The sequence below is a fragment of the Pseudomonas palleroniana genome, assembly GCF_003031675.1.
GTDB lineage: Bacteria > Pseudomonadota > Gammaproteobacteria > Pseudomonadales > Pseudomonadaceae > Aquipseudomonas > Aquipseudomonas palleroniana.
Genome location: NZ_PYWX01000013.1, coordinates 1 through 54797 on the forward strand (window position 1 = coordinate 1; position 54797 = coordinate 54797).

A 54797-nucleotide genomic window follows, 5' to 3' on the forward strand; every position below is an offset into this window, starting at 1 on the left:
CAACCAGCCAAACCTCGAATGCGCACCACGGGCACTGATGTTGATGTTCTCGGCCACGCTGGACAGCGGGATGATGCCTTCCTTCTTGCGATCCTCCGGGCACAGCAACACCCCGGCGGCAATCGCGTCGCGAGGCGAGCGCAGCGGCAATGGCTCACCACAGAGTTCCAGCGTGCCGGCGCTGGCACGCTCCAAGCCGCTGAGCAGGCGCAACAGCTCGGTGCGCCCGGCCCCGACCAGCCCGAACAACCCAAGAATCTCGCCTTTGCGCACCTCAAAACTGATCGGCTCGCGCAAGCCCGAGCCAAGCAGGCCGTCGACCTTGAGCGCCACCGCGCCCTGTTCGCGCGCACGGTAGTCGTAGATATCCTGGATATCGCGACCGACCATGCAGGTCACCAACTGGTCGTGGCTCAGAGCGCGCATGTCGTCGAAGGTGCGCACGAAGCGGCCGTCCTTGAACACGGTCACCGCGTCGCAAATACGGAACACTTCTTCCATGCGGTGCGACACGTACAGCACCACTTTGCCCTCATCGCGCAGGCGCGTGATGATCGCCATCAAGCGGTCAATCTCCCGCGCCGACAAGCTGCTGGTCGGCTCGTCAAAGGCAATCACATGAGCCCCACGGGACAATGCCTTGGCGATTTCCACCAGTTGGCGCTGGCCCAGGGATAACCGCCCCAGTTTCTCGTCCGGGTCGATCTCATCGGCCAGGCCCTTGAGGCACGCCAGCGCCTGCTTGCGCAGCTGGCTTCGATTGACCACGCCAAAGCGCGTCGGCAAATGCCCCAGGAACAGGTTCTCGGCCACGCTCATTTCCGGCACCAGGTGCAACTCCTGGTGGATCACCGCGACACCACTGGCAATGCTGTCGGCGGCGCATTTGAAGGCCATGGTCTGCTCGCCGATCTGCACCGTGCCGCTGCTGGGGATGTAGGCACCGCCCAATATTTTCAGCAGCGTCGACTTGCCCGCGCCGTTCTCGCCCATCAGCGCGTGGACCGTGTGCGGCCGTGCTTCAAAGCTGATCTGCGCCAGAGCCTTGACCCCGGGAAACTCCTTGCCGATGCCATTGAAGCGCAAGGCCGCGCCGGTCATTTCCACAGACCGATCTTGGTCAGTTCCTGCTGGAAGTTGGCGCGGGTGATCAGCGTCACTTCATCCATGGCCGTGTACTTTGCCGGTTCTTTACCCGTCGTGACCCACTCGTACATCGCCAGCGCCGTGTTGTAGCCCTCGATATGCGGGCTGGGCAACATTGAACCGTAGAAGCCGCTGTCGGGCTTTTTCAGCTCGCCAATGGCGTCGGTGCCGTTGATGCCGATACCGATCACGTTGGCAGCGGCAAACCCTGCGCTTTCGGTGGCGCGCACGCCGCCGAGCACGGTGTTGTCGTTCATGCCGCCGATGATGAGATTCTTCGCGCCGCTGGGCAGCTTGACCAGGGCCGAGTTGGTGGCGTCCATGCTGCCGGGAACGTCGAGCGTCTTGAGCGCGGCGGTGAGGATGTGGTCCTTGGGAATGCCCGCCTCTTCCAGGGATTTGATCGAACCGTCAGTGCGTTTCTTGCCGGTATCGAGTTCGTTATAGGTGTTGATGACCGCGTACGTCTCCTTCCAGTCCCAGCCGCGTTTTTTCGCTTCGGCGGCCATTGCGGCGCCCTGTTTCTGGCCCACTTCAAAGGCGGCCATGCCCAGGTACGGCACGTCTTCCATGAAGTTGCCCTTGGCGTCGACAAAACGATCATCCACGGCCATCACTTTCAAGCCATTGACCTTGGCCTTGCTGACGATAGCCGGCCCAAGCGACACATCCGGCGGGCAAATCACAAAGCCCTTGGCGCCGTTGGCAGCCAGGCTGTCGATGGCCGAGAGGGTTTTCTCGCCGTCCGGCACGGCGATCTTGATCACGGTAAAACCGTGCTCCTTGCCGGCCTTCTCGGCAAACGCCCATTCGGTCTGGAACCAGGGTTCTTCGGCCTGCTTGACCAAAAAGCCGATCTTCACTTCTTCGGCCGATACAAAGCCGCTGAAAGCGACGGCGAGCGCCAGCGTGCCGAGTGTTTTCTTAAGCATGAACCACCTCCTTCTTATTCTTGGGAAACGCTTTAGTCGTGGTACATCACAGAACGCCCGCCATCGATCATCAGGCAGGTTGCATTGATAAAAGGCGCTTCGTCAGTCGCCAGGAACAGCGCGGTCATCGCCACCTCGATGGGCTGGCCGATGCGCTTGGGCGGGTGCAGGTCGAAGGCGCGTTGGCGTTCGGCCTGGGGGTCGGGGAAACCGTTCCAGTAATCGACGTTGAGTTGGGTTTCGATATAGCCCGGGGCGATGGCATTGACGCGGATGCCCTTGGGCGCATATTCGATGCCCAGCGCCCGGGTCAGGCCGAGCAGGCCGTGCTTGGCCACCGGATAAGGAAAGCAACCGGGAATAATGTGGCTGGAATGGGTGGAGGCGATATTGATGATGTTGCCGATGCCCTGCTCGATCATGTGCGGCAACACGGCGCGACAACCGAACCAGGCACCGTCGAGGTCGATGGCGAAGCAGCGGCGCCAGTCCTCGTCGGTCATCTGCAGTGGGTCACGGAACACATTGACCCCGGCGCAGTTGACCAGCACATCGACGCGACCGAAACGCTCGATGGCCACATTGACCAGTGCCTGCCATTGCTCTTTGGAAGTGATATCGACCGGCCGCGCGACGATTTGCGCGCCACGCTCACGCCAGTGGGCGGCGACTTGCTCGACCTTTTCGGCCTGCACATCGGCAATGACCAGGCGCGCCTGCTGGGCCTGGAAGCAGGCCACGATCGCCTCGCCAATGCCTTGGGCGGCCCCGGTGACGATCACCACTTTGTTGTTCAGGCGCTCGCCATAGGTAGGCTCGGGCACCGCAGGCAATGACAACGGTTGGGACTGCATCGCTTCACCTATTTTATTTTTGGTAGTGAGTGCTGATGCAGGCGACTATAAACCCATCTTTCGAAACATCTCAATATATAAATTTACATCCCATATAGTGAGAAAAACCAAAAATAATGTGAGAGGAGGCAAGCCCTAATGCCAGTCAGTTAAGGCTTAACGCTGTCACTGTGGGAGGGGGCTTGCTCCCGATAGCGGTGTGTCAGTCACGGTTTCTGAACCTGACACACCGCTATCGGGAGCAAGTCGAATCGTCGCACCGCCCCTCCCACAATTTATCCATCGCTCGCTTTATCGCTTAACTGACAGGCATTAGGGCAAGCCCCCTCTCACATTCGGTCGGGTCAGCCCTGGGCGAAGTCGCGCAGAGCGTCGCCTTCCATGCGGTAGCGCACCCATTCTTCCTGCGGTTGGGCGCCGATGGATTTATAGAAGGCGATGGCCGGTTCGTTCCAGTCCAACACGCTCCATTCGAAACGCCCACAACCGTTGTCGCAGGCGATCTTCGCCAAGTGGCGCAACAATTTCTTGCCGGCTCCACCACCGCGCTGTTCGGGATTGATGTACAGGTCTTCGAGGTACAGGCAGTTGCTGCCAAGCCAGGTGGAGTAGCTGAAGAAGAACACCGCAAAGCCGATCGGCAAGCCGTCGCGCAGGCACATCAAGCCATGGGCCGTGGCGCCCTCGCTAAACAGACTGCGCTCGATATCCGCCACGCTGGCGATGACTTCATGCCGGGCCTTTTCGTATTCGGCAAGCTCGGTGATAAACGTCAGGATCTGCGCAGCATCGCTGGGCACGGCGGGGCGAATCTCGATGGTCATGGGCAGGCCTTGGACAATTTCAAAGCACACATACTAAGGGGCTTTGATGACTGATTGCAGGGCAATTGGCGGCCTGCCACACAAAATTTTACAGGCGCCCCGCTACCGCTCGTCGTCAACAAGGCACGATCCACAAACCGGAGCGGACCAATAAGAGGTAAGGACATTAACTCTATGGAGACATCCCCATGAAGCATCCCAAGTTTGCCGCCCTTGCCCTCACCGGCCTGCTGTCTGCTACTGCGCTGAGCGCGTTTGCCGCGACCTCCTCCACAGGGCCGACCAACCCGGCCACCAGCGAATCGCAAAAATCCATGGGCACCGGCATGGACACCAACGGCGGCGCGATCATCGATAACGGCGCCGGTGCCGACCCACGTACCCAGGGCAACGATACCCAGCGCCAGGCGCCGCCTGCCGTGGGCAATGGCAAGATGGGCCCGGGTGTGAATGCCGAACCCAAAGTGAACAAAGGCGACGACAGCAATATCCCTGGCGCACCGAAACAGCCTGCGCCTTGACCCCGCGAGCATGACGAACACCCGATCATTCCCCAGTGAAGAGGTACACATGAACGTCGATAGAAACCTTGAGAAAGAAGTCCTCACCCGCCTGCTGCACGCTCACCCGAACGGTTTGGGCAAGGAGGTGCTGGATAACTACCGCGGCGAAAAGGAGGTGGCCAGTGTCCTGGCCTTCCTGCAGGAGCGCGGGTTTATCAAGGATGGGCATGTGACCACCGACGATGCCGGTGAATATTCGTTGAACCTGCCGATCAAGCTGACTGCTTCTGGCGTTGATGAAGCGCGCAAGCTCGACGGTAACAGCCCGCAGTAATCCATTTTGTCTGGTCTGGCCCCGCTGCCGGGGCCAGGAGGAGTATCGCAATGCCTCTTGGAAGCAAAGCCAAATACACCGCCGCACAAAAGCGTAAAGCCGCGCGTATCGAAGAGAGTTATGAGCACAAAGGCCTGTCCAAGGAGGACGCTGAAGCCCGCGCCTGGGCCACTGTGAACAAGCAGTCCGGCGGTGGCGAAAAGGCGGGCGGGTCGGGCCGGCGCAAGCCCTCTGCCCAGAAAGCCGAGGACCGGCATGAGTCGGCCAAGCGCGCCGCCGCCTCGCGCCAGGGGCACCCGCGCAGCAGCCGTGCTTCGCTGGAAACCCAGACCAAGGAGAGCTTGTTGAAGGAAGCGCGGGCCAAGGATATTCCTGGTCGGTCGAGCATGCGCAAGGATCAATTGATCGAAGCGCTGCGTAAAGCGGGCTGAGCGCAGTTCCAAAGCCGTTCAAAAGAAGGGAGGGGCATGTCCCCTCCCCCATTTATTGCGCGACTAACGCGTCGACTTCAGCGGTGCCGGGAGACGTCGCCGGCCCCCAGCGCGTTACCGCCAATGCCGCCGCCGCATTCGCCCGTCGTGCTGCCGATACAGGATTCAAGCCATTGGCCAAGCCGGCAATCAACACGCCCGCATGCGCATCCCCGGCGCCGTTACTGTCCACGGCCTGCACTTTGAAACCGGGCACCTGCTCCACTGCTCCCGAGCGCCCGACCCAGCAACCATTCGGACCATCGCGTACCACCAGCAATGCTCCGGCAGGCAGGAGCCGGCTCAGCTGTGGCAATGCGCCTGCAATCTGCGGCGCACCGGTAAATGCCAGGGCTTCGGGACCATTGCTGGTCCAGATATCGATACGCGGCAACAGTGCGCGCATCAGGGCCGAGTCTCGCGTCTTTACCAGCGGGCCAGGGTCAAACACCACCGTGATCGCCCGGGGCAGCGCCAGCAACCAGTCCACCAGCGGCTGCGCCTTGCCCTCCAGCAACAAGCTGTAGCCGCTGACGTACACGTAGTCGTCCAGCTGCGGTCGAACCCTGGCCAAGTCCTCGGCGCTCAATTCGCCCTCGACGCCGATATGGGAGATGAAGGTGCGCTCGGTGGTGGCTTCGGTCAGGCACACGCACAAACCGGTGTCCTTGCCCGCACTGGCCGCAAGGGCCATCTCAATGCCCTCGGCCTGCATCGCCGTACGGGCCAAATCACCAAAACGTCCGTCACCGTGTCGGCCCAGATAGACCGCCGCCAGCCCATTACGTCGAGCGGCGGCCATGACATTGAAGCCACCACCGGTTTCAAAGCTGGCCGATTGCGCCAAGACATCGCCGCCCGTGGCCGGCAAGGTATCCAACGCCATGACCAGATCGACGATGACCTGGCCGGTGTGCAGCAATCTAGACATTGTGGTTCTCGACAAGTAACGCGGGGCGACGGTCGGCCGCGCCGCCCAGTACCGCATAGATCCCGCCGGCCACCAGGAAGGTGACGATCCAGCCCAGGCCGTTATGGCCCAGCCAGGAGTCGGACAACGGCCCGGCGAACCAGATGTTTTCGGCGGTGGTACCGATAGTGGTGAAGCTGAAGCCCAGCACAATCGCCACGGCCCAGGCGCCGAACGCACGCCACTCCACGCCACCGCGATACCAGTAGGCACTGCTTGGGCTCACGTCCAGCAAGTCTTTGGCGCTGTAGTAGTGACGGTGGATCAAGTCCACCACGAAAATCCCGACCCACGCGGTAATCGGCACCGCCAGCAGCGAGATGAAGGTAATGAACGGGCCATAGAAACTGTCGGCGATCAGCATGAAGTAAATCGAGCCGGCGAAGATCGCCACGATGTCGACGATCACCGCATGCACGCGCTTGACCTTGAGGCCGAGGGTCAAGGTGGTGAGCCCGGCCGAGTACACCGAGAGGTTGTTCGACAGTAGCAGCCCACCAAAGGCGGTGATCAGGTAGGGCACGGCCATCCAGGTCGGCAACATGTCGCGGATCGCAATGATCGGGTCGGTGGCCGAGGCCAGGTCGTGATTACCCACCGACAACAGCCCCCCGAGGGTGATCAACAGCACCAGCGGAATGCCCGCGCCAAACGCGGCGGACGCCACCAGGCGCGCGGCCTTGACGCTGCGATGCTGGTAGCGCGACATGTCGGCACCGGCGTTGGCCCAACCGATCCCGGTACCGGCGGCCATGGTGCCGACGCCGATGATCATCGCGCTCAGCGGTGCCGGCGTGGCATTGAATACCGCGCTCCAGTCGATGGTGGCACAGAGGAAGCCACCCACCAGAATGTTCAAGGCGCCAAACACGTAGGTGGCCCACTTCTGGATCACCAGCAACGTCGCATGCCCGAGGCCGGAAACCGACAAGGTCAGCAACACGAAAATCGCGATGAAGATCAAGGTCAGCACGGGTGCGCTTTTCGCTTCGACCGGCGACTGGAACAGGATCGAACACAACGACAGCAACACAAAGGCCGCCGTGGTGGTGTTGACGGTTTCCCAGCCCAGGCGCGACATCAGCGACACCACCGTAGGGCCGATATTGCCGCGCACGCCGAAGATGGCGCGGGACAAGGTCAGGCTGGGCGCCCGGCCACGACGCCCGGCGATCGAGATAATGCCCACGACCGCAAAGGAGCCGGCAGCGCCGAGGATGGCGACAATGATCGCCTGCCAGATGGACAAGCCACGGAACGCCACCAGGGTCGCCCCAAGCGGCAAGCCGAGGATGCTGATATTGGCCGCGAACCAGACCCAGAACAGTTGCAGCGGATGGCCGTTGCACTCGCTCTCAGGGACGGGCTCGATGCCGCGTGTTTCCAGTTGCCCGGCGCTCTGGCCGGAAGAAGTGCTGCTCATGGGGAGCTCCTGGTGCCGGTATTGTTATGGTTGTTTTATTCATGTGGGAGGGGGCTTGCTCCCGATGGTGGTGGGTCAGCCACCTGATGTATCAACTGACCCACCGCTATCGGGAGCAAGCCCCCTCCCACAGGTTTGCCTGCGGCGCCTAGCGCAGTGCGAGCAAGGCTGTGACCAACGGCTGTAGATCCAGACGATTGACGACCTTCACCTGTTCGATCATCGCCTCAGGCCAACACTGCAGCCCCAGGCACGCGCCGAGCATGGCACCGAGCATCGCGGCGATGGTGTCGGTGTCGCCGCCGAGGCTGGCGGCCAGGCACAGCGCTTCGAATGCGCTCATATCACCCACCGCCACTTGCTGGGCCAGGGCGAACGACACCACTACCGATTCCTGGGACGCCACGGAGGTGCCGATCAACTCATAAAGCAGGTCGGCGAACAGCGCCTTGTCGCCGCTGCCCACGCTCAAGGTGCGCGCCCAACTGATCCGCGTGGAAATGCGTCCGCCAGCCACCCAATAGCCATGGTCCTGCGCTTGTTGGGCGATCTGGACGCCGATGTTCAAGGCTTCACCCAGGTCCACGCCGTTGATGCCGGCCGACACCACCGCCGCCACCGCCGCCGCACTGGAGATACCCAGCGTGGTGTTATGGGTGACCTGGCACGCCTGGACCACCGCCTGGATAAACTGCGCCGGGTCGCGGATGTCGGCGGCAATGCCCACCGGCGTAATACGCATGGCCGCACCATTGGTGGTGCCGTAGCGTCCGGACTCTTGCGGCGTGTGGCCGGCGAGGATCATCTCGATCGCGCGCTTGGTCGACGGGCCGAGCAAATCCTGGGAGCCCTTGGCGCGCATGGCTGCTTCCCAGTCGATCAGACGTTGGGCGAGCACCTGGGGGTCGATCTTGCCCTGGCCTTCGACCAGTAACTCACCGACCAGGATCGCTTGCTCGGTGTCATCCGTAATCGAACCGGCCGGCATGTTCGGGGCGATAGGCTGGTCGGCGTGAGCGTCTTGCAGAGCGGTGATGGCACCAAATTGCATGCGCACTTGCTCTCGACTCAGGGACTGGGTGGGCATCCCCAAGGCATCGCCCAGGGCCAAGCCGTAGAAGGCGCCAAGCGCGCGGTCTTGCGGGCTCATTTCGACGCTCCAAACTGCAGGTGCAGACGAAAATGCAGAGGGTCCAGCCAGCTTTCGACATATTCCATGAAACGCTCGCGACGGTCGTAGGTAGTGCGTGCGGCTTTGAGAAACACGCAGCCGGCGGGTCGCCCGAGCAACTCGGCATCGTCGTCACTCAAGGCTTCGGCGCCGATCCATTGGTCGCCGTTGGCGCCTATGTAGCCAAAGGCTGCCAAGGTGATGGTCAGTGAGTTATCGATCAGGCCGACACTGGGCAAGCTTTCCAAACCACCGCAAGCAGGCATCAACGAGCGCTCCAGGGACACCGCGACACCATCGGGGGTGCGGCGCAGGCGGTCGAGCGCAATGAACTGGTCGCTGCCGAAACGGCTGAGCAGGTCAGGACGGGTTACGGCTTCCAGGCGCAGGATATCGGTGGTCACCTGCGCGCCCGTATCGGCCAGGGCCTGGGCCCACCCGCTGCGTTGGTCGAGCGCCATGCCGTCAAAGGTGACGATGGAGCCGACACCGCTCTGGGTGGCGATGTAGTTGCGCCGCTTGAGTTCGGCCAGTGCTTCGCGCAGGGTGCCGCGGCTGACCGCGAACTCTTCGGCCAACTGGTGCTCGCCGGGGAGCAGGAAACCGTCGGCCATCACTCCAGCCTCGATCCGGCGGATGAGTTCGTCGACGACGCGTTTTTTCTTATCAAATCGAACATGTTTAATCATGTACAAATTGATAGCCGAAAGCGCCGGTTTCCCGCAAGCAAATTATTTCAGGGAGATGAAAAAACGCGCCTCAGGGTTCCAGGCCAATGGGGAAAAACTCCCCGCCGCTCCAGACTCCCAGCCAGTTCTGACCGTTGATCGGGCGGCTCACCGCCAGCTCGACCAATTGATAGAACGCGTTGCGATGCACGAGGGCCTCCAGGTTGGTACGCACCCGCAGATAGGGGGCCGGTTCCTGGGTGATCGGATCGATCACCACCCGCAACGGGTGGTCGAGGCCGGCGTCGATCTGCTCGTCGACATTGGTCGTAAAGCGCAGCACCTGGTCTTCGCCCTGCCCTTGCACCTCCAGGGTCAACGCGACAAACGGCGCATCATCGACGCGGATGCCGACCTTTTCCACGGGCGTGACCAGAAAGTACTCGTCACCGTCACGGCGGATGATATTGGAAAACAACTTGACCATCGGCTTACGTCCAATCGGCGTGCCCTGATAAAACCAGGTGCCGTCGCGGGCGATGCGCATGTCGATGTGGCCGCAGAAATCCGGATTCCACAGGTGCACTGGCGCCGGTCCCTTACCCTTGGGCAATTGGGCCAACAGATCATTGGCCTTGGCGGAATCGGTCATCGGGTTCTCCTGCTCTTACTGATTGCTCATACCCAGCAAGCCTCGGGCGTACTGCGCCAGTGGGCGGGCAATCAGATCTTCTGGCTTGTTGTCGTGGAACGTCAGTAAACCGCCACGACTGCGAATGCGTGCAGTATCAATCAAATACTGGGTGCTGGTCTCGATCAACATGATCTGGATCACCCCGCTGTCCAGGCCCAGCCGGTCCAGGGCCTGCTGATCGGTCCACTCATCGGCGTTGCCGATACGGTCATCGGCTGCCGCAAAGCGGCAATACAACAGGTAATGCGCCCCTGCGGCCCGCGCTTCAGCCATGGCTTGTTCGAGCCCTTCCGGCTTGCGGGCGCGGCGCACCATGGGGAAATACTCGACGAAGCCATTGAAGGCTTCCTCGGCCACCACGTTGGGACGCGGGTAGGCGCTGCCCGGCGGCACAAAGGCGCCCTGGGCGATAAACACAAAGGAGTCCGGCTGTATACGAACCGAGGCCGTACGGCGTGTATCACTGTGGTCCAGCAACCCGGCGTCGCTCATCTGATAACGGGTGCCTTCGGCCATATCGCTGACGGTCATGCAACCACTCAGCGTCAACGACGCCAGCAACAAAACCAGACTACGCATCCTAATCCTCCAGAAGCCGGTGACGGAAAACCGGCGAATGGGGGTCAGATGCAGGTTTTGCGCCATTTGGTAGCAACACATAACAAATGTGGGAGGGGGCTTGCTCCCGATGGACTGCGTAGCAGGCCCATTTTTGAGGCCGCTGCGCGGCCTATCGGGAGCAAGCCCCCTCCCACAGTGACAGCGTAAGCCTTAACTGACAGGTATTAGGGCAAGCCCCCACATTGGGTGTTGGGTTGCCCTGGGGGTGGGTTAGCCGCCTATGATCTTCATGATCGTCGCGCCGCCGGAGAAAGCGACTTCCTGCTTGTCGCCCAGGGCTTTCATCAACAAGCCTTGCAGGGCCGGCAAAGCCTGGTGGCGCGGCTTGTCCAGCAGGTCACCGATGTAATGCCGGTTACTCGACGACAGGCAACCATGCAACCAACCGGTAGAGGACAGCCGCAGTCGCGAACACGTGCGGCAAAACGGTACGCTTTCATTGGCGATCACACCGAAGAAGCCTTTGCCCGGCACCTCATAACGCACCGCCGTGGCATCCACGGGGGCATCGGCTTGCAGGTAGTCGTGATGTTCGCCGATCAGGCTGAGCAGTTGCTGCAGGCTGACAAATTGCTGCAGGAACGCGTTGGAGTCCTTGGCCAGGTGGCCCATGCGCATCAGCTCGATAAAGCGCAGCTCGTAACCACGCTCCAGGCAGTAGTCGAGCAGCGGCATCACCTGGTCCAGGTTCTGCCCGCGCAGTGGCACCATGTTGACCTTGATCTTGATCCCGGCCGCACGGGCCTGGTCCATACCGGCGAGCACGCTGGCCAGGTCGCCGCCACGGGCAATGCCGCGGAAGGCGTCGGCGTCCAGGGTATCGAGGGAGACGTTGATGCGCCGAATACCGGCATCCAGCAACAGCGGCAGTTTGCGCGCGAGCAACTGGCCGTTGGTGGTCAGGCTGATGTCACTCAGGCCCATCTGCCCTACCGCGCCCATGAAGGCTTCCAGCTTGGGGCTAACCAACGGCTCGCCGCCGGTGATACGCAGGCGGTCGATGCCCGCCGCTTCGATCAGGTAGGCCACGCCACGCGCCATCGCCTCAGCCGAGAGTTCATCCTGGGCAGCCACCAATCGCTTGCCATTGGGCACGCAATAGGTACACGCATAATTGCAGGCTGAAGTCAGGCTGATCCGCAAATTGCGAAACCGCCTGCCTTGACGATCAACGATCATGGATCACTCCGGCAGAGGATAATATGGGCGCGCTAGAAGCTGACTCAATAATCAGCTTTTAGCAAGATCCCTGCCTGAGTATATTCCCGGGATACCGCGCCAGGCAGAAAATCATCAGGGTGCGGGCGGCAGGTCCGTCGAGTGTTTGCGCTTATTGCCCATGCGCACACCGATGTCCATCAGGAACTGGAAAAAGCCTTCCTGATCTTCCAGCACATTACTCCAGAACGGCGAGTGGTACAGCGCCACGGCGCCGTGCACCAACGCCCAGGCGGCGCAGTAGTGGAAATAGGGCGGCACATCTTCAAGCTTGCCTTCGCTGATCCGGCCCTTGATCAGCAAGGTCAGGCGTTCGAAGTTCGAGGCACGGATCTTGTGCAGCTCCTCGACCATTTCCGGCACCTGATGCCCCTTGACTACCTTTTCTTCCAGGCGGTCGAACAGGCGATAACGCTGCGGGTCGCGCATGCGGAACTCGAAGTAGGCCCGGGACAGGGCTTCCTTGTCCTTGTCCACGTCGGCCGAGTGCAACAACTCGTTCAAGTCGCGCTCGTAGTCGAGCATCAGGCGCAGGTAAATCTCGGCCTTGGACTTGAAGTGCTTGTAGATGGTGCCTTTGCCGATACCCACGGCATCCGCAATCATCTCGACGGTGACGCTGTCTTCACCTTGTTCGAGGAACAGCTTGAGTGCGGTGTCGAGAATTTCCTGCTCGCGGCGGCGAAACTCACGGACCTTACGGGGTTCTTTTTGCATGAGGAAAAGGTCTGCAGAGTGAATAGGTGAAGGGTTGCGCAGGGCCAGGGATACCTGGCGATACGATTTACCCGGTTCGAGGGATTATCCCGACTGAACGGTCGTTGGGCAACGCCTATGTGAACCCGCTCCGCACTAAACTTTCAGCACGCCAACGTTTTTACCGATATCAGTCAGAAATAATACGCAACACCTGCACCTGCCCATCAACCCAATGAGAACTCAAGGGAAGCGCGTGTATTCCAAATCTGTTTAAAAAACGATCAGATCCGACTGGACTGAATAGGATAGTGATCAATACTTCAACTGTCGGCGTGGCATCTCCCCCAAGTGGCGCGTCGACCCGGGTACCGACGGACTGCGTACCCTTGTTTACTCCTAATGGTCTTAGCCCGGATTCACCCCCCAGAACCCGGGTTTTTTTTGCCTGCCGTTTAAGCCTCTTACACAGCGACGTGAGCCAACGGAAACAGGCGCCGGAAATTCTCGGTGGTCTGTTCGGCAAAACGCTCGTAGGACTCGCCGCGCAGCATTGCCAGATAATCCGCTACGTCGCGCACATACTCCGGCAGGTTCGGTTTGCCACGATGGGGAATCGGCGCCAGGTACGGCGAATCGGTCTCCACCAGCAGGCGGTCGGCCGGCACTTGGCGCGCTACGTCACGCAAAGCGTCAGCATTGCGGAAGGTGACGATGCCTGACAGGGAGATATAGAAACCCAGGTCCAGAGCGGCCTTGGCCATGTCCCAGTCTTCAGTGAAGCAATGCAGCACACCCGCCTGGGGCAGTGCCGCTTCGCGCAGCAAGGCCAGGGTGTCGGCGCGGGCGCCACGGGTATGGACAATCACCGGCTTGGCGGTTTGCCGGGCGGCTTGCAGGTGCAGGCGGAACGACGCTTGCTGCAATTCGGCCGCTTCAGGCTCGTAGTGGTAATCCAGCCCGGTCTCGCCGATGGCCACCACGCGCGGGTGGTTGAGTTCACTCAGCAACCAATCGAGGGCCGGCGCTTCGCCGGGCTTGAGGTCCAGCGGGTGGATACCCACCGAGCAATCCACATCGGCGTAACGCTCGGCCAGGGCCTTGACGTCGGCGGCGTTCTCGGCGCTGACGCCGATACACAGGAAGTGCCCTACCCCGCGCTGGCGCGCCGCTTCAAGGGCAGCGTCAAGGGAGCCGCCGTGCTGGGCAAGGTCGAGTCGATCAAGATGGCAATGGGAATCTACGAGCATAGGAAGTTACAACTTGAGTCACGATAAGTGTCTGGCCAACGATACACCCGTCAGCCACGGAAATTAACGACGTCCGAGCAGACCGGCCCATTGCACCAGCAGTGCTTCGAGCAACAGCACACGGTTGAGGTTGGCCTTGCCGAGGATCTTCTGGCGCTGAGCGAGAATCCAGTCCTGGATATTCAGTACCTTGTCCTGCGCACTTTTCTGCGCGAGGTACTGCACCACTTTGCGCATATCGGGCAGTCCCAGGCCGCTTTCATCCTGGGTCAACTGGTAGCGCAGGATCAGGCTCGACCAGTCGCAGAACCAGTCGAACAGCAGCAGCAGGGGAACATCCTTCCAGGCGCTTTCAGCCAGCTGGGTGGCCGAGAGTTCCTGCTTGAGCAGTTTCTTCACCCCATCGACCACCAGCGCCCGCTGCTCACGCACGCCCTGGGCCTGCAGCTTGACGGCGGCCAAAGGGGAACCGGCGGCCAGGGTCAACAGCTCGACCCGCTCATCCGCGGAACAGTCCGGCAGTGCCTGCGCCAGCCACTCAAGGCTCATCGCCTCACTCGGCAATGGGCATGCCTGCTGCACGCAACGACTGCGAATGGTCGGCAACAAACGGCTGGACTGATGGCTGACCAACAGCAGTACCGTATCGCCGGACGGTTCTTCCAGGCTCTTGAGCAAGGCGTTGGCGGCGTTGATGTTCATGGCCTCCACCGGCTCGATCAAGACCACCTTGCGCCCGCCCATCTGTGCGGTCTGCACCACGAAGCTGACGAGGTCGCGCACCTGGTCGACCTTGATCGCCTTGTCGGCCTCCTCGGGTTCCAGCAGGTAGTTATCCGGGTGGCTGCCTGCCTTGAGCAACAGGCAGGACTTGCATACGCCGCAGGCGTCCAGGTTGACCGGTTGCTGGCACAACAGGCTCGCCATCAAGCGCTCGGCCAGATCACGCTTGCCGATACCTGCCGGCCCGTGCAGCAGGTAGGCGTGGGCGTGCTGGGCACGACCGGCCAATTGCTGCCAGAGGCTATCCTGCCAGGGGTAGGCTTCAGCCACGGGTGCGCTCCAGCAATGCAGGCAACAGCGCATCGATGGCGTGTTGCACTTGAGTCAGGGGCTGCGCCGCGTCCAGCAAATAGTAACGCGCAGGCTCGGCGGCGGCGCGCTTGAGGAACGCCGTGCGCACGGCATCAAAAAAGGTGCGGCCTTCCAGTTCGAAACGGTCCAGGCGACCACGGGCACTGGCCCGCGCCAGGCCGACTTCAACCGGCAGGTCGAACACCAGGGTCAGGTCAGGGCGCAAATCGCCTTGCACGAACGTTTCCAACTTGGCGATGCGCTCCACCGACAAACCCCGGCCGCCGCCCTGATAGGCATAGGTGGAGTCGGTGAAACGGTCGCAGATCACCACGGCACCGCGTGCCAGCGCCGGGCGAATCACTTCGGCCAGGTGCTGGGCACGGGCGGCGAATACCAGCAGTAGCTCGGTGTCCGGGTTCATCTGTTCTTCACCCGGCGCCAATAACACTTCACGAATACGTTCGGCCAGCGGCGTGCCCCCTGGCTCACGGGTCAGCACAACCTCGATGCCCTCTGCGCGCAGCCGTTCGGCCAGGTAATCGCGATTGGTGCTTTTGCCGGCACCTTCCGGGCCTTCCAGGGTAATAAACAAGCCAGTCACAGGCAGTCCTTAGTCAGAGTCATTGCAGGCTTTGCGGCGCGGCGGTGTCCGGCGCGGGCTCAGTGGGCGCATCGGCCGGTGGCGTTGTGTCTTGCGGCGGCTTGACCACCGGCGCCGGGCTGGAGCGATAGTCGGCACGGCGCTTGAGTTGAAACTCACGCACGGCCGCATTATGCGCATCCAGGTCATCGGAAAAAATATGGCTGCCATCGCCACGCGCAACAAAATACAGGCTGCTACCCGGCACCGGGTTCAACGCCGCGTGGATGGCCTCGCGGCCGACCATGGCGATCGGCGTCGGCGGCAGGCCGGCGACCATGTAGGTGTTGTACGGGTTGGCCTCCTTGAGATGCGCCCGCGTCAGCTTGCCGGTGTAGCGTTCGCCCAGGCCATAGATCACCGTCGGGTCGGTCTGCAGCAGCATGCCCATCTTCATGCGCCGCACGAACACCCCGGCAATCTGCCCCCGCTCCTCCGGCACCCCGGTCTCCTTCTCCACCAGCGAGGCCATGATCAGCGCTTGATAGGGATCGGTGTAAGGTGCATCGGCAGCCCGCTTGCTCCACTCCTGAGCGAGTACATCGTCCAGGCGGTTGTAGGCTTTTTTCAGGAATTCGACATCGGTCATGCCGCGCACGAAGCGATAGGTGTCCGGGAAGAAGCGCCCTTCAGGAAACACGTCCGGGTGGCCGAGTTTTTCCATCACTTCCTTGTCGCTCAGGCCGGACAGGGTCTGCACAATTTTTTCGTGCTTGGCCAACGCTGCGCGCACCTGGCGGAAATTCCAGCCTTCGACCAGCGTCAGGCTGTATTGCACCACTTCGCCACGCAGCCATAGACCGATCAAGCCTTCAGCAGTCAAGCCAGGGGTCACGCGGTATTCGCCGCTGTGCAGTGGCTGGCCGTCAAGGTTGAAACGCCAGTACAGGCGCAGCCAGAAGGCACCGTCAAGCACACCCTCGGCCTCCAGGCGATTGAAGGTGCCCGTCGGGGTTGCCCCGGCCGGTACATCCAGCAATTGCTCCTGGCTCAGCTTCAGGGGTTGTTTCAGGGCAGAATCGAGCTTCCAGGCCGAAAAGCCCAGCACAATGCCTGCCGAGACCAAGCCTATCAGCAGCAATAAAAGCAGTTTTCGTATCAACTCAAATATCCAATAGTGCGCGAACAATGCCCTGCAGTTTACGGGTGAGCGGCCCAACCGACCAGCTCATCGCAGCGCAGCCACGCACCGGCCAAATGCCATAAACGCTGTTGCACACAAACACTTCGTCAGCCTGCCGCAACTGCTCCAGGCTGATGTCGGCCACGGTAACAGGGAGGCCCAGTACCTGCGCCTGGGCCAAAACCTCAGCGCGCATGACCCCGGCAACCCCGCAACGATTCAGATCAGCGGTCAGCAACCCGCCGTCGCATACCAGGAACAGGTTGCTGAACACGCCTTCGATCACGCGACCGGACATATCCAGCATCAAACCTTCGGCATGCTCGGCGTCCTGCCACTCGGCGCGAGCGATCACCTGCTCCAGGCGATTGAGGTGCTTGAGCCCTGCCAGTAATGGCTGTTCGGCCAAGCGGGTGGCGCACGGAAACAGGCGGACACCTTCAAGTCCATGGGCCGGGGGATAGGATGCGGGCGGACTGCCCTGCAAGATACGGCGCACGGGAGCGCCAGGGTTGATACCGTAACCGCGCAGGCTATCGCCGCGGGTGAGGATCAACTTGAGGACGCCGTCGCCGAGGGCGGCGGCATACGCCAGCACTTCGCTGCGGATCATTGACTGATCCGCAACCAGCGCCAACCGCCTGCACCCCTCATCCAGGCGTTGCAGGTGGCGGTCGAGCAACACAGGCTGCCCGGCCCTGACGGCGATGGTCTCGAACAGCCCGTCGCCATACGCCAGGCCGCGATCTTTCAGAGGCACGCTGCCCGCTGGCTGACCGTCGACCCAGCTGTGCATCACTCGGCGAACCGGCGGAACACCAGGGAACCGTTGGTGCCACCAAAACCGAACGAGTTGGAGATCGCCACGTCGATCGGCATGGGCTGCGCTTCGTGGGGCACGAAGTTCAGGTCGCAACCTTCGTCCGGCTCATCGAGGTTGATGGTCGGCGGTGCGACCTGATCCTTGATGGCCATTACGCTGAAGATCGCCTCAACCGCGCCCGCCGCACCCAACAGGTGGCCGGTCATGGACTTGGTCGAGCTGACTGCCAGCTTGTAGGCGTGTTCGCCAAACACCGACTTGATTGCCTCGGCTTCCGCCAGGTCACCCGTCGGAGTCGAAGTGCCATGGGCATTGATGTACTGCACCTGGTTGGCATTGACCTTCGCGTCACGCAGGGCATTGGCGATGCAGCGGGCAGCACCGGCACCGTCGGACGGTGGCGAGGTCATGTGGTAGGCGTCACCGCTCATGCCGAAGCCGATCAGCTCGGCATAGATGGTGGCACCGCGCGCCTTGGCGTGCTCCAGCTCTTCCAGTACCAGGGCACCGGCGCCGTCGGACAGTACGAAACCGTCACGGCCTTTGTCCCACGGACGGCTGGCACGGGTCGGCTCGTCATTGCGGGTCGACAGTGCGCGAGACGCGCCAAAGCCGCCCATGCCCAGACCGCAGGCCGCCATTTCGGCGCCGCCGGCGATCATCACGTCGGCTTCGTCATAGGCGATGTTGCGCGCCGCCATGCCGATGCAGTGCGTGCCGGTGGTGCACGCCGTGGCGATGGCGTAGTTAGGCCCCTGTGCCCCCAGATGGATGGACAGGAAACCGGAAATCATATTGATGATCGAGCCCGGCACGAAGAACGGTGAAATTCGACGGGGGCCGGAATCGTGCAATGTGCGGCTGGTTTCTTCGATATTGGTCAAACCGCCAATACCCGACCCCATGGCCACGCCGATGCGGTCACGGTTGGCGTCGGTGACTTCCAGGCCGGCGTTACGCACTGCCTGAAAACCGGCTGCCAGGCCGTATTGAATGAACAGGTCGAGCTTGCGGGATTCCTTGACCGAGAGGTACTCCTCGACATTGAAACCCTTTACCGAGCCGCCAAAACGGGTGGAATAGGCAGAAAGGTCCGTGTGTTCGATCAGACCAATACCACTGCGGCCAGCCAGAATGCCCTGCCAACTGCTCGGCACATCCGTGCCCAGTGGCGACAACATACCCATACCGGTGACTACGACGCGTCTACGCGACACAGCACTCTCCTTTTTCTAATGACGACACTTTTGCTTCATCGCTTACTTTTCATCAGAGCTAAAGAAAAAACCGCACGCCGTTGCAGCAGTGCGGTTTTTCCCTGACAGCAAGCGACGACTACAAACTATTACGCCTGGTGGGCAGTAACGTAGTCGATAGCAGCTTGAACAGTAGTGATTTTTTCAGCTTCTTCGTCCGGGATTTCGGTCTCGAATTCCTCTTCCAGAGCCATCACCAGCTCAACGGTGTCAAGGGAATCGGCACCCAGGTCTTCTACGAAGGAAGCAGTGTTGACCACTTCTTCTTCCTTAACGCCCAGTTGCTCGGCGACGATTTTCTTGACGCGCTCTTCGATGGTGCTCATACCTTGTTTAACTCCTAATGGACAAATTCAGGCAGCTGGCCAGTGGGTAAGTGTATAGAAAGCCATTTCAGCTTTTCAACTGAAAGCTTCACCCTGTACCCAGTCGGCCACCTGCCTATAAATTAAGTTGCAGCTTTATAACGGATTTTAGACAGCTCGTATGACATTTTTTTGAAGCGATCCGTCACAATTTAACTCATGTACATCCCGCCGTTCACCGGGATTGTAGCCCCAGTCACGTATGCCGCACCGTCGGATGCCAGGAAAGAGACCACATTCGCGATCTCTTGAGCCTGGCCCAGACGGCCCAGCGGAATCTGCGTCAGCAAGGCTTCACGCTGCGCCTCAGGCAGTTCACGGGTCATATCGGTGTCGATGAACCCAGGGGCCACCGAGTTGACCGTAATCGACCGCGAACCGACCTCACGCGCCAGTGCACGGCTGAAACCTTCCAGGCCGGCCTTGGCGGAGGCATAGTTTACTTGGCCTGCGTTGCCCATGGCACCCACTACGGAGCCAATATTGATAATTCGGCCCCAACGCGCCTTGGTCATGCCGCGCAAAACGCCCTTGGACAAGCGAAACAGACTGTTCAAGTTGGTGTCGACCACGTCGTACCACTCGTCGTCTTTCATGCGCATCATCAGGTTGTCGCGGGTGATGCCGGCGTTGTTTACCAGGATCGACGGGGCGCCGAACTGTGCAGTGATTTCAGCCAGCACGGCAGCCACGGACTCATCGCTGGTCACGTTCAGCTCAAGGCCAGTGCCCTGAACGCCGTTTTCCTTCAGGGTCGCGGCGATACGCTCGGCGCCCGAAGCGGAAGTGGCGGTGCCGATCACGACCGCGCCCTGACGGCCCAATTCCAGGGCGATCGCCTGGCCAATGCCACGGCTTGCGCCGGTGACCAGTGCAACTTTACCTTGCAGACTCATGCAGGCTTCTCCTAAGTGTGGGGATCAGGCCAGTGCCGCGCGCGCGACAGCGAAGGCATCCGGGGTATTCAGGTTGGCAGTCGACACGCCGTCGGCACAGCGCTTGTTGAGGCCGGCCAGGACTTTGCCCGGGCCACACTCGACCAACTCGGTGGCGCCGTTGGCAGCCAGAGCCTGGACCGATTCAACCCAACGCACAGGCTTATAGAGCTGCTCCAGCAGGTCGCGCTTGAGGGTGCCGAGGTCGGCAGCCACGGCGGCGCTGACGTTCTGTACCAACGGAATCTGCGGCGCCTGCCAGTCGATCGCATTGATGGACTCGGCAAAACGCTCGGCGGCCGGGCGCATCAGCTCGCAGTGGGACGGCACGCTCACCGGCAAGGGTAGCGCACGCTTGGCGCCACGGGCCTTGCAACCTTCGATGGCGCGCTCAACGGCAGCCTTGGCGCCGGCGATCACCACTTGGCCCGGGGAGTTGAAGTTGACCGCACTGACCACTTCGCCCTGGGCGGCTTCGGCGCAAGCCTCGATCACCACAGCATCGTCCAGGCCCAGGATCGCGGCCATGCCGCCCTGCCCGGCCGGAACGGCTTCTTGCATCAACTGCCCCCGACGCTCGACCAACTTGACCGCTTCGGCCAGGGTCAAGCTGCCCGCGGCAACCAATGCACTGTATTCACCCAGGCTGTGGCCGGCAACGAATGCCGGGCGCGCGCCACCTTCTGCCAACCACAAGCGCCACAGGGCGATCGAAGCGGTCAGGATGGCCGGCTGGGTTTTGTCGGTTTGATTGAGTTGCTCTTCCGGCCCTTGCTGGGTCAGTGCCCACAGGTCGTAACCCAGGGCATCGGAAGCTTCCTTGAAGGTTTCCAGAACCAGCGGATATTGCGCGCCCAGCTCGGCCAACATGCCGAGGGACTGCGAACCCTGCCCTGGAAAGACGAATGCGAGGGATGTAGACATGTAACAAGCCCCTAATGATCTGGTCGTCAAAAAATGGTCGCTCCTACGGTGGGAACGAACGAAACTGACAGATTGGATGGTCAATTGAACTGGCCGGTCACATTTAAGCATTCCCGGGCCGATTCGCCTAAGACAACAAATCCTCAAGCCGGCCGTGCAAACGCTGCGGCAGGTTTTCCTGGATTTCGATCACCGCACGCGCAATCGCACTTTGAAAGCCTTCCACCCCCGCCGAGCCATGGCTTTTCACCACGATGCCCTGCAAACCGAGAAAGCTGGCGCCATTGTGCCGTGCCGGGGCCAGGTCAGCCTGCAAGCGGCGCATCAACGGCAACGCCAGGGCGCCGACCACACGCGACGCCAGGTTTCGCCTGAACAACGCTTCAATACGCGCGGCGATCATGGTCGCCAGGCCTTCGCTGGATTTAAGCAGGATATTGCCAACAAACCCATCGCATACCACCACATCCGCTTCGCCCCGGTACAAACCATCACCTTCGACAAAGCCGATGTAATTCAAGCCCCGCGCGCCCTGCAGCAACGTAGCCGCCAACTTGACCTGCTGGTTGCCCTTGATGTCTTCGGTGCCAATGTTCAGCAGGGCCACCCGCGGCCGGGCCACGCCCAGCGCTTCGGCGGCCACCGCGCCCATCACGGCGAACTGGAACAGGTGCTCGGCGCTGCAATCGACGTTCGCGCCCAGGTCCAGCAACTGGCAATAGCCCTTCTGCGTCGGAATTGCCGCCACCATCGCCGGCCGATCAATACCGGGCAGCGTCTTGAGCACATAGCGCGACAACGCCATCAAGGCCCCGGTGTTCCCCGCACTGACACAGGCTTGCACCTTGCCATCGCGTAACAGCTCCAGGGCCACCCGCATCGAGGAATCAGGTTTGCCACGCAAGGCGGTCGCAGGCTTTTCATCCATGCCGATGGTTTCGCTGGCCGGCGTAATCGTCAGGCGCGCGCGATCCACTGCCGGATGGCCAGCAATCAGTTCTTCAAGTAAGGAGGGTTGACCGACGAGGGTCAGGTGCAGCGAGGGCGTAGCAGACAGGCTGGCAATGCAAGCCTGAACAATGCTGCGGGGACCGAAGTCCCCGCCCATTGCGTCAATCGCGATGACTTGAGCAGACAAGTGATTACTCGTCAGCGCCCTTGTCGATCACTTTACGGCCACGGTATACGCCTTCTGGCGATACGTGGTGACGCAGGTGAACTTCACCGGTGGTCTTTTCTACGGACAGGGTGCTTGCCTCGAGAGCGTCGTGCGAACGGCGCATGTCACGGGCGGAGCGGGATTTTTTGTTCTGCTGAACAGCCATAATTGATTAACTCCTAAACGTTTGGGTCACGCTTTAACTGCGCCAATACACTGAACGGGTTGGACCGCGTTACCTCGTCCTCGCTCGGTTCGGGCTCGTCATCGAGGCCCGCCGGCTGCTGGCATTCTTCCGGATGATGAGCAGGCACAATGGGCAAGGCGAGCAAAAGCTCCTCCTCGATCAGTGCATGCAGATCCAAAGGATCTTCGCCCAGTTCCAGCACGTCATAACCTTTCGGCAACGACTGGGTATTCGCACCCTCCTTCACCACGGCATAACTGCACTCGCTGTGGATCGGCAGGGTGACCAGCTCAAGACAACGCTGGCAAACCATTTTGACTTCGGTGTCGATAAAACTGTGGATTACCACAGCCTTACGCTCATCTCGTTCAAAAACGAATTTGGCCTGCACCGTACCGACAGTGTCGGAAAGCGGGTCGCAGAGTCTCTCCAAATCGGCCAGCGGCAATTCACCTTGAAGGGAAGTGCCACGATCTGCCAATTTGCGCGGGTCAACGTGAGGTGGAATCGGGTCATTCAACATAGGCGCAGCATTATAGGGATGCACCCAGCCATGTCAAAGGAAATTCAGCCCTGTGCGTCAGCCGGTCGCCCCGCTAGAATCGGTGACTGCCTTGAGGAGACGTCCATGCTGCCTTTATTACTCGCATCCAGCTCGGTTTATCGCCGGGAATTGCTGAGCCGACTGCACCTGCCGTTCATCTGCAGCTCGCCGGATATCGACGAAACCCCTCACGCAAATGAGTCCGCCATGGCGCTGGTCAAGCGCCTGGCCGAAGACAAGGCCCGCGCCCTCGCCACTACCCACACAGGGCACCTGATCATCGGTTCGGACCAGGTAGCCGCGCTTGACGGCCAGATCATCGGCAAACCGCACACCTTCGAGAAGGCTCGCGAACAGTTGCTGGCGGCCAGCGGCAAGCGCGTCAGCTTCCTCACCGGCCTGGCGCTGCTCAACAGCCAAACCGGGCAGTGCCAGGTGGATTGCGTGCCGTTTACCGTGCACATGCGTGTCCTGGACGCTGAGCGCATCGAACGCTACCTGCGGATCGAGCAGCCGTATGACTGCGCAGGCAGCTTCAAAGCCGAGGGTTTGGGCGTGAGTTTGTTTCAGAGCACAGAAGGGCCGGATGCGACAAGCTTAGTGGGCCTGCCGCTGATCCGACTGGTGGATATGCTGCTGGCCGAAGGCGTACAGATCCCCTGACAACACCACAAAACCACTGTGGGAGGGGGCTTGCTCCCGATTGCAGCGGGTCAGCTACAAATAAAGTGACTGATACACCGCTATCGGGAGCAAGCCCCCTCCCACATTTTAAGCTGCATACACCTGGAGGTATCAGCGCAAAGTCGGGCCCTGGAAGCCCATATACAAGGCCAGCTTCTCCGCCACACTGGCACCGAGCTTCTTGGAGAACCGATCGAACGGCGATTCTTCAACCGTGAAATCTACCAACTCCTTCTCGCCCACCACATCCCGCGCCACCGAACTGGCACTGCCCAACCCATCGATCAAGCCCAGCGGCAACGCCTGCTCGCCAGACCATACCAACCCGGAGAACAACTCCGGATGGTCTTTATCCTTCAGGCGATCACCACGCCCCTGCTTCACACTGGCAATGAACTGACGATGGGTAGTGTCGAGCACGCCCTGCCAGAACTGGGTTTCATCGGCTTTTTGCGGCTGAAACGGGTCCAGAAACGCCTTGTGCTCACCCGAGGTATAGGTGCGACGCTCCACCCCCAGCTTCTCCATGGTGCCGACAAAGCCGTAACCGGCAGCCGTCACACCAATGGAGCCGACCAGACTGGCCTTATCGGCGTAGATCTGATCAGCGGCGCTGGCGATGTAATAAGCACCCGAGGCACCCAGGTCGGCGATCACTGCGTACAGCTTGGTATCCGGATGCAGCGTACGCAGGCGGCGAATCTCGTCATACACGTAGCCTGATTGCACAGGGCTGCCACCTGGGCTGTTGATGCGCAGGATCACGGCCTTGACCTTGGGATCTTCGAACGCAGCGCGCAGGCTGCTGACAATGTTGTCGGCGCTGGCCGACTCCTTGTCGGCTATCACCCCACGCACTTCGATCAGCGCAGTGTAGTGACTGCCACGGGTAGCGCTCTTTTCCACGTCCATCAAAGGACTGAACAGCGCCAGCATGGCGAGCAGGTAAACAAAGGTCAGCAATTTGAAGAAAATACCCCAACGCCTTGAACGACGCTGCTCCTGGACACTGGCCAGCAGCGTCTTCTCCAACAGCTTCCAGCTTTTATCGTCGCTGCTTTCGGCCTTTTCGGGCGCTTTCCACTCGTCACTCATGCCATCAACCCCAGCAAAGACTTATCGGGCCCGACTGAGCCAGGCCTGCAATTCAGAAAAATGATCAATCATCAGCCTCGGCTCGTAGGGCTGCAAGGCCTCGGCCGACTGGGCACCATAGCTGACGGCCACACTGTCCATCCCGGCATTGCGCGCCATCATCAAGTCGAAGGAAGCATCCCCCACCATCAACGCCTGGCGCGGCGCTACACCACAGTGAGCCAGGATCTGCTCCAGCATCAGAGGGTGAGGCTTGCTGGCAGTTTCATCCGCAGCGCGGGTGATATCGAAATAATCCTCAAAGCCATGGGCCTTGAGCACACGATCGAGCCCGCGCCGGGCCTTGCCGGTCGCCACGGCGAGGTGATAGCCCTCGGCGCGAAAGGCCTCGAGGGATTGCCGCACGCCATCAAATAGCGGCGAAGGCTGCGCCTCCAAGGCAATATAATGATCGGCATAGTGCTGGCGAAACGCGATCAGTTCTTGATCGTCGATCTCCGGATACAACGTGCGTATCGCTTCAGGCAAGCCCAGGCCGATGATGCCCTTGACCGCCAGGTCGCTGCACAGCGCGAAGCCGGAACGGGTCGAGGCCATGTGCATGGACTCGACAATGCGGCCAATGGAGTCAGCCAGCGTGCCATCCCAATCGAAGATCAGCAGCTTGTAGTCAGGGTGCGGCACTCAAACGCTCCACGGTCTGGGCCCACATCTCGTCGACCGGCGCCTGCAGCTTCAGCTCGCCACCGTCCGGCAGCGGCACGGTCAGCATGTAGGCGTGCAGGAACAGGCGCTTGCCGCCCAGGTCGCGGATTTCCTTGGAGAAATCTTCGTCCCCGTACTTGGTGTCACCCGCAATACAGTGGCCCGCGTGCAAGGTATGCACGCGAATCTGGTGGGTACGCCCGGTCACCGGCTTGGCCTCGACCATGGTGGCGAAGTCGCCGAAACGGCGCAGCACCTTGAACAGAGTCAGCGCCTCCTTGCCCTCCTCGTCCACTTCGACCATCCGTTCGCCAGAGCGCAGATTGCTCTTCTGCAACGGCGCCCGGACGCTCTTGAGGGAGCTGGCCCAGTGACCGCGCACCAGCGCCATATAGCGCTTGTCCACACCGTCACCCCGCAGGGCGGTGTGCAAGTGACGCAACATGCTGCGTTTCTTGGCGATCATCAGCAGGCCGGAGGTGTCACGGTCCAGGCGATGAACCAGTTCCAGCTCCTTGGCATCCGGGCGCAACTGACGAAAGGCTTCGATGACCCCGAAATTCAGGCCGCTACCACCGTGGACCGCAATGCCACACGGCTTGTTGATCACGATCAGCTTGTTGTCTTCGAAGACAATCGAGGCTTCCAGGCGCTGCAACAAACCCTGGGCCAACGGCACAGGTTCGTCACGCTCCGGCACGCGAACCGGCGGCACACGGACGATATCGCCCGCCTGCAGCTTGTACTCGGGCTTGATCCGGCCCTTGTTCACGCGCACTTCACCTTTTCGCAAGATGCGGTAAATCAAGGTCTTGGGCACGCCTTTGAGCCTGGCCAGGAGAAAATTGTCGATGCGTTGGCCGGCATATTCCGGCGAGACCTCAAGCAGCTGGACGCTGGGGGTCTGGGGGGCGGTAGTCGTCATGGCGGCGATGATAACAATTTTTTATGGAATTGAAGCACTTAATCATTACTGCTATAGTCGCGAACGCCGCCAAAAGCGGCCTGGCCAGAGGACTTGCGGCAAACTGCCGGCCCTGACCATCGCAATTCATCAGGACGCGAGGCCGTCCTACGGGGCTTTCGCCACGTTGGAAGACTCGGGATTGTAACAAGCGCAGGTGACATGAGGCCTGAAGCGAGTGCAGAAAGCAGAGTGAATACTCGCGTTTTGCGCCGATATTTACGGCCAGTTCACAAAGTGCAGTCAGTCTTGAGCCAGACCATGGCGAATGCTTCGGAAATAACGCCTGTTAAGAGCTGAGTGAGAGCGCAATCGCCCACACCCAGTCCTGTTTAGCCATGAGCGTGAACTCCCCATTGGAGAACACGGTAAATGCCAACCCGCTGCGGATTCTGCGCGCGGCAGCACCCGAATTATCAGGGATACGTGTAGGGTGGAGATGCACAACCGTCGGACCGTGTAGCACTAGGCTTATATTTAGACGCTTCATCTCGTCCACAGTCGCCGGTTGATTCCTCCTCCTGACCTTAGCTTTTGTTGAAGTGGTGCCTTTGTCACCACCGCTAACAAGCAGGACGCGTCCGTCGCGATACCGGCCCAATTGGCTGGTGTTTGCTGGACACTGGAGTGGCCAACCACTCTTGACGCACCTGACACCGACCGTGAGAAGTCGTGTGTGCCGAACGCCGTTTCCGGCAGCCCGGAAACCGACGGTACAACATGAAAAGAATGCTGATTAACGCAACTCAACCCGAAGAGTTGCGTGTTGCACTGGTAGATGGCCAACGCCTCTACGACCTGGACATCGAATCCGGTGCACGCGAGCAAAAGAAGGCCAACATCTATAAAGGCCGTATTACTCGCATCGAACCAAGCCTTGAGGCTGCCTTTGTCGACTTCGGCTCCGAGCGCCACGGCTTCCTGCCCCTCAAAGAAATCTCCCGCGAATACTTCAAGAAAGCTCCTGAAGGCCGCGTGAACATCAAGGACGTCCTGAGCGAAGGCCAGGAAGTCATCGTCCAGGTCGAGAAAGAAGAACGTGGCAACAAGGGCGCCGCCCTGACCACCTTCATCAGCCTGGCCGGCCGTTACCTGGTCCTGATGCCGAACAACCCACGTGCCGGCGGCATTTCCCGTCGCATCGAAGGCGAAGAGCGCAACGAACTGCGTGAAGCGCTGAACGGCCTGATCGCCCCGGCCGACATGGGCCTGATCGTGCGCACTGCCGGCCTGGGCCGCAGCAGCGAAGAAATGCAGTGGGACCTCGACTACCTGCTGCAACTGTGGACCGCCATCAAAGAAGCGTCCCTGGATCGTTCCGCGCCGTTCCTGATCTACCAGGAAAGCAACGTGATCATCCGCGCCATCCGCGATTACCTGCGCCAGGACATCGGCGAAGTGCTGATCGACAGCGTTGAAGCCCAGGACGAAGCCCTGACCTTCATCCGCCAGGTGATGCCGCAGTACGCCAGCAAGATCAAGCTGTACGAAGACAGCGTGCCGCTGTTCAACCGTTTCCAGATCGAAAGCCAGATCGAGACCGCCTTCCAGCGCGTGGTCGAACTGCCTTCCGGCGGCTCCATCGTGATCGACCCGACCGAAGCCCTGGTGTCCATCGACATCAACTCGGCGCGCGCCACGAAAGGTAGCGACATCGAAGAAACCGCCCTGCAGACCAACCTGGAAGCGGCTGAAGAAATCGCCCGCCAGTTGCGCCTGCGTGATATCGGCGGCCTGATCGTGATCGACTTCATCGACATGACCCCCGCCAAGAACCAGCGCGCCGTGGAAGAGAAAGTCCGCGAATGCCTGGAAGCTGACCGCGCCCGCGTACAGGTCGGCCGCATCTCGCGCTTCGGCCTGCTGGAAATGTCCCGTCAGCGCCTGCGTCCGTCCCTGGGCGAAAGCAGCGGCATCGTCTGCCCGCGCTGCAACGGCACCGGCATCATCCGTGACGTTGAATCGCTGTCCCTGGCGATCCTGCGCCTGATCGAAGAAGAAGCCCTGAAAGACCGCACCGCCGAAGTCCGCGCTCAGGTGCCGATCCCGGTCGCCGCATTCCTGCTCAATGAAAAACGCAACTCGATCACCAAGATCGAACTGCGCACCCGTGCCCGTATCGTGATCCTGCCGAACGATCACCTGGAAACGCCGCACTTCGAAGTGCAGCGCCTGCGTGACGACAGCCCGGAAGCCCACAACAACCAGTCCAGCTACGAAATCGCGGCTGCCGCTGCCGAAGTGGAAGAAGTCCAGCCGGCTGCCGCGACGCGCACCCTGGTTCGCCAGGAAGCTGCCGTGAAGACTGCACCGGCGCGTGCCAATGCACCGGTTCCAACTGAAGCGGCTGCCCCGGTTGCCGCTCCGGCCGCCCTGCCTGAGCCGAGCCTGTTCAAAGGCCTGGTGAAATCGCTGGTCAGCCTGTTCGCCACCAAGGAAGAGCCTGCTGCTCCGGTTGTGGTTGAAAAACCGGCCACCGAACGTCCGGCGCGCAACGAAGAACGTCGCAACGGCCGCCAGCAGAGCCGTAACCGCAACGGTCGTCGCGATGAAGAGCGCAAGCCACGCGAAGAACGTGCACCGCGTGAAGAACGCGCGCCACGTGAAGAGCGTGCACCTCGCGAAGCCCGTGAAGAAACCCCGACCGTAGCCCGCGAAGAACGCGCACCGCGTGAAGAGCGTGCACCGCGCACGCCACGTGCACCGCGTGAAGATCGCAAGCCACGTGGCGAGCGTGAAGAACGCGTGCGTGAACTGCGCGAACCGCTGGACGCAGCGCCAGCCGCTGCCGCTGCCGGTGCTGCGGTCGTCGCCGAAGAGCGCCCGGCTCGCCAGCCACGTGAAGAGCGTGCGCCTCGTGAGGAGCGACAACCACGCCCACCGCGTGAAGAGCGTCAACCGCGTGCCGAACAAGCCGCTGCCGCCAGTGAAGAAGAAGTCCTGAACGGCGAAGAGCAACTGCAGGAAGACGGCCAGGACAACGCCGAAGGCGATCGTCCACGCCGCCGCTCCCGTGGCCAGCGTCGTCGCAGCAACCGTCGTGAGCGTCAACGCGATGCCAATGGCAATGTGATCGAAGGCTCGGAAGAAGCCGGCGAGAACGCCGAAGCCGCTACCAGCGAGCCGACTGGCGCCGAACTGGCTGCCGGCCTGGCCGTGACTGCTGCGGTTGCCAGCTCGGTCATCAGCGCACCTGCTGAAGCCCAGGCTCACGAACAGGCTGAACGCGCAACTGCTGCTGTTGAAGAAACTGCGGTTGTAGAAGCACCTGCTGCCCAGACCCCAGTGGTTGAAGCGCCGGTTGTTGAAGCACCTGTCGTTGAAACCCCAGTCGTAGAAGCACCAGTAGTCGAAGCCACTACCCCAATCGAAGCTCCGGTTGTTCCGGAAGTGGAAGTTGCCCAGGCTCCTGAAGCCCAGCCAGAAGCTGAAGTGGCGGCTGTTGAGCCGACACCTGTAGCTGAGCCTGAGCCAGTGGTCGAAGCTGCTGTTGAAGCTCCGGTTGTCGAAGCGGCTCCGGAAGTACGAGAAGTTCGCGAAGAACAGACCGCCTTCCAATGGACTGCCGAGCCAACTGCTCCGGTTGAAGCGCCAACGCCTGCCACTGCGGTAGAAGAAGCGTCGGAACCGGTTGCCGAAGTCGTGGCTGCCGAGCCAGCCCCAGTGGTTCAACCTGCTCCGGTCGTAGAACCTGCAGCAGTGGTTGAGGCGCCGGTAGCTGCCGAAGTGGCTGCCCCTGTGGTTGAAGCCGCACCGGTCAGCGCCCTGACCGAAAACGGCCGTGCACCGAACGACCCACGTGAAGTGCGCCGTCGCCGCAAGGAAGCTGAGGCCGCCGCAGCAGCTGCTGCCGCAGCACAGGAAGCAGAGCACGAGAGCAAACCTCTCGCCTGATTCCAGCCGCCACAAGAAAGCCCCGCCTGAGTGATCAGGCGGGGCTTTTTTATGTGATCTGTCCCGTCCTGAATAAGGCTTAACGCGGTCATTGTGGGAGGGGGCTTGCTCCCGATGGACTGCGTAGCAGGCCCATTTTTGAGGCCGCTGCGCGGCCTATCGGGAGCAAGCCCCCTCCCACAGGTTATTCATCGTCTGCTCTATCGCTTAACTGACAGGCATTAGAGCTTGCCCCCTCCCACACTCAGATCGGCTTGAAGTTCAAGGATTGCGGAACATCGACATCCCAGAGCACACCCGGGTCTTCAACCGCCACTTCGCTGACCAACGCGTGCGCAAACAATGATCGTCCTCCACGATCACCGGTCAATGCCATCAGCTCAAGCCCAAATGCCTGGTCAAACGCTACAGGATGCCCATACCGCCCATCCTGCACCGGCACACGGATACCGCCCGCCTCCAGCCCCTCGATCACCCGCTCAATGCTCGAGGGCCGAATAAACGGCATATCTCCCAGCACCACCAGCCAGCCATCCGCCGCACCGCTGGCCGCAACCGCCGCGGCAATGCTGTCGCCCATGCCCGCCGATTCCAGCAACACGACTTTGCAACCCTGCGCCTCGGCCAACCGAATGACCTCCAGGCGCTCCGGCGAGGTCACCACCCAACGCTCAACGAGCGTCGCCGGCAGGTTCACCAGCACCTGCTCGAGTACCGGCCGCGTCACGCCATCCAATCCGCTGCAATCGGCCAGCAGCTTGTCCTGGTCGGCACCGGCTTCGGCACGGAAACGACTGCCCTGCCCTGCCGCCAGTACAATTGCCGTCACCGTCACTCGGCGACCACCGGCAGCGGCTTTTTCTGCATCGGCGCAACACCGTTCTTGATTGCGACGACTTCAGCCATCAGCGACAAGGCAATTTCAGCAGGCGTGTGGCTACCGATATGCAAGCCGATCGGTCCATGCAAGCGCGCAATCGCCTCGGCCGTCAGCCCGAGCGCCGCCAGGGTTTCCCGGCGCTTCTGGGTATTGACCCGCGAGCCCAGCGCGCCGACGTAGAAGGCATCGGAATTCAATGCCGTCAGCAACGCCATATCATCCAGGCGCGGGTCGTGGGTCAGGCAGACGATAGCTGTGCGCTCGTCGGTCTGAATGTTCAGTACCGCCTCATCCGGCATGCCCGGCACAAACCGACCATGCTGTTCTTCCCAGCCGTAGACGAACTCTTCACGCGGGTCGCAGACCAACACTTCGAAATCCAGCAAGCGCGCCATTTGGGCCACGTAGCGCGACAACTGCCCGGCACCGATCAACAGCAGGCGCCAGCGCGGGCCATAGATGGCGCGCAGGCGCTCCCCGTCAAATGTCACCACATCCGTTTTGCTTGCGCTGCCGAGGGTCACAGTACCTGTGGCCAGGTCCAGCTCCCGGGCGACAATCTGATGGTCCTCACAACGCGCCAGCAGCTGTGCAACCCATTGCCAGTCGCCTACCCGTTCTTCGGTCAGGCGCAACGTGCCACCGCACGGCAGGCCGAAGCGCGCCGCCTCATCACGGGTCACCCCGTATGTCACCAACTGCACGGGTGGGCCATCTTCCGCCAGGCGACCATCTTGCAGGCGCGCAATCAGATCATCCTCAATGCAACCGCCGGACACCGAGCCGATCACGACCCCGTCGCCCCGCAATGCCAACATCGCCCCGGGCGGACGCGGTGCACTGCCCCAGGTCTGGACCACGCTGTACAACACCACCCGCTGCCCGGCGCGACGCCATTCGAGCACACTGCGCAGGACATTCAGATCCACGCTATCCATCCAACCTCCTGCCGGCCTTACAACGATTACTCACCCAATCACTGTAAAGCAAAAGCCTCCAGAGTGGCCGGCCACAAACGCAAACGCCCCGAAACAGTCGGGGCGTTTGTGGAGGGCTTCGGCGTCAGTTCACGCCAGCAGCGAATTACTTGATGACAGGAGCAGGGCCTTCGGCCACACCCAGGTCATCTTCCGGACGGGTATCGGAGATACCGGTACCACCGGACGCCAGCTCGCTCTGCAGCTTGTCGGTGTCCAGCTCCTTGACCCACTTGGCGACAACGATAGTGGCAACGGCGTTACCGACCAGGTTGGTCAGGGCGCGCGCTTCGGACATGAAGCGGTCGATACCCAGGATCAGTGCCAGGCCGGCAACCGGCAGGTGGCCGACGGCCGACAGGGTGGCGGCCAGTACGATAAAGCCCGAACCGGTCACGCCCGCGGCGCCTTTGGAGGACAGCAACAGCACCAGCAGCAGGGTGATCTGGTGGGTGATATCCATGTGGGTGTCAGTCGCCTGGGCGATGAACACGGCAGCCATGGTCAGGTAGATCGAAGTACCGTCGAGGTTGAAGGAGTAGCCGGTGGGGATCACCAGGCCGACTACGGATTTCTTCGCGCCCAGGCGCTCCATCTTGATCAGCATGCGTGGCAGCGCGGATTCGGAAGAGGAAGTGCCCAGTACGATCAGCAGTTCTTCACGGATGTAGCGCACCAGCTTCAACACGCTGAAACCGTGGGCGCGGCAGATGGCACCCAACACCACCACCACGAACAGGACGCAGGTGATGTAGAAGCAGATCATCAGCTGACCCAGTTGCACCAGGGAACCTACACCGTAGGCACCGATGGTGAACGCCATGGCACCCAGGGCACCAATTGGCGCGAGCTTCATGATCATGTTGATGATGTTGAACATGACGTGGGCGAAGCGATCGATGAAGTCCAGCACCGGCTTGCCGTAGGCACCCAGGCGATGCAGGGCAAAACCGAAGATCACCGAGAACATCAGCACTTGCAGGATGTCACCGTTGGCAAAGGCGCCGACGATGGTGTTCGGAATCACATTGAGGATAAAGCCAACCACGCTCTGGTCTGCACCGGCAGTCACGTAGGCCGCGACTTTCGAGGCGTCCAGGGTAGCCACGTCGATGTGCATGCCGGCGCCCGGTTGCACAACGTTGACCACGACCAGGCCGATCAGCAGGGCGATGGTGGAAACGATTTCGAAGTACAGCAGCGCGTAGCCGCCGGTTTTGCCGACCGATTTCATGCTTTGCATGCCAGCGATACCGCTGACAACGGTGCAGAAGATGATCGGGGCGATGACCATTTTGATCAGCTTGATAAAGCCGTCACCCAGTGGCTTGAGCGCCACGCCGGTCTGCGGGTAGAAATGACCGAGCAAAATACCGATAACGATTGCAACGATCACCTGGAAATACAGGGATTTGTACAGTGGCTGACGAGTCGTCATTGCAAAGTTCCTCAATCGTCCCGTGTAGCAAATATCCGCCATTGCCCACGACACTTGAATTGCGAACCCTCCTGCACTGGAGGGATTTGTTGTTTGCGAGGCTGGTAGAACCTGGCCTGCGCTGCCATCTCTTATCGCAAACGCCGTGCCACTTTCTGCAAATCCGCTGAAGACCCTTAGACATCAGGGCTGGGCGCGTTCAGCCTTCCCTTGCGCGCCGTGAACAAGTGGCGGTTTTCCGCCATGCAGCCAAATCCCGTCCTACAATTTGGCGGATATCCGCCTTGTCGCCCCACCCGGTGATGGCTAACATCCGCCACTCCATGGACGAGGCCCTCACATGCGTGAACGCACCATCGCCAGTCACTACGCCCGAGCGGCCCTGGTCGGTGCCCGTCGGGCGGGCTATGACTACTCGGCCCTGCTGCAACAGGTGGGCATTACCCCTGAGTTGCTGACCGAGCCCCGCGCCCGCATTGCGCCGGAACAATTTACCCGGCTGTTGCAGATGCTCTGGCTGGAGCTCGACGACGAGTACCTGGGGTTCGCTGAAGGTTCGAGTAAACGCGGCACCTTCGCCATGATGTGCCACGCGCTGATTCACTGCCGCACACTGGAGAAGGCTCTGGAACGCGGTTTATTATTTTATAGCTTATTCCCACAGGGGCCGCGCTGGCATCTGACAAGAGAAGGCGACATGGCTCGTCTGAGCCTGGATGACTCACAGCTGTGGGACCCGGATCACTTCCTGAGCGAATGCCTGCTGGTGATCTGGCATCGCCTGGGCAGTTGGTTGATCGGCCAGCGAATCCGGTTGCATCAGGCGACGTTCCACTACCCGATGCCGGCCCATGCAGGCGAATATGACTTGCTCTTCCCCTGCCCTCAGGTATTCAACGCACCGAGCAGTAGCCTGGTATTCCCCTGCCGCTATTTGAGCCTGCCCTTGCTGCAGGACGAACGTACGCTCAAGCATTTTCTGCAGCGCTCGCCCGCAGACTTGCTGTCACGACCGGACGAAGGCGACAGCTTGAGCAGCCAATTACGCCGCTTGTTAAGCCGTGACCGCACGCCTTGGCCGGACTTGGAGGCCGTGGCGCAGCACCTGCACATCAGCCCGCAGACCCTGCGCCGACACCTGCGCGAGGAAGGCACCAGTTTCCAGGCACTCAAAGATGAGTTGCGGCGAGACATCGCCATTTATCACTTGGGGCGGGCCAATCTGTCGCTGCAGGAAATCGCCGAGCAGTTGGGGTTCTCCGAACCGTCGGCGTTTCATCGGGCGTTCAAGAAGTGGACGGGGCTCACGCCAGGCGCCTACCGGGCGCAGGAAAATTAAGGTGGCGCCAGTACTGACGCCATCGGGAGCAAGCCCCCTCCTACCCTTGAATGTGTTCACAAATCAAAATGTGGGAGGGGGCTTGCCCCCGATGAGGCCAGTTCGGCCACCAAAAAATCACACAGCCGGGAAGTGAATCTTGAACGCCGCGCCACCCAGCGCCGAATCACCCAAAGTCAGGCGTGCGCCGTAACTTTCGATAATGTCCTTGACCACCGCCAGCCCAATGCCCTGCCCCGGATGCTGACGGTCCAGCCGTTCGCCCCTTTGCAGAATCCGTGCGCGCTGATCCGGTGGCACACCGGGGCCATCGTCCTCGATACATAGCTCAGTGCCGGCAAGACTTTCTACCAGGCTGATACGCACTTCGCTCAGGCACAGGCGATAGGCGTTTTCCAGCAGGTTACCGAGCATTTCGAGCAGGGCGCCTTTCTCGATGGGCACATAACCCTCGTCCGGCAAGTCGAAGGACACGGTAACGCGCTTGTCGCGGTACACCTTGCCCAGTGTGTCGCAGAGGCTTTGCAGCACCGGCGCAAGATGCACCTGGTGGCGCACCAGGCCACTTTTGCGCAGGCTGGCACGTTGCAGCTGGTAGCCGATCTGCTGGCTCATACGTTCAATCTGCGATTGTAGAACCATGGCCTGGCCACGTTCTTCGGGACGCTGCGCCATGTCTTCACTCACGCCCTGCAATACCGCCAGCGGGGTTTTCAGGCTATGGGCGAGGTCGTCGAGGGAATCGCGGTAGCGGGTACGCTGCTCACGCTCGCTGTGCAGCAACCGATTGAGGGAGCCGGTGAGGCGCAACAGTTCGCGTGGGTGTTCTTCGGTGAGGCTTTCGCGCGTGCCACTTTCAATCTGGTCCAGCTCCTGGCTCAGGCGTCGCAGGGCTTGCAGCCCCCACGTCAAGCCCAGCCAGAGCAAGGTCAACAGCACCAGCAAGGCCGCGCCGAAGCCCAGGTAGAGGTTTTCCCGCAGTCCCTCAAGGGTCAGTTGATATTCGCGTACCGGTTGTAACGCGACGATGCTGAACGCGGCACTTTTGCCTCCCAGCAGCTTGACCTCGACGTCATACACGAAGAACTCCTGGCCACCGGCTTCGCGGATACGCGCAAATTCGTTGCCACGCCCATCGTAACGCGGCCGGTAGTTGATGTTTTCTTCCTGGGTTGCCCGCGACCGCCACACCAGATGGCCTTCGCGGTCATAGATATAGCCCAGCAGCCGGCTGTCGGTGAGGTTGAAACGCTCATCGGGCAACTGCGCGGGCATCAGCAAGCGGTTGTTTTCGACGCGTGCCGCAGAAATCAGGGTGGTCACATCCGACGCCAGGCGCTGCTCGATGGAATCCTGCAACGCCAGGCTGAAAGCGCCTTGCATGGCGGGCAACAAGCCCAACATAAACAGCACGGCCAGGGTCGCGGCCGCCAGCATCAAGCGCACACGTAGCGAGCGAATCAACGGCAGCGCTCATTGAACAGGTAACCCAAGCCGCGCACGGTATCGATCGGCTTGAACCCCGCCGGGCCTTCCAGCTTGCGACGCAGGCGGCCCACCAACACTTCGATAACGTTCGGATCACGCTCGTCATCATCGGGATAGAGCTGCTCCATCAGGCGATCCTTGGCGACCACCTGCTGATGGTGGCGCATCAAGTACTCGAGAATACGGTACTCATAAGCGGTCAACGCCAAGGGTTGCTCATCCAGGGAAGCCTGTTTGCGGTTGAGGTCCAGCAACAGCGGCCCCGCCACGATCGTGGACTGGGTGAAACCACTGGAGCGGCGCAACAGGGCATTCATGCGCGCCTCCAGTTCTTCGAACTGGAATGGCTTGACCACATAGTCGTCGGCACCGGCGGCCAGGCCTTCGACCTTGTCCTGCCAGTTGCCCCGGGCCGTGAGGATCAGGATCGGGAAACTCTTGGCCTGGGTGCGCAATTGGCGGATCAGGTCCAGGCCGCCCATGCCGGGCAGGCCGAGGTCGATGATGGCCAGGTCGTGATTGAACTGGCCAGTCTGGTACAAGGCTTCTTCGGCATTGGCCACGGCTTCGACCACATGCCCACTGTCGGTCAGGCGGGTCAACAGGTGATGACGCAACAGCGCCTCATCTTCCACCACCAGCAATTTCATAAGGCTCTCCAAGGCGATTCAACTGTCCGACAGAGGGATATCATAGCGGCCCTGCAGGTCTTGCGGGCGCAGTTTAATGCCATTGTATTGGCCCGTCAGGTGTTCATAGCCGGTGCGGTAACCCGGCTGCGGGGCAGTCTGCCCCAGCGACTGGCCCCACGGCGCAGCCTGGCTGCCTGCGTCGTCGAAACTGACACGGTGGATCAGGTTGCCGGACTTCTTGGTTTTCTCGCCGCCGAACGCGGCAAAGGAGCCGTCCGCAGCCTGCACTCCGGCAGTGGCGCTGAGCATGGTTAAGGCCAACAGCAGCTGTTTGATCGCAGTCATGGGGTTACCTCTACGCGTTTGGCTATGGGTGCCAGACTACGCAGGCGCCCCTGAACTCCCCCTGAACGGGCTCTGAACCGCACCTGAACCGTTGCGGGCTATCCACTGGTGTGCCAACTGAAGCAAAATACCGCCCATGACGCCCCTACCCGCTTGCTGCACCCCGCTCGATGCACATTGGCCCCTACCCGAACCCTTGCCGGATACGGTGTTTCTCAGCACCCGCTTCGACCCCACCTTATTAAAGGCCGGCGACTTCCAGCGCAGCGCCGTGCCGCCACCGGCCAGCATCCAGCGCTCGGTGGCCAAGCGCCAGGCCGAGTTCCTTGCCGGCCGGCTGTGTGCGCGTACGGCGTTGCAACAACTGGATCAGCTCGATTGCGTCCCGGCCATCGGCGAAGACCGGGCGCCGGTGTGGCCAGGGCATATCAGCGGCTCCATCACCCACAGCACCGGACATGCAGCCGCCATCGTCGGGTACAAGGCGCAATGGCGTGGGCTGGGGATGGACCTGGAGAACCTGCTGAGCCTGGAGCGGGCCGAGCGCCTGGCCGGGGAAATTCTCACCGCCGATGAACTGCAACGCATGGCCGCCCTGCCGCGTGAGCAGATCGCTCGGTTGGTGACGCTGACGTTCTCGCTCAAGGAAAGCCTGTTCAAGGCGCTCTACCCGATTGTGCAGCAGCGTTTCTACTTTGAGCATGCCGAGGTGCTGGAGTGGTCCGAAGCCGGCCATGTGCGCTTGCGCCTGCTGACGGACCTGTCGGCCGAGTGGTGCCACGGCAAGGTATTGGAGGGGCAGTATGCGGTGGATGGGGATCAGTTATTGAGCCTGGTGGCTATCGGCGCTTGATAGGGCGCTATCGGAAGCAAGCCCCCTCCCACAGGAGATCGCGGTTTCAGGATTTCTCCTGATCCCTGGGCCAACTCAGACTGAAGCACGCCCCGCCCAGGTTGTTGCTCTTGCTGATCAAGGCGCGCCCGCCGTGCCAATAGATGATCCGCCGTACGATCGATAAACCCAGGCCGTGCCCACCCGAGGCCCGGGTGCGACTGTCATCCAGGCGCAGAAAGGGTGTGAAGATCCGCTCCCATGCACTTTCCGGCACGCCCGGGCCATCATCTTCCACATCAATACGGCAGCGCACCTGCCCCACCTGATAGCTGATCAACACTCGGCCCTGGGCATGGCGCATGGCATTGCTCACCAGGTTCTGCAAAGCCCGATGCAGGTAACGCGGTTCGGCGTCGACCCAGGCGTCGTCCCAATGCGCCGAGGACAGGCAGGCCCCCCGACTCACGCTGATCTGCGGGCGCAGTGGCGACAATTCGCCGATGACCTGATCGAGCAACGCGCTGAGGTCGATCCGCTGGAAACTCAGTTGCGGCGCACCTTGCTCCAGGCGTGCATAGGTGAGCATTTCGTCCACCAGGCCATCGAGGTCCTGGATATCACTGTCCATGCCGTCCATGTACTTGCGCCGCGCCTCGGGGGTAGCGGCGTCACCGATCATCTCCAGGCCAAAGCGCAGGCGCGCCACCGGGGTACGTAGTTCGTGGGACACCGCGCGCACCAGTTCGCGCTGGATTGCCAGCAACTGCTGCAGATGCTCGGCCATGCCATTGAAGGCTGCCGCCAGACGCCCGACCGAGTCCGCCCCGCGGGCTGGCACACGCACCTCCAGGCTGCCTTTGGCAATACGCGTGGCCGCCGCTTCCAGCCCGCGCAGGCGCTGCTCGAGCTGGCGCACCAGGAAATACACGATCAAGCCGATCAGGGTCAGGCTGACCAACGCGATCAGGATCAGCCACTGCGCCGGGTAAGGGTTCATTTGATACAGCGGGCCGAGTTCCAGGACCCAAGGCGTACCGACCATACCAGCGAACACGCGAATCGAATCACCGCCTTTACCCAGCGCCATCACCGTATCGCCTTCCGACACACGACGGCGCTGATCCTCATCCATATCAGCCTGATCGAGGGTCATCAGGTGCATTTCGAAGCCAAAGCCCTTGGCTTCCTTTAGGTCGGCCAAACGCTGCGGCTGCTCCGCCACCGGGTAACGCACCAGTTCATCGGCCAACAGGTAGATCGTTGCACGCGCCAGCTGCTCGCTGATCTGCTGCACTTCGCCGGTCAGCACCAACGACTCTTTCTCACTGACCAAACGCAGTACCCGCGCGGCATGCGGCCCGGTCTGCTGCACCAGGACCTGGCCGCGTTGCAGGCGATTGCGCTGGGCAAGGTCCAGCTGCGCATCGCTGAGGCTGCGCAGTTCCAGGGGGATGCCCAACAAACGCTCCCACACCGCCAGGGCGCGCTGACGCTCGATGGCGCTCATGGGTTGCAGGTTGTCCCCCATCAACGCGAAGGTGCCGTGGGCCAGGCGCTCGCGGTATTGCCCGCTGCGCACCTCGTTGAGCAGGTGCAGCGCCAGCACGCTCAGCAGCGCCACCAGAATCAGCGCCGCACACATGCCGCCGTAGATGCGCAGGAAGATCGAGTTCACAGCGGCATATCGGCAGCGGCTTCGGGGACGAACAGGTAGCCTTTGCTGCGGATGGTCTTGATCAGCCGTGGGTGGATCGGGTCGTCGCCTATTTTCGGGCGAATACGCGAGATACGCACATCAATGGAGCGGTCCTGGCCGTCGTAGCCGATGCCGCGCAGGGCAATGAAGATTTCTTCGCGGGACAAGATACGCCCGGCATTCGCCACCAGCAGCCATAAAAGGTCGAACTCGGCACTGGTCAGTTCGATGCCGCCGTCATGCAGCCAGGCTTCGCGCAGGGCGTTGTCCACGACCAAGGGACCAAACTGCAAGCGACGCTGGTTCTCCACAACGCCGGCTTCCGTCGGCTCGCTGCGCCGCAGCAGGGCTTGAATGCGCGCCAGCAGCAAGCGTGGGCGCACGGGTTTGCACACATAGTCATCCGCCCCCAAGTCCAGTCCCTGCACCTGATCCATGTCATCGGTACGGGCGGTCAGCATCAGGATCACCCCGTCGTAGCGCGCACGCACCTTGCGACAGATACTCAAGCCGTCTTCGCCGGGCAGCATCAAGTCGAGGATCACCAGGTCCGGCTGTTCGTCGATAATACGCGCCGCAGCCCGGGCGCCATCGCCCTCCACCGACACCCGCAGGCCGTTGCTCTGCAGGTAATCACGGGTCAACTCGGCCAATCGCTCGTCGTCCTCGACAATCAGTATTTGCCAGGCCTCTTGCTCCACGGGTGATCCTCGTCGCGATAGAGAGTCGTTATGACAATGCGGCCGGATAGGGGAGCAAGCGTGTCTATCTCTCACATGCTTCTCCCACATGCTGATCTTCGCCGGCCACACCTTATTTGTAATGTTTAGAGGGCATAACAGAGGCCGATTGTAGCCACGGGCCTGCCCTTGCGCACAAGCCCGGAAATCCACTCGGTGATCGCATTTTTTTGTGATAGGGTTCGCGCCCTTCGAAAAAGGCTCGGTTGTTTTGCACCCGAAACATTTAATGACAAACGGTGCAATCCAGCAGTAACGCGGCCTACACGGGCATTCGACCTTTCTTACACATTTTACTCACAACCTTATCCACAGGTTACTCCGTTGCTAACCCCTCAAAAACGCATTATCTTGTACCTCGAGGACAAACGAGACCCTACATGTAGGGTTTTCGAGCAAAGTGCCTAACCACACAAGTGGCTCGAAACTCAAGCGCTTTATTTGTTAGCGCGACGTGGAACCAACAGATTTTCAGTAGACCAAACCGCTCACGCGGATGGCATCTGTTCTCCATCCCCGACATGGAAAACGGTACGGGTGTTGCAGGAAAAAGCCTGGCACTCGCAATCAAATATAGAACGTGGAGACAACCCCCCATGCAAACCGACACAACTCGCGAGAACCCGCAAGGCTCCGTGCCGCAGGCCGCTGATTCAAACCTGGATCTGTCCGCCACTGCACCCGGCCAACTGCGTGTGATCAAGCGTAACGGCACTGTCGTTCCTTACACCGATGACAAAATCACCGTCGCCATCACCAAAGCGTTTCTTGCAGTTGAAGGCGGCACCGCTGCTGCCTCGTCGCGCATCCACGATACCGTTGCCCGCCTGACCGAACAGGTCACCGCAACCTTCAAGCGTCGCATGCCTTCGGGCGGCACCATCCACATCGAAGAAATCCAGGACCAGGTCGAGCTGGCCCTGATGCGTGCCGGCGAGCAGAAAGTCGCTCGCGACTACGTGATCTACCGTGACTCACGCGCCAAGGAACGTGCCGTGCGCTCCCCCGCTGAAGAAGCTGCGGTGCAAGCTCACCCGTCGATCCGCATCACCCTGGCCGACGGTTCGTTTGCACCGTTGGACCTGGGCCGCCTGAACACCATCATCACCGAAGCCTGTGAAGGCCTGGAAGAAGTCGACGGCGACCTGATCCAGCGCGAAACCCTGAAGAACCTGTACGACGGCGTGGCCCTGACCGACGTCAACACCGCCCTGGTGATGACCGCCCGTACCCTGGTCGAGCGTGAGCCGAACTACTCGTTCGTGACCGCGCGCCTGCTGATGGACACCCTGCGCGCCGAAGGCCTGGGCTTCCTGGGCGTGGCCGACAGCGCCACCCACCACGAGATGGCCGACCTGTACGCCAAGGCCCTGCCGGCCTACATTGCCAAGGGTATCGAATTCGAATTGCTGAACCCGGTCCTGGCCTCCTTCGACCTGGAAAAACTCGGCAAGGCGATCAATCACGAGCGTGACCAGCAGTTCACCTACCTGGGCCTGCAAACCCTGTACGACCGTTACTTCATCCACAAGGACGGTGTGCGCTTCGAACTGCCGCAAGTGTTCTTCATGCGCGTGGCCATGGGCCTGGCGATCGAAGAGAAGCACAAAGAAGACCGTGCGATCGAGTTCTACAACCTGCTGTCGTCGTTCGACTACATGTCGTCGACACCGACCCTGTTCAACGCCGGTACCCTGCGTCCACAGCTGTCCAGCTGCTACCTGACCACCGTGCCGGATGACCTGTCGGGCATCTACCACGCGATCCACGACAACGCCATGCTGTCCAAATTCGCTGGCGGCCTGGGTAACGACTGGACGCCGGTGCGCGCACTGGGTTCGTACATCAAGGGCACCAACGGCAAGTCCCAGGGCGTCGTACCGTTCCTGAAAGTCGTGAACGACACCGCCGTCGCGGTCAACCAGGGTGGCAAGCGCAAAGGCGCTGTGTGTGCCTACCTGGAAACCTGGCACATGGACATTGAAGAGTTCATCGAGCTGCGCAAGAACACCGGTGATGACCGTCGTCGTACCCACGACATGAACACGGCCAACTGGATCCCTGACCTGTTCATGAAGCGCGTCTTCGATGACGGCAAATGGACCCTGTTCTCGCCATCCGAAGTACCGGACCTGCACGACCTGACCGGCAAAGCCTTCGAAGAGCGCTACGAGTACTACGAAGCCCTCACCGAGTACCCAGGCAAGGTCAAGCTGTTCAAGACCATCCAGGCCAAAGACCTGTGGCGCAAAATGCTGTCGATGCTGTTCGAAACCGGCCACCCATGGCTGACGTTCAAGGACCCATGCAACCTGCGCAGCCCGCAGCAGCACGTCGGCGTGGTCCACAGTTCGAACCTGTGCACCGAGATCACCTTGAACACCAACAAGGACGAGATCGCCGTTTGCAACCTGGGCTCGATCAACCTGCCGAACCACATCGTCAACGGCAAGCTGGACACCGCCAAGCTGGAACGTACCGTCAACACTGCCGTTCGCATGCTCGATAACGTTATCGACATCAACTACTACTCGGTACCACAGGCGCAGAACTCCAACTTCAAGCACCGTCCAGTGGGCCTGGGCATCATGGGCTTCCAGGACGCGCTGTACCTGCAGCACATTCCGTACGGTTCGGATGCCGCGGTCGAGTTCGCCGACAAGTCCATGGAAGCGGTCAGCTACTACGCGATCCAGGCGTCCTGCGACCTGGCCGACGAGCGCGGTGCATACGAGACGTTCCAGGGTTCGCTGTGGTCCAAGGGCATCCTGCCGCTGGACTCGCAACAGATCCTGATCGAAGCCCGTGGCCAGAAGTACATCGACGTTGACCTGAAAGAAACCCTGGACTGGGCACCGGTACGTGCTCGTGTACAGAAAGGCATTCGTAACTCCAACATCATGGCCATCGCACCGACTGCAACCATCGCCAACATCACCGGCGTGTCGCAGTCGATCGAACCGACCTACCAGAACCTGTATGTGAAATCGAACCTGTCGGGCGAATTCACCGTGATCAACCCGTACCTGGTTCGCGACCTCAAGGCCCGCGGCCTGTGGGACTCGGTCATGATCAACGACCTGAAGTACTACGACGGTTCCGTGCAGCAGATCGAGCGTATCCCGCAAGAACTCAAAGAGCTCTACGCGACCGCCTTCGAAGTGGACACCAAGTGGATCGTTGACGCCGCCAGCCGTCGTCAGAAGTGGATCGACCAGGCGCAGTCGCTGAACCTGTACATTGCCGGTGCATCGGGCAAGAAGCTGGACGTGACCTACCGCATGGCTTGGTACCGTGGCCTGAAAACCACTTACTACCTCCGTGCCCTGGCCGCGACCAGCACCGAGAAGTCGACCATCAACACCGGCAAGCTGAACGCTGTTTCCAGCGGTAACCACGGTGATGATTCGGTTCTCGCAGCGCCAGCCGGCCCGGCCCCCGTGCCAAAGGCCTGCGCGATCGACGAGCCGGATTGCGAAGCTTGCCAATAAGCTGAACCGGTCCCGGGCTTGAACAGCCGGGATCGAAAAACCCCCGATAGACCCTGGCTGCAATGGGGTTTATCGGGGGTTTTCTTTTCGGAGGTTTTCTTTAGTCGGACAGGCCGCTTAGAACAAGACGGTGGCCAGCCCCGACCTGGGTGCTCCACCTCTCTGCCCCCACAGCTCGATCCGGCCATTGATCACAGCCATCGAGTGACCGTTGTACTCCACCGTGCCCACCTTGCTGTTTCTCAAGTCCGAGTCAGTTGCCGGCCGGTAACGTCCTTTGAGCCCCAAACGATCCAAACCCTCCCGACTGTCTTCCCCGTCGTTCAAGCTGTTCAATGCAGCCTGGTAACTGCGCCCGGCAGTGCCATCGTTGTTTTCCATTTGAGCCCGCTTTGCGCTCACGGCATACATGAAATTTGCGTCGGTCATCATTTGCGGGTCATCACCCTTGAAGCGTGCCTCCCGCGCTGCAAGCTGCAACTCGCCCTTGGACAAATGCAGTTTGAAGCCATCGCGCATGGTCACGTCATAACCGTCGCCATTTTCCTTGACCTCTTTGTACACATCGGTGGGCTTCTGGCCGTACTGCATCATCGCCGCCTTTATCGCGGATAACCGTGATGCAATTGCCGTCCGGCCCCTGACTGAACCCACTCCAGATGTTGTCCGGTTTCTTCCCCGGATTACTGTAGTCCGGCTTGTAGTTGAAATGTTTCGCCCCTTCGGTAATGGGCTTGTTGCTCATGGATTCACTGGGGCCGAAATCGCTTCTAGGCACGCCAGGACCACGACCGCCACTGCCTGGCGACACCGGTGATGGGCTGGGCGGGGCGTCATCCGCATCCGGAAACCATTCCTTCAACAGTCGCTTGAGAAACTCACGAAACTGCGCGGAAGCCTCTGCGATCAGGTCGTCAATCAGCGCCTTGAATTTCTCGTCGCCCAGCTTCTCGCGCAGGGCATTGAGTTTGTCGCGCACGTCCCGGGCCGTCTGGGACTTGGAACCTTGCTCGGCGTCAAGCAGCTCATTGAGCAGCTTCTTGATCGCACCCGCCTCATTAACAGGCGCGACAGGCGCCGACGTCGCAGGCTCTACACCCGGCGTAGAACCCACACGCCCATATCCGAACCCCACTACACCTGAATTCCACATTCCCAAGCCTCTCCATTGAGTCACAGGCCTACTCAGTGGCGATTCAGGACTCAGGCGTTCCACAGCATTCCTTTACTCCTCAGCGGGTGTTTTCCCACGCAAAAAAAAGCCCCTCATACGAGGGGCCTTCAGACTGCATGCCAACCCAGATGCATCAGGTCATCTGGATAATGGTCTGCATGATCGTGCTCTGGGTGGAGATGGTCTTGGCGTTCGCCTGATAGTTGCTCTGGGCCTTGATCAGGTCCACCAGCTCGTTGGTCAGGTTGACGTTGGAGCTCTCCAGGGATTTGGACACGATCGAACCCAGGGTACCGGCTTGTGGGTTGTCATAACCCGGCTGGCCCGAGGCGAAGGTCTCTTTCCAGGTGGTGCCGCCGGCCGGCTGCAGGCCTTGCTCGTTGTTGAAGCTGGCCAAAGAGAGCTGGCCGATCGCCTTGCTCTGCTGGTTGCTGAATGTTGCGAACAGCACGCCGCTACCATCAATGTTCAAGCCGGTAATCTGGCCGGTGGCGTAACCATCGGTGACCGGTGGGTTACGGTAGGTGGCCGAGTTGTACTGGGTGATGTTAGCCATGTTGATGGCGATGCCGGTCGGGTTGGCCGTCGCACCGTTTGGCGTCCACACACCATTGGTCACGGTACCTGGGGTCCAGTTGGAAATGGTCAGCGTAGTGCTGGACGCGCCACCGGTAACGATCCCGGTGAGTTTGCCGGCGCCGTCAAAGCTCAAGGTCGAAGCAACCGGCGGTGTGGAGCCCGTGCCCGTCGGCGCCGTACCATCCGGGTTGCGGCCATCGATCAGGGAATAGGATTTCCAGGTATTGCCACCGGTCTTGACCAGGTACTGCACCATCGAATGGGCGTTGCCCTGATTATCATACAAGGTGGTGTTGTATTGGGTCGTGAAGGTTTCGGACTTGGTGGGATCGAACGGTGTGGCCGTCTGGTCGATCACCGGCGACGATGAGTTCAGGTTGCTTTGGGAGTCCACTTTGGTGGAGGCTTTGGGCGGCAGGTTCGACAAGTTCAATTGCAAGTCAGTCAGGGCGCCCTTGATAATGTTGCCATTGGCATCCGCCGCGTAGCCTTGCAAGCGCGAGGTACCGGTGTTGTTGACGATGAAGCCGTCTTTATCCGAGTGGAAGGAACCGTTACGGGTGTACTCCAGCGACCCGTCACTGCCCTTTTGGACGAAGAAGCCACCGCCCTGGATCGCCATATCCAACAGGCCGCCGCTGCCGACGACATCACCCTGGGTGAATTGCTGGGACACGGCTGCCAGGCTCACACCGCTGCCGACACTGTTCTGGCCAGTACCCAGCTTGGAGGCCGCGTAAATGTCCGCGAATTCTGCACGCGACGTTTTGAAGCCGGTGGTCGCAACGTTGGCGATGTTGTTACCGGTCACGTCCAGCTGTTTGTTGGCCGCATAGAGGCCGCTAAGGCCGATATTAAAAGACATGTTTCTCTCCCTCTGCCGTATTTAGCCGGCTCTATGTACCGATAGTCTGAATTTGCGACAGCTTGACGCTGCCCATGCCGCCTGCAAGGTTGAGCAGCATCTCGCCGCCGGTCTTGCTCAATGTCACGCTGGTCACCGTGGCGGGCAGCGAAGTCAACAGGGCAGCAGAGTCGCCCTTGTCATTCTTGTAGGTGGCGTTAAAGGTGTAGGTGCCCGTTGGAGCGACTTCACCCTTGTCGTTCTTGCCGTCCCAGATAAAGCTGCTATTACCGGCACTCTGGGCGCCCATATCGATGGTGCGCACCACGTTCCCATCCTTGTCGGTGATCTTGACGGAGACGTTACCCGTCGCTGCCGTCACCGCCACCGAGCCGGTCATGCTCTTGCTGGTATCGACCAACGCTTTGTCGGTCTGGGTGATGATCGAGCGCCCGACCAACGACGAGGCTTGCAGCGCCTGCGACGAGCTGAAGTTGCTGGAGATCGCATTCACCGAGTCATTCAGGGTGTTGATGCCTTCCAGGCTGCTGAACTGGGCCAGTTGCGCCACGAACGCACCGTTATCCTGGGGCGACAGCGGGTTCTGGTTTTTCAGTTGGGTCACCAGCAGTTGCATGAACGCATCCTTGCCCAGTGCCTGGTTACCCGTGGCGGCCTTGGCAGCGTTATTGAGACTGCTGTTGTCTGTCGCCGTCTTGACCTTGGTATTGAACAGGTCCTGAACCGGCGTGTTGGCTGGATTAGTGGTATCAACAATGGCCATTATTTGGCGCCCCTTATCACTGACCCAGGGTCAGGACCTTCTGCATCATGGTTTTGGCGGTGTTCATCATTTCCGCATTGGTCTGGAACGAGCGGCTGGCGGAGATCATGTCAGCCATTTCCTCGACCACGTTGACGTTGGGGTAGTACACGTAGCCCTTTTCGTTCGCAGCAGGGTGGTTGGGCTCGTAGCGGGCCTCAAGGTTGCTCTGGTCTTCGACCACACCCAACACCTGCACGCCGGAGCCTGCGGCATCCTGATTCTGGAACAGCGAATCGCTGCCGTTGCCCTGGCCACCTTGGAACATGGTGGCGAACACCGGGTGACGGGCGCGGTAGGTCTGGTCGATGCTCGAAGACACGGTCTCGGCGTTGGCGATGTTACTGGCGACGGTGTTCAAACGCGTGGTCTGCGCGCTCATGCCACTGCCGGCAATATTGAAAACACTGGACAGGGACATGGCTTACTCTCCACGCAGGGCTGACATCAGCCCTTTGAATTTACTGTTGAGCAGGGTGAAGCTGGCCTGAAAGTTCACCGAGTTCTCGGCATAGGCCGATTGCTCAAGCTGGGCGTCGACGGTGTTCTGGTCGATCGACGGTTGCATCGGCGTGCGATACAACAACGCCTCGTCACCACTGCTCAGGCCTTGTGCTTCGATATGCCGGCTATTGGTCATATTCAAGGCAAAGGTGCCGTTCTTGGTCTTGTCCTGCTGCGCCGCGAGCACGGCGGAGAAATCCAGATCCCGAGCCTTGTAGTTCGGGGTGTCGGCGTTGGTAATGTTGTTGGCCAGGACTTCGGCACGCTGGGCGCGGAAGCCCAGGGCTTGTTCGTGGATACCGAGCGCTTTATCGAAGCTGATGCTCATGGCGGAAACCTTTAGGCTGACCTGCTTTTCGTATCTGGGTTATAGCAAGGCTCATGCCAATTCTTCGAAGGCCCGTATTTCAAGGGTTTGCTGGATGCTGTTAAGCGGCAATGCCAGAAAAGCGGCAATGGACTTCCGCGTGAAGCCAGTAAAGCGGCAATGCAAGTTGCCGCTTTGAGGCGAAAAAAATGGGAGGCCTGTGTGGGGCCTCCCATTTTTTGTTCAAGGGTGCATCACTTCGTCTGGTAGATGATCCCAGGGCTGCATTGCACCATCTGGTAATGATCCGGCAAACCGTTCAACGCTTCTGAAGCCCCCAGGAACAGGTAGCCGCCACGCTTGAGGGTGCCGTGGATGCGCAACAGGATGTCTTTCTTCACTTCGGCCGAGAAATAGATCAGCACGTTGCGGCAAAACACCATGTCAAACTTGCCCAGACTGGCATAGCTGTCGAGCAGGTTGAACGAGCGAAACTCCACGCGATTCTTGATCGGCGCCTTGACCGCCCATCGCCCTGCCCCTTTAGGCTCAAAGTAACGCTGCAGGCGCTCCTGGGAAAGCCCACGCCCCAGAGCAAGGCTGTCGTATTCGCCGGTCTTGCAATTGGTCAGCATGGTGCCGGACAAGTCGGTGGCAACAATTTGTGCCCCCGCCTTCAACTGGCCCATGTTGGTTCGCTCAAACTCATCGATAGACATCGAGATCGAATACGGTTCCTGCCCCGAAGAGCAAGCCGCCGACCAGATGCGCAGGCGCTGGCCCGGGCTGGCCTTGATGGCCTCCGGCAGCACTTTGCTCTTGAGCACCTCAAAGGGGTAGGTGTCGCGAAACCATAGGGTCTCGTTGGTGGTCATCGCATCGACCACCATTTCCTTGAGCCCACTGCGCGGCTGTCCCTGGATGCGCTGAACCAACTCGCCCAGCGACTTGATACCCTGCTGCTCCATCAGCTTGTTGAGACGGCTGGATACCAGGTACTGCTTGTTTTCACCGAGCAATATGCCACAGGCCTTTTCCAGGAAGACCCGGAACTGTTCGAAATCCAAATTACCCGTAGACAATGATACCGCCTCTTAAATCGTGTGATCGCCAGGGAAAGCCCCTAGCCGTGATCTGCAGCCTTGATCCGGTCGACTACCCGGGATGCCAGGTCATCAGGGCGGAATTTGGCCAGGAAGTCATCAGCGCCGACCTTCTTGACCATTGCCTGATTGAATACACCCGACAATGAAGTATGCAGGATGATATGCAATTTTTGCATGCGTGGATCGCTGCGTATTTCGGCCGTGAGGGTATAACCATCCATTTCCGGCATCTCGATGTCGGAAATCATCATCAAGAACTCTTCTTCCGGCTTCTTGCCCTCATCGACCAGGTTACGCAGGTAATCCAGCGCCTGGCGACCATCATTAAGAGCCACCACGTCCACGCCAACGGTTTGCAGGCAACGCGTGACCTGCTTGCGAGCGACCGAGGAGTCATCCACGGTCAGTACGCGCAGGGATACCGCCTTGTGCGCGGTTTCCGCGTCGACCACGCCTACCGAGATAGACTCCGAGGTCGGCGCCACTTCGGCGAGGATCTTCTCCACGTCGATGATTTCCACCAACTGGTTATCAACCCGCGTCACCGCCGTGAGGTAGTGATCGCGCCCAGTGCCCTTGGGTGGCGGATGGATCTCTTCCCAGTTCATGTTGACGATACGTTCCACCGAGCGCACCAGGAAACCCTGGGTCTTGGTGTTGTACTCCGTGATGATCACGAACGGGTTTCCGCGGTCCTGCAAACCGGCGGAACCTGTGGCCAATGCCAGGTCAAGAATCGGGATGGTCGCACCACGGATGTTGGCTACACCACACACCACAGGGCTGGATTTGGGCATGATCGTCAGTTTGGGACACTGCAACACTTCCCGAACTTTAAACACGTTGATGCCATATAGCTGGCTGCCGTCCAGGCGAAAAAGCAACAACTCCAGGCGATTCTGCCCTACCAGCTGTGTACGCTGGTTTACTGAATCCATTACACCTGCCATGCCTGCACTCCTACGCTAAAACCTTGGGCCATACCTACAAGGCGGCGCGCGCCCTAACACGAAACGGCACGAGCTTTGCTATTTATTGGCCATGGACATTAAAACGACAGTTTCCCGACACCCCCGCCCTCGCTACCGCAGACTGCTCTGCGCCACGATGGTTTTGCTTGCCTTGACGGCAGGCGCTACGACCCGTGCCGACAACGTCACATTGCCTGATCTACTTATCGGCGTCACTCAGGGCTTTCTTGAGTTCACTGTAGAAGATTATCTGACAACCACACAAACGCCGGGACGCTACGAGATCCAAGTCAACCAGTTAGACCCTCGCCTGCGCATGCCAATGTGCGACAAGGAATTGACTGCCACCTTGGAAAGCCCTGCCCAGCCTATTGGTCGCGTCACGGTCAAAGTCCGTTGTGAAGGCGCTTCGCCCTGGACGGTGTTCGTGCCCGCTCAAGTCAAATTGTTCCGCGATGTCGTGGTGGTGACACGCCCGCTGAAGCGCACCGGCATCATCGGTTTCGAAGATGTTGCCCTGCGCGAACGTGATATCAGCCAGATCAACCAGGGCTATCTCACATCGGTGGACCAAGCCATCGGGCAGAAATTGACCCGACCAATGGTTACCGATCAAGTCATCACGCTGGTCCATCTGGAACAGGCCGAGGTGATTCGCAAGGGGGATCAGGTGGTGATTTCCGCCAGTAGCGGCGCATTGACAGTAAAAATGCCGGGGGAGGCATTGTCCAACGGCGGTATGAGCGAACAGATTCGCGTCAAGAATCTCAACTCCAACCGTGTGATCAAGGCGCAGGTGACCGCACCGGGACAAGTCGAGGTGGCGTTATAGAGTTCACTGGCATAGGACGCTGGCTTTTCCTACACTGTGGGCTGAACATCCGCGCATTCAGGTTTATTCTCAATCGCGCCTAAAGTTTATCCGGGTATGGCCGAAAACATGGCAAGCGTCCAAATACCCAGAGGTTTTTTAACATGGTCATTGATTTCAGTCGTTTGAATAACGCCCCGGCTTTGCCCGGTTCTACGCGCACCGGTGGTGCCAAGGACAGTGTAGAAGCCAAGTCCCAGCCTGCGCCTACCAAGGCAGAACCGGCCGGTGTCAGCCAGAGCGGGGAATCGGTACACCTGAGCAATGAGGCTCAACAGTTGCAGAAGGTCACTGACTCGCTGCGCGATCAACCGGTTGTCAATAAAGCCCGTGTGGCCGAGTTGAAACAGGCTATCGCCGATGGCAGCTATAAAGTCGACAGCAACCGTGTAGCCAGCAAGCTGCTTAACTTCGAAGCCGAGCGCTAGGCAAAGGCCTGCGCTGGGCTTTTGGACGCTTAAAACCCAAGGCCAGCCATGCACCACGACGAACATTTGCTCCAACTGATCATTGATGATCTGGCGCCGACGCAACATTTGCTCGAGTTGCTCAAAGAAGAATCCCTGGCCCTGTATGGCCGGGATATGCGTTTGCTGGAAGAAATCCTGGCACGCAAACAGTCGCTGATTGTGCTGCTTGAACAACACGGCAAGAAGCGCAGCGAAATTCTCATCAGCCTGGGCCTGCCGGCTGATCACGACGGCCTTGCCCAACTGGCCAGCCATTCCTCGGTCGGTGATCAACTACTGACCCAGAGTAGCGCGCTCAATCAATTGCTCGCCCAGTGCCAGGAAGCCAACCTGCTCAACGGTCAGTCGATCCAGCTTCAGCAAGCCACGACCGCCAACCAGTTGCGCATACTCCACGGCGGAGAACCTCCGGCCCTCTACAACGCCCAAGGCTCGACCTCGCGCCTGGTCAAACCAAGCACCCGCAGCCAAGCCTGACGCCGGTTCACCGCGCGCCTATCCAAGGCACGCTACATACTGGCAAAATGCCCCTTCTTGCGTGTAGTCGTATTTTGTCTGGAGATGGAAGAACCGTGTTCAACGCCCTTAATGCGGAAGATGCCCCGCAGCCACCAAAGGTCCTCACCACGCCTCTGGAAATCGCCAGTACTTTGCGAATGCTGCAGGAAAGCCATGATCCACTGATCATCACTTTCCACGAGCGCAGCCAGCGCTTTCAAAGCTACCTGGTAGACGTTGACCGGGACAGCAAGACGCTGGCCTTGGACGAAATGATTCCCCGCGATGGCGAACGCTACCTCGAGAATGGCGAGTCCTTCCGCATTGAAGGCTTTCATGAGGGTGTGCGGGTTGCCTGGGAAAGCAACGGTACGCTGGCCATCAGCGAGAAAGATGGGCACCGCATTTACACCGGCAGCATACCTGGCGAAGTGGTCTACCATCAGCGACGCAATGCCTTCCGCGCTGCGTTGAAGCTGGCACAGTTGGTGAACATCGAGCTGGGCGGCGAAAAGCTCAAGGCCCCCATCAGTGGCAAGCTACTGGATATTTCCGCTACCGGCTGCAAGCTGCGCTTTGAAGGCGACATATCCGAGCGCCTGCAACTGGGTCAGGTGTATGACCGCTTTATCGCTGCCCTGCCCTTTGGCAGCATGAGCACGTCCGTCGAACTGCGTTATCTGCACTTCGAAGACAAGATCAATACCACTTTCGCCGGCGTGCGCTTTCATAACATGAGCGGCCTGGTGCAGCGCCAGGTAGAACGGTTTGTGTATCAGCTGCAGCGTGAAGCGCGACGCTTCGACAAGGATGACGATTTTTAAGGCGTGAAACTCGCGTCAAAAAACGGGCAGATCCTGATGGGATCTGCCCGTTTTTATATTCAGGGGCGTGCCTTGCTCAGGTCATGAGGATGATTATCCGGGTCTGGATGCTCAGGTGGAGTATCCAGTGCATCCCCCTCGGTCGGTGCTTGCGGATTAGCGTCGGCCCCAGGCTCAGCTACGGTGGTTTGCATCTGCTCCTGCACCACCGCCTCATCGACACGAGGATCGAGCGCAGCCACCAAGGGTGAACTGGACATGCTGTCGGGCATCGCTACGTGGTGCAGCGGAGCATCATCAACCTGATGCAGGTTAGTCACGGCTTTCGGACGGATACGCCAGACCAGAATCAGCGCGCACAGGCTGAAAAACGCGTACAGCATATGGCTGCCAAACAACTTCATCACCACGCCCGCCAACAGCGGCCCGACACTGGCGCCGATGCCGTAGGTCACCAGCAGCATGGCAGTCAGCGATACCCGACGGTCCCCTTCGACATGGTCATTGGAAAACGCCACGGCCAGCGGGTAAAGACAGAACTGCACCAACGAACACAGGAAACCCGCGACAAACAGCACCTCCAATGGCACCTGGGTCAGGATCGCCAGGGGCAGAGCTGCCACTGCCAGGCACAAAGCGAAACAGCGAATCAATAATGCGCGGTCATAACGATCAGACAACCAACCCAACGGCCACTGCACCACCAAACCTGCAAAAATGCAGCACCCCATGAACACACCGACCTGTTCAGTCGTCAACCCCTGCTGGGACGCGTACAGCGGGGCCAAACCGTAAAAGGAGCCCACAATCAGCCCGGCCCCCAGCACCGTACTCAACGACTGCGGCACACGCTTGATAAAGAATCGCGGTTCCATCGGTGCCGGATGTAGCGGCGCAGGGTGAATGCGTCGAGTCATGGCCACCGGCACCAGGCACAAGGCAAAACAGACCGCTACCAACATCAACAGCTCCAGGCCAAGCTGAGGATGCAACACGAGAATCAACTGGCCTAATACCAGGCCCAGATAGGAGGCGATCATATAGCCACTGAACACTAAGCCGCGCTGCTTGGCGTCTGCCTGCTCGTTCAGCCAACTTTCGATAACCATGTACTGACACATCATCCCCAGGCCTACGATCATCCGCAGCACGATCCAGGCCGGCAACCAGTTGACCAGCCCGTGACCCAGTACGGCGGCCCCGACAATTCCGGCACAAGTGGCATACGCACGGATGTGTCCGACGCGGGCGATCAGGCGATGCCCGATCTTGCCACCCAGCACCAGGCCAAAATAGTTGGCCGCCATCAATGCCCCCACCCACAAGCTGTCAACATGGTCTGCTGCCAGGCGTAATGCCAGGTAAGTACTGAGCAGGCCGGAGCCGATCAGCATCATCAAGGAAGCGAAATAAAGGGCTCGAAAAGATTTCCAGATCTGGCGCATCGGCGTTCCGAGCGGCTCCTTGTAGTGAGGGACAGGGTTATCGGCATGATAGTCCTGGGTGACTGTGTCCGGACAGGCGATATGAGCTGTTTCCGGGGATTATTTTGCTAAACACTCAGACGCCGCATCGCAGTCTGAAAGGTACACAACGATAGCGATATATACGCGGCGCACTATCTGATCGCAGCCCAGCCGCCAAAACCTGGTGAGGTATTTGGGCTCTGTGGGTACAGCCGTAGAAGCGGCCAGACTCGATACAGGTTGAATGTGGACAACTGCCGGAAGTTTTCGATCGCCCAAAACAAAACCCCATCTGCTTTCGCAAATGGGGTTTCGGAATTTAATCTTGACGATGACCTACTCTCACATGG

General features: G+C 60.3%; 54 protein-coding genes and 1 pseudogene. 12 read left to right on the forward strand and 43 right to left on the reverse strand.

The window, feature by feature from the left end:
• The 4 genes from C9383_RS04690 to C9383_RS04705 all read right to left on the reverse strand — a co-directional run.
• On the reverse strand, window positions 1-1101 hold a 1101-nt coding region (locus C9383_RS04690), incomplete at its 3' end, for an ATP-binding cassette domain-containing protein (protein ID WP_107338852.1).
• Window positions 1098-2078, reverse strand: coding sequence for a substrate-binding domain-containing protein (locus C9383_RS04695; RefSeq protein ID WP_090369130.1), 981 nt, complete (start codon window positions 2076-2078; stop codon window positions 1098-1100). The genes C9383_RS04695 and C9383_RS04690, both read right to left, overlap by 4 nt.
• Before the next feature lie 32 nt (window positions 2079-2110).
• Window positions 2111-2932 carry an SDR family oxidoreductase gene (locus C9383_RS04700; protein ID WP_090369128.1) on the reverse strand — a complete coding sequence of 274 codons (822 nt, stop codon included), beginning with the start codon at window positions 2930-2932 and terminating at the stop codon, window positions 2111-2113.
• Window positions 2933-3276: 344 nt separating this feature from the next.
• Entirely contained in the window at window positions 3277-3756 is a 480-nt protein-coding gene (locus tag C9383_RS04705) for a GNAT family N-acetyltransferase (RefSeq protein WP_060756287.1), read from the reverse strand.
• A gap of 188 nt (window positions 3757-3944) precedes the next feature.
• Between C9383_RS04705 and C9383_RS04710 the strand changes: the two genes are divergently transcribed.
• Genes C9383_RS04710 through C9383_RS04720 form a run of 3 tightly spaced genes read left to right on the forward strand, consistent with a single transcriptional unit; the run spans window position 3945 to window position 5024 of the window.
• The gene (locus C9383_RS04710; RefSeq protein WP_090369126.1) at window positions 3945-4277 is read left to right on the forward strand and encodes a hypothetical protein; all 333 of its coding nucleotides are present in this window, start codon (window positions 3945-3947) and stop codon (window positions 4275-4277) included.
• A gap of 49 nt (window positions 4278-4326) precedes the next feature.
• Complete coding sequence (locus tag C9383_RS04715; RefSeq protein WP_060756289.1) at window positions 4327-4593, forward strand: hypothetical protein; 267 nt, start codon at window positions 4327-4329, stop codon at window positions 4591-4593.
• Window positions 4594-4643: 50 nt separating this feature from the next.
• Entirely contained in the window at window positions 4644-5024 is a 381-nt protein-coding gene (locus C9383_RS04720) for a Rho termination factor N-terminal domain-containing protein (protein ID WP_060756290.1), read from the forward strand.
• Window positions 5025-5076: 52 nt separating this feature from the next.
• Here the strand turns inward: C9383_RS04720 and C9383_RS04725 are convergent, their stop codons facing one another.
• The 20 genes from C9383_RS04725 to C9383_RS04820 all read right to left on the reverse strand — a co-directional run bounded on the left by C9383_RS04725 (window position 5077) and on the right by C9383_RS04820 (window position 22786).
• Complete coding sequence (locus tag C9383_RS04725) at window positions 5077-5994, reverse strand: PfkB family carbohydrate kinase (RefSeq protein WP_090369123.1); 918 nt, start codon at window positions 5992-5994, stop codon at window positions 5077-5079.
• Window positions 5987-7456, reverse strand: coding sequence for a purine-cytosine permease family protein (locus C9383_RS04730; protein ID WP_060756292.1), 1470 nt, complete (start codon window positions 7454-7456; stop codon window positions 5987-5989). The genes C9383_RS04725 and C9383_RS04730 overlap by 8 nt, the downstream gene beginning before the upstream one ends.
• Window positions 7457-7604: 148 nt before the next feature.
• On the reverse strand, window positions 7605-8606 hold the full coding sequence (locus C9383_RS04735; RefSeq protein WP_090369120.1) for an ADP-ribosylglycohydrolase family protein: 1002 nt from the start codon (window positions 8604-8606) through the stop codon (window positions 7605-7607).
• Window positions 8603-9316: a GntR family transcriptional regulator gene (locus tag C9383_RS04740; RefSeq protein WP_090369118.1), complete on the reverse strand. Its 714-nt coding sequence runs from the start codon at window positions 9314-9316 to the stop codon at window positions 8603-8605. Before C9383_RS04740 ends, C9383_RS04735 begins: the two co-directional genes overlap by 4 nt.
• A 70-nt stretch (window positions 9317-9386) precedes the next feature.
• Window positions 9387-9947 carry a DUF1285 domain-containing protein gene (locus C9383_RS04745; protein ID WP_090369116.1) on the reverse strand — a complete coding sequence of 187 codons (561 nt, stop codon included), beginning with the start codon at window positions 9945-9947 and terminating at the stop codon, window positions 9387-9389.
• 15 nt (window positions 9948-9962) lie between these two features.
• Window positions 9963-10568, reverse strand: a complete 606-nt coding sequence (locus C9383_RS04750; protein ID WP_060756296.1) for a DUF4823 domain-containing protein — start codon at window positions 10566-10568, stop codon at window positions 9963-9965.
• Window positions 10569-10820: 252 nt separating this feature from the next.
• Window positions 10821-11789 (reverse strand): GTP 3',8-cyclase MoaA, encoded by a 969-nt coding sequence (locus C9383_RS04755; protein WP_090369113.1) that lies wholly within the window; start codon window positions 11787-11789, stop codon window positions 10821-10823.
• A gap of 114 nt (window positions 11790-11903) precedes the next feature.
• Window positions 11904-12545, reverse strand: a complete 642-nt coding sequence (locus C9383_RS04760; protein WP_090369111.1) for a TetR/AcrR family transcriptional regulator — start codon at window positions 12543-12545, stop codon at window positions 11904-11906.
• 443 nt (window positions 12546-12988) lie between these two features.
• Window positions 12989-13774 (reverse strand): TatD family hydrolase, encoded by a 786-nt coding sequence (locus tag C9383_RS04765; protein ID WP_060756299.1) that lies wholly within the window; start codon window positions 13772-13774, stop codon window positions 12989-12991.
• Between the two features lie 63 nt (window positions 13775-13837).
• Window positions 13838-14827 carry a DNA polymerase III subunit delta' gene (locus C9383_RS04770; RefSeq protein ID WP_090369110.1) on the reverse strand — a complete coding sequence of 330 codons (990 nt, stop codon included), beginning with the start codon at window positions 14825-14827 and terminating at the stop codon, window positions 13838-13840.
• Window positions 14820-15452, reverse strand: coding sequence for a dTMP kinase (gene tmk / locus C9383_RS04775; protein ID WP_090369108.1), 633 nt, complete (start codon window positions 15450-15452; stop codon window positions 14820-14822). The genes C9383_RS04770 and tmk overlap by 8 nt, the downstream gene beginning before the upstream one ends.
• Window positions 15453-15471: 19 nt before the next feature.
• Window positions 15472-16593, reverse strand: a complete 1122-nt coding sequence (mltG, locus tag C9383_RS04780) for an endolytic transglycosylase MltG (RefSeq protein WP_090369106.1) — start codon at window positions 16591-16593, stop codon at window positions 15472-15474.
• Window position 16594: 1 nt separating this feature from the next.
• The gene (gene pabC, locus C9383_RS04785; RefSeq protein ID WP_090369103.1) at window positions 16595-17410 is read right to left on the reverse strand and encodes an aminodeoxychorismate lyase; all 816 of its coding nucleotides are present in this window, start codon (window positions 17408-17410) and stop codon (window positions 16595-16597) included.
• Complete coding sequence (gene fabF / locus C9383_RS04790; protein ID WP_060756304.1) at window positions 17410-18654, reverse strand: beta-ketoacyl-ACP synthase II; 1245 nt, start codon at window positions 18652-18654, stop codon at window positions 17410-17412. Before fabF ends, pabC begins: the two co-directional genes overlap by 1 nt.
• Window positions 18655-18782: 128 nt before the next feature.
• Window positions 18783-19019 carry an acyl carrier protein gene (gene acpP / locus C9383_RS04795; RefSeq protein ID WP_007987170.1) on the reverse strand — a complete coding sequence of 79 codons (237 nt, stop codon included), beginning with the start codon at window positions 19017-19019 and terminating at the stop codon, window positions 18783-18785.
• 191 nt (window positions 19020-19210) lie between these two features.
• Window positions 19211-19954: a 3-oxoacyl-ACP reductase FabG gene (gene fabG, locus C9383_RS04800; RefSeq protein ID WP_060756305.1), complete on the reverse strand. Its 744-nt coding sequence runs from the start codon at window positions 19952-19954 to the stop codon at window positions 19211-19213.
• 24 nt (window positions 19955-19978) lie between these two features.
• Window positions 19979-20917: an ACP S-malonyltransferase gene (gene fabD, locus C9383_RS04805; protein ID WP_090369101.1), complete on the reverse strand. Its 939-nt coding sequence runs from the start codon at window positions 20915-20917 to the stop codon at window positions 19979-19981.
• A gap of 127 nt (window positions 20918-21044) precedes the next feature.
• Window positions 21045-22055: a phosphate acyltransferase PlsX gene (gene plsX / locus C9383_RS04810; protein WP_090369099.1), complete on the reverse strand. Its 1011-nt coding sequence runs from the start codon at window positions 22053-22055 to the stop codon at window positions 21045-21047.
• Window positions 22056-22059: 4 nt separating this feature from the next.
• On the reverse strand, window positions 22060-22242 hold the full coding sequence (rpmF, locus tag C9383_RS04815) for a 50S ribosomal protein L32 (protein ID WP_003179396.1): 183 nt from the start codon (window positions 22240-22242) through the stop codon (window positions 22060-22062).
• A 13-nt stretch (window positions 22243-22255) separates the two neighbouring features.
• Window positions 22256-22786 (reverse strand): YceD family protein, encoded by a 531-nt coding sequence (locus C9383_RS04820; protein WP_090369098.1) that lies wholly within the window; start codon window positions 22784-22786, stop codon window positions 22256-22258.
• A gap of 105 nt (window positions 22787-22891) precedes the next feature.
• Here C9383_RS04820 and C9383_RS04825 point away from each other — a divergent pair, with 105 nt between their 5' ends.
• Entirely contained in the window at window positions 22892-23470 is a 579-nt protein-coding gene (locus tag C9383_RS04825) for a Maf family protein (protein WP_090369096.1), read from the forward strand.
• 132 nt (window positions 23471-23602) lie between these two features.
• Here C9383_RS04825 and C9383_RS04830 read toward each other — a convergent pair whose 3' ends face one another.
• The 3 genes from C9383_RS04830 to rluC are packed head-to-tail and all read right to left on the reverse strand — an operon-like array spanning window position 23603 to window position 26216.
• A complete protein-coding gene (locus tag C9383_RS04830; RefSeq protein ID WP_060756310.1) occupies window positions 23603-24586 on the reverse strand; it encodes a S49 family peptidase in 984 nt (327 codons plus the stop codon).
• A 21-nt stretch (window positions 24587-24607) separates the two neighbouring features.
• The gene (locus C9383_RS04835) at window positions 24608-25270 is read right to left on the reverse strand and encodes an HAD-IA family hydrolase (protein WP_090369094.1); all 663 of its coding nucleotides are present in this window, start codon (window positions 25268-25270) and stop codon (window positions 24608-24610) included.
• Entirely contained in the window at window positions 25257-26216 is a 960-nt protein-coding gene (gene rluC / locus C9383_RS04840; RefSeq protein ID WP_060756312.1) for a 23S rRNA pseudouridine(955/2504/2580) synthase RluC, read from the reverse strand. Before rluC ends, C9383_RS04835 begins: the two co-directional genes overlap by 14 nt.
• A 768-nt stretch (window positions 26217-26984) precedes the next feature.
• Here rluC and rne point away from each other — a divergent pair.
• The gene (rne, locus tag C9383_RS04850) at window positions 26985-30149 is read left to right on the forward strand and encodes a ribonuclease E (protein WP_174554032.1); all 3165 of its coding nucleotides are present in this window, start codon (window positions 26985-26987) and stop codon (window positions 30147-30149) included.
• Between the two features lie 244 nt (window positions 30150-30393).
• Here rne and C9383_RS04855 read toward each other — a convergent pair whose 3' ends face one another.
• From C9383_RS04855 to C9383_RS04865, 3 genes are all read right to left on the reverse strand, one after another.
• On the reverse strand, window positions 30394-30984 hold the full coding sequence (locus C9383_RS04855; RefSeq protein WP_090369090.1) for a nucleotidyltransferase family protein: 591 nt from the start codon (window positions 30982-30984) through the stop codon (window positions 30394-30396).
• Complete coding sequence (locus C9383_RS04860; protein WP_090369088.1) at window positions 30981-31967, reverse strand: XdhC family protein; 987 nt, start codon at window positions 31965-31967, stop codon at window positions 30981-30983. The genes C9383_RS04855 and C9383_RS04860 overlap by 4 nt, the downstream gene beginning before the upstream one ends.
• Window positions 31968-32112: 145 nt before the next feature.
• Window positions 32113-33444 carry a dicarboxylate/amino acid:cation symporter gene (locus C9383_RS04865; protein WP_060756317.1) on the reverse strand — a complete coding sequence of 444 codons (1332 nt, stop codon included), beginning with the start codon at window positions 33442-33444 and terminating at the stop codon, window positions 32113-32115.
• A 340-nt stretch (window positions 33445-33784) separates the two neighbouring features.
• Here C9383_RS04865 and C9383_RS04870 point away from each other — a divergent pair, with 340 nt between their 5' ends.
• A complete protein-coding gene (locus C9383_RS04870) occupies window positions 33785-34783 on the forward strand; it encodes an AraC family transcriptional regulator (protein WP_060756318.1) in 999 nt (332 codons plus the stop codon).
• Between the two features lie 117 nt (window positions 34784-34900).
• Here C9383_RS04870 and C9383_RS04875 read toward each other — a convergent pair whose 3' ends face one another.
• The 3 genes from C9383_RS04875 to C9383_RS04885 are packed head-to-tail and all read right to left on the reverse strand — an operon-like array spanning window position 34901 to window position 37248.
• Window positions 34901-36247, reverse strand: a complete 1347-nt coding sequence (locus tag C9383_RS04875) for an ATP-binding protein (RefSeq protein ID WP_090369085.1) — start codon at window positions 36245-36247, stop codon at window positions 34901-34903.
• Entirely contained in the window at window positions 36244-36921 is a 678-nt protein-coding gene (locus C9383_RS04880; protein WP_060756320.1) for a response regulator transcription factor, read from the reverse strand. Before C9383_RS04880 ends, C9383_RS04875 begins: the two co-directional genes overlap by 4 nt.
• Before the next feature lie 18 nt (window positions 36922-36939).
• Window positions 36940-37248, reverse strand: coding sequence for a hypothetical protein (locus C9383_RS04885; protein WP_060756321.1), 309 nt, complete (start codon window positions 37246-37248; stop codon window positions 36940-36942).
• Between the two features lie 136 nt (window positions 37249-37384).
• Here C9383_RS04885 and C9383_RS04890 point away from each other — a divergent pair, with 136 nt between their 5' ends.
• Window positions 37385-38101 (forward strand): 4'-phosphopantetheinyl transferase family protein, encoded by a 717-nt coding sequence (locus C9383_RS04890; protein WP_090369083.1) that lies wholly within the window; start codon window positions 37385-37387, stop codon window positions 38099-38101.
• A 46-nt stretch (window positions 38102-38147) separates the two neighbouring features.
• On the opposite strand, the gene C9383_RS04895 is transcribed toward C9383_RS04890, so the two are convergent.
• Both C9383_RS04895 and C9383_RS04900 read right to left on the reverse strand, forming a co-directional pair.
• Window positions 38148-39758, reverse strand: a complete 1611-nt coding sequence (locus C9383_RS04895) for an ATP-binding protein (protein WP_060756323.1) — start codon at window positions 39756-39758, stop codon at window positions 38148-38150.
• Window positions 39755-40480 carry a response regulator gene (locus C9383_RS04900; protein ID WP_090369081.1) on the reverse strand — a complete coding sequence of 242 codons (726 nt, stop codon included), beginning with the start codon at window positions 40478-40480 and terminating at the stop codon, window positions 39755-39757. Before C9383_RS04900 ends, C9383_RS04895 begins: the two co-directional genes overlap by 4 nt.
• A gap of 635 nt (window positions 40481-41115) precedes the next feature.
• On the opposite strand from C9383_RS04900, the gene C9383_RS04905 reads away from it, so the two are divergent.
• Complete coding sequence (locus tag C9383_RS04905) at window positions 41116-44010, forward strand: ribonucleoside-diphosphate reductase subunit alpha (protein WP_090369079.1); 2895 nt, start codon at window positions 41116-41118, stop codon at window positions 44008-44010.
• A 117-nt stretch (window positions 44011-44127) separates the two neighbouring features.
• Here the strand turns inward: C9383_RS04905 and C9383_RS04910 are convergent.
• The 7 genes and pseudogenes from C9383_RS04910 to C9383_RS04940 all read right to left on the reverse strand — a co-directional run bounded on the left by C9383_RS04910 (window position 44128) and on the right by C9383_RS04940 (window position 50297).
• Window positions 44128-45163, reverse strand: a pseudogene (locus tag C9383_RS04910) (hypothetical protein).
• Window positions 45164-45317: 154 nt separating this feature from the next.
• Window positions 45318-46628: a flagellar hook protein FlgE gene (flgE, locus tag C9383_RS04915; RefSeq protein WP_090369077.1), complete on the reverse strand. Its 1311-nt coding sequence runs from the start codon at window positions 46626-46628 to the stop codon at window positions 45318-45320.
• A gap of 31 nt (window positions 46629-46659) precedes the next feature.
• Window positions 46660-47391 carry a flagellar hook assembly protein FlgD gene (gene flgD, locus C9383_RS04920; RefSeq protein WP_060756327.1) on the reverse strand — a complete coding sequence of 244 codons (732 nt, stop codon included), beginning with the start codon at window positions 47389-47391 and terminating at the stop codon, window positions 46660-46662.
• Between the two features lie 16 nt (window positions 47392-47407).
• A complete protein-coding gene (flgC, locus tag C9383_RS04925; protein ID WP_060756328.1) occupies window positions 47408-47851 on the reverse strand; it encodes a flagellar basal body rod protein FlgC in 444 nt (147 codons plus the stop codon).
• A gap of 3 nt (window positions 47852-47854) precedes the next feature.
• On the reverse strand, window positions 47855-48262 hold the full coding sequence (flgB, locus tag C9383_RS04930; protein WP_060756329.1) for a flagellar basal body rod protein FlgB: 408 nt from the start codon (window positions 48260-48262) through the stop codon (window positions 47855-47857).
• Between the two features lie 233 nt (window positions 48263-48495).
• Window positions 48496-49323 carry a protein-glutamate O-methyltransferase CheR gene (gene cheR, locus C9383_RS04935; protein ID WP_090369075.1) on the reverse strand — a complete coding sequence of 276 codons (828 nt, stop codon included), beginning with the start codon at window positions 49321-49323 and terminating at the stop codon, window positions 48496-48498.
• A gap of 41 nt (window positions 49324-49364) precedes the next feature.
• Window positions 49365-50297, reverse strand: coding sequence for a chemotaxis protein CheV (locus tag C9383_RS04940; protein ID WP_060756331.1), 933 nt, complete (start codon window positions 50295-50297; stop codon window positions 49365-49367).
• A 91-nt stretch (window positions 50298-50388) separates the two neighbouring features.
• Between C9383_RS04940 and flgA the strand changes: the two genes are divergently transcribed.
• The 4 genes from flgA to C9383_RS04960 all read left to right on the forward strand — a co-directional run bounded on the left by flgA (window position 50389) and on the right by C9383_RS04960 (window position 52981).
• A complete protein-coding gene (flgA, locus tag C9383_RS04945; RefSeq protein WP_060756332.1) occupies window positions 50389-51150 on the forward strand; it encodes a flagellar basal body P-ring formation chaperone FlgA in 762 nt (253 codons plus the stop codon).
• A gap of 143 nt (window positions 51151-51293) precedes the next feature.
• Window positions 51294-51617 (forward strand): flagellar biosynthesis anti-sigma factor FlgM, encoded by a 324-nt coding sequence (gene flgM, locus C9383_RS04950; protein ID WP_090369072.1) that lies wholly within the window; start codon window positions 51294-51296, stop codon window positions 51615-51617.
• A gap of 48 nt (window positions 51618-51665) precedes the next feature.
• Window positions 51666-52136, forward strand: a complete 471-nt coding sequence (locus C9383_RS04955; protein WP_060756334.1) for a flagellar protein FlgN — start codon at window positions 51666-51668, stop codon at window positions 52134-52136.
• A gap of 95 nt (window positions 52137-52231) precedes the next feature.
• Window positions 52232-52981, forward strand: a complete 750-nt coding sequence (locus tag C9383_RS04960; RefSeq protein ID WP_060756335.1) for a flagellar brake protein — start codon at window positions 52232-52234, stop codon at window positions 52979-52981.
• A 59-nt stretch (window positions 52982-53040) separates the two neighbouring features.
• On the opposite strand, the gene C9383_RS04965 is transcribed toward C9383_RS04960, so the two are convergent.
• Window positions 53041-54426 (reverse strand): MFS transporter, encoded by a 1386-nt coding sequence (locus C9383_RS04965; RefSeq protein WP_060756336.1) that lies wholly within the window; start codon window positions 54424-54426, stop codon window positions 53041-53043.
• Between the last annotated feature and the right edge of the window lie 371 nt (window positions 54427-54797).

What these genes read in the sequence shown, in the direction of transcription:
- C9383_RS04695 (WP_090369130.1), bottom strand. Translation starts at nt 2,078, where the DNA reads ATGCTTAAGAAAACACTCGGCACGCTGGCGCTCGCCGTCGCTTTCAGC.
- C9383_RS04700 (WP_090369128.1), bottom strand. Translation starts at nt 2,932, where the DNA reads ATGCAGTCCCAACCGTTGTCATTGCCTGCGGTGCCCGAGCCTACCTAT.
- C9383_RS04705 (WP_060756287.1), bottom strand. Translation starts at nt 3,756, where the DNA reads ATGACCATCGAGATTCGCCCCGCCGTGCCCAGCGATGCTGCGCAGATC.
- C9383_RS04710 (WP_090369126.1), top strand. Translation starts at nt 3,945, where the DNA reads ATGAAGCATCCCAAGTTTGCCGCCCTTGCCCTCACCGGCCTGCTGTCT.
- C9383_RS04715 (WP_060756289.1), top strand. Translation starts at nt 4,327, where the DNA reads ATGAACGTCGATAGAAACCTTGAGAAAGAAGTCCTCACCCGCCTGCTG.
- C9383_RS04720 (WP_060756290.1), top strand. Translation starts at nt 4,644, where the DNA reads ATGCCTCTTGGAAGCAAAGCCAAATACACCGCCGCACAAAAGCGTAAA.
- C9383_RS04725 (WP_090369123.1), bottom strand. Translation starts at nt 5,994, where the DNA reads ATGTCTAGATTGCTGCACACCGGCCAGGTCATCGTCGATCTGGTCATG.
- C9383_RS04730 (WP_060756292.1), bottom strand. Translation starts at nt 7,456, where the DNA reads ATGAGCAGCACTTCTTCCGGCCAGAGCGCCGGGCAACTGGAAACACGC.
- C9383_RS04735 (WP_090369120.1), bottom strand. Translation starts at nt 8,606, where the DNA reads ATGAGCCCGCAAGACCGCGCGCTTGGCGCCTTCTACGGCTTGGCCCTG.
- C9383_RS04740 (WP_090369118.1), bottom strand. Translation starts at nt 9,316, where the DNA reads ATGATTAAACATGTTCGATTTGATAAGAAAAAACGCGTCGTCGACGAA.
- C9383_RS04745 (WP_090369116.1), bottom strand. Translation starts at nt 9,947, where the DNA reads ATGACCGATTCCGCCAAGGCCAATGATCTGTTGGCCCAATTGCCCAAG.
- C9383_RS04750 (WP_060756296.1), bottom strand. Translation starts at nt 10,568, where the DNA reads ATGCGTAGTCTGGTTTTGTTGCTGGCGTCGTTGACGCTGAGTGGTTGC.
- C9383_RS04755 (WP_090369113.1), bottom strand. Translation starts at nt 11,789, where the DNA reads ATGATCGTTGATCGTCAAGGCAGGCGGTTTCGCAATTTGCGGATCAGC.
- C9383_RS04760 (WP_090369111.1), bottom strand. Translation starts at nt 12,545, where the DNA reads ATGCAAAAAGAACCCCGTAAGGTCCGTGAGTTTCGCCGCCGCGAGCAG.
- C9383_RS04765 (WP_060756299.1), bottom strand. Translation starts at nt 13,774, where the DNA reads ATGCTCGTAGATTCCCATTGCCATCTTGATCGACTCGACCTTGCCCAG.
- pabC (WP_090369103.1), bottom strand. Translation starts at nt 17,410, where the DNA reads ATGCACAGCTGGGTCGACGGTCAGCCAGCGGGCAGCGTGCCTCTGAAA.
- acpP (WP_007987170.1), bottom strand. Translation starts at nt 19,019, where the DNA reads ATGAGCACCATCGAAGAGCGCGTCAAGAAAATCGTCGCCGAGCAACTG.
- fabG (WP_060756305.1), bottom strand. Translation starts at nt 19,954, where the DNA reads ATGAGTCTGCAAGGTAAAGTTGCACTGGTCACCGGCGCAAGCCGTGGC.
- fabD (WP_090369101.1), bottom strand. Translation starts at nt 20,917, where the DNA reads ATGTCTACATCCCTCGCATTCGTCTTTCCAGGGCAGGGTTCGCAGTCC.
- rpmF (WP_003179396.1), bottom strand. Translation starts at nt 22,242, where the DNA reads ATGGCTGTTCAGCAGAACAAAAAATCCCGCTCCGCCCGTGACATGCGC.
- C9383_RS04820 (WP_090369098.1), bottom strand. Translation starts at nt 22,786, where the DNA reads ATGTTGAATGACCCGATTCCACCTCACGTTGACCCGCGCAAATTGGCA.
- C9383_RS04825 (WP_090369096.1), top strand. Translation starts at nt 22,892, where the DNA reads ATGCTGCCTTTATTACTCGCATCCAGCTCGGTTTATCGCCGGGAATTG.
- C9383_RS04830 (WP_060756310.1), bottom strand. Translation starts at nt 24,586, where the DNA reads ATGAGTGACGAGTGGAAAGCGCCCGAAAAGGCCGAAAGCAGCGACGAT.
- rluC (WP_060756312.1), bottom strand. Translation starts at nt 26,216, where the DNA reads ATGACGACTACCGCCCCCCAGACCCCCAGCGTCCAGCTGCTTGAGGTC.
- rne (WP_174554032.1), top strand. Translation starts at nt 26,985, where the DNA reads ATGCTGATTAACGCAACTCAACCCGAAGAGTTGCGTGTTGCACTGGTA.
- C9383_RS04860 (WP_090369088.1), bottom strand. Translation starts at nt 31,967, where the DNA reads ATGGATAGCGTGGATCTGAATGTCCTGCGCAGTGTGCTCGAATGGCGT.
- C9383_RS04865 (WP_060756317.1), bottom strand. Translation starts at nt 33,444, where the DNA reads ATGACGACTCGTCAGCCACTGTACAAATCCCTGTATTTCCAGGTGATC.
- C9383_RS04870 (WP_060756318.1), top strand. Translation starts at nt 33,785, where the DNA reads ATGCGTGAACGCACCATCGCCAGTCACTACGCCCGAGCGGCCCTGGTC.
- C9383_RS04880 (WP_060756320.1), bottom strand. Translation starts at nt 36,921, where the DNA reads ATGAAATTGCTGGTGGTGGAAGATGAGGCGCTGTTGCGTCATCACCTG.
- C9383_RS04885 (WP_060756321.1), bottom strand. Translation starts at nt 37,248, where the DNA reads ATGACTGCGATCAAACAGCTGCTGTTGGCCTTAACCATGCTCAGCGCC.
- C9383_RS04890 (WP_090369083.1), top strand. Translation starts at nt 37,385, where the DNA reads ATGACGCCCCTACCCGCTTGCTGCACCCCGCTCGATGCACATTGGCCC.
- C9383_RS04905 (WP_090369079.1), top strand. Translation starts at nt 41,116, where the DNA reads ATGCAAACCGACACAACTCGCGAGAACCCGCAAGGCTCCGTGCCGCAG.
- flgE (WP_090369077.1), bottom strand. Translation starts at nt 46,628, where the DNA reads ATGTCTTTTAATATCGGCCTTAGCGGCCTCTATGCGGCCAACAAACAG.
- flgD (WP_060756327.1), bottom strand. Translation starts at nt 47,391, where the DNA reads ATGGCCATTGTTGATACCACTAATCCAGCCAACACGCCGGTTCAGGAC.
- flgC (WP_060756328.1), bottom strand. Translation starts at nt 47,851, where the DNA reads ATGTCCCTGTCCAGTGTTTTCAATATTGCCGGCAGTGGCATGAGCGCG.
- flgB (WP_060756329.1), bottom strand. Translation starts at nt 48,262, where the DNA reads ATGAGCATCAGCTTCGATAAAGCGCTCGGTATCCACGAACAAGCCCTG.
- C9383_RS04940 (WP_060756331.1), bottom strand. Translation starts at nt 50,297, where the DNA reads ATGGCAGGTGTAATGGATTCAGTAAACCAGCGTACACAGCTGGTAGGG.
- flgA (WP_060756332.1), top strand. Translation starts at nt 50,389, where the DNA reads ATGGACATTAAAACGACAGTTTCCCGACACCCCCGCCCTCGCTACCGC.
- flgM (WP_090369072.1), top strand. Translation starts at nt 51,294, where the DNA reads ATGGTCATTGATTTCAGTCGTTTGAATAACGCCCCGGCTTTGCCCGGT.
- C9383_RS04955 (WP_060756334.1), top strand. Translation starts at nt 51,666, where the DNA reads ATGCACCACGACGAACATTTGCTCCAACTGATCATTGATGATCTGGCG.
- C9383_RS04965 (WP_060756336.1), bottom strand. Translation starts at nt 54,426, where the DNA reads ATGCGCCAGATCTGGAAATCTTTTCGAGCCCTTTATTTCGCTTCCTTG.